This is a genomic window from Pseudoalteromonas arabiensis, from assembly GCF_001550155.1.
Taxonomy (GTDB): domain Bacteria; phylum Pseudomonadota; class Gammaproteobacteria; order Enterobacterales; family Alteromonadaceae; genus Pseudoalteromonas; species Pseudoalteromonas arabiensis.
On record NZ_LRUF01000007.1, the window covers coordinates 1 to 57,671 of the forward strand.

The following is a 57,671-nucleotide window of genomic DNA, read 5'->3' on the forward strand; positions in this document are numbered from 1 at the left end:
TAATGCCAGTCAGTTAAGCTGACTGGCTTTTTTCTTTGTGGGGTATTTAGTCGGTCTTTTCCTCACAACTCTTGGGTAATACCTATCAGGCCGTTTGTCAGGTAATTTCATCATCCTTAACGATTCCATCAGGTATTCATAGTGAACGGGCAACTTGGTTACTGTTTCCGGTAAAGTGGTTAGGAAGAACACGATGATGTGTCTCATGCAGAGGCCGAAGCTAAGCCGCGATGGGGATAGCTCAGGCATATCTTTAACGGCATCCAGCATAATCATCCGAATCAGGTTGTAGGCCAGTAGTAGTCCCCAGAGCTCCTGTCGTACCATCTCAGGTTTCTTGCTACGAAGTGTTAGCTTGGCCTGATTTAGCGTCTGTTTCATTTCCCTGAACCCTAGCTCTATTTCCCAGCGTTGAACGTACACATCAACAACTTCTTCGTAGGGAAACTGCAATACATCGACCATTGAACTGAGCACATGGTAGCTTTTCCCGTCTACTTTGTAACTGGTTAGCCTCGCGTCGATGGTTTCTGGTAGACCATCAAATTTTTTCCGAGCCTGAGGCGAAGTCTTGAGAGTGATAACAGCATCATGTTCGCTTAGTCGGTGTTTTACTGTGTACTGTAGATCTTTACGGGCAGGGAGCATCCAGTGCGTATTAACGCCTTTAGTCATCCATAAGTACAATAACCCCAGCGAATAATATCCTCTGTCGAAAAGAGTCAGAGAGTTATTGGGAACCGAAGGAATAAGCCGCTGCGCAAGAGACATCTCCCCCACATCCCGACTGTCAAACTCACTGGCCAGTAGAAGGTGGCTGGAGGTTTCCATCAGACTACACATGCGTACCTGTGGATACGGATTATCGCCTTTAGCATTACGGTCACAACCGAATGCAGTAAGGTTCTCACCGGTATCCTGAGCACGAAACATCACGCCATCAACTGCTAACACATTTAAACCACACCACTGTTCAAAGGCAAAATCACCAAAGGCCCGTTGTGCCATCAGCTTAAAGACGTGACCGACAGCTTCATCACCTAGTCGTTGCCGAGCTTGAACTACCGCACTGGGGGCAACAAATCGATTTTTACCTGGTAATGAGATATCAAGTTTATTTGCGATGTCCCAGACAGGGTCATTACGAAAAAGACTCATACCCACGATAGTAAATACGACCGAATCCAGAGGTAACCGGCGACGTCTGATAGTTGCTACGCCCGATAGTGTATAGGCTTGCTGAAGAAGTTCAGGGTCGACAAAAGACATAAGCTTATCGACAGCCTTCAAGTCTTCCGCATGACTAAATGTTTCATCGAGGTTTGTGAGTAAAGACATAAAAAAATCCGATATCAGTTTCTGATATCGGATTTTGAAGCCTTTAAAAGATCGGTCAACCGATCATGAAAATATTCTTAACTGATCGGCATTACGCATTGCTGCGGGGCTTTTTGCTTTTTTACAAAAAGTTAAAAATTAAAAGTCAGTCGGTGCGGGTGGCACGGTGAGTGGCTTTTTCGGGTTGTCTTTTAGCTCTTTTAACAGCTCTTCTACGGCACGTTCAATCGACGGATCTTTACCTTGGTAGATTAGCTCAGGGCGGTCAACAACTTTGATATCTGGGGTGACACCTTCGTTTTCGATGATCCAGTTGCCATCGTTATCTAAAATGCGGAATGTTGCCGCGATAACTTGGCCGCCATCTACAAGGCTTGGGTTACCCGAAATACCAATTAATCCACCCCACGTACGGGTACCAATAAGCTTACCTAACCCCGCTTGGCGGAAGTAGTAAGGAATAGCGTCACCACCTGAACTTGAGTAACCATTGATCAGCATGGCTTTTGGACCATCATGAGCAAATTGTGGTGTTTTTGTTGGCTCAACACCGCGGCGCTTCCAATAGTTAAGCGGTTTACGGGCAAGCCAGGTGATCATGTGCTCAGGAATAAAGCCGCCGCCATTGTATCGGTCATCAATAATCATGGCGTCTTTGGTGGTTTGCGGCATGTAGTTTTTGAACATGGCGCGGTTACCCTCAAACGCTGTATTGGGTAAGTGAACATAACCAATACGACCATTTGAAAGCTTATCAACGTAGGCTGCACGAGAGTTAACCCAGTCTAAATAACGCAAACCTTGCTCGCTGGCTACAGGCTTAACGGTTACTTGCCATGCACCTTTGCTGCGCGGCTTGCTGTTAAGGACTAGCTCAACTTGCTCACCTTGGGTGTTCTCTAGTAATTCGTAGAAGTTAGCTACGTCTTTTACTGAGCGGCCATTTACGGCAATGATGAAGTCGCCGTTATGCGCTTTTACCCCTGTTGTGCCAAGTGGTGAGCGGAAGTCTTCGTGCCAGTTTTCTCCTTGGAAGATTTGCTCAATTTTTACGTATCCTGATGGATCGCTGGCAAGTTTTGCACCCAATAAGCCGTGCTTTTTACGCTCTGCTTTAGGCATATCACCCGACTGCACATAAATGTGGCCTGAGTTAATTTCACCTGCGATTTCACTGAGAATGTAATCTAGGTCACTACGGTGTGAGATAGCATCAGCCATAGGTTGATACTTAGCTAAAATTGCGTCCCAATCTTGGCCGTGATGGTTTTCATCGTAGAACCAATCACGTAATGTACGCCAGCCTTCAACATACATTTGCTGCCATTCAGTTTGTGGCTCAATTTTTAAGGTCATTTTACTGAGATCGAGTTTGTTCGCTGCTAGGTCTTGTTTTGCTTTTGGCTCAATTAAGCTGTAATCCTTGCCTGCATGAACAAGTAGGTGTTCACCGTTACTCGAAATTGTGTAATTACTGACTCCTTCAGCCACGGTTTCAAGCTCACTATCGTGAGCTGTGCCAATCAGTTGCAAACCGCCATTAGCCAGTGTTAGCACGCCATCTTTGACTGCGGTTAAGCCACGATAATCCCCAGCTGGTGCATTAAGAGCGGTTACACGTTGCATAAAGTCGCTGCTTTGCAGGGTATTTTTCGCTTTCTTGTCGTCATCTTTTTGTTTATCGCTGACGATTGCTGTTTCATCACTTTGTAGTGCGATAAGCGGTTTAATACTGTCATTTACGGCAGCGGCAAAAATACGCGTCGCACGATTAAACATGTAGTCAAACTCGTAGCTGCTGAAGGCTAAGTTAAAGTCGCGCTCAGAGCTAAAATACAGGTATTGACCATCAGGAGAGAACGTTGGGTTTTGCTCATTGGTCATTTCATCCGTTAAGCGAGTCACTTTCTTTTTATCAATATTGTAGTGCCACAGTGAGGCATAGCGGTTCTCATTGTTTTTCACATAAACAATGTCTTCGCTATTTGGTGACCAGGTATATTGGCGAATGCCTTCTTCATCGTAGATGCTGGTATCAATTTTGTGTTGTTTACCCGATTTTGCATCTATCCACCAGAGTGTGTGGTTCTTATCTGCAAATAATAGTTTTGAGCTATCTGGTGACCAAATCGGCGTAAAACGCCAAATAGTGCCATTGTTGGTTAGCTGTTTAGTGGCATTGTTGTCGCTGCGATCTTTTAAGTAAATTTCATATTCGCCGCTTTCATCGCTCATATAAGCAATATAACGGCCATTTGGCGACCAACTTGCGTCAATCTCGCGGCCTTTTGCTGTGTAAGATAAGTTACGTGTTGGGCCTTGTTTAACCGGTACGCTAAATAGCTCACCGCGGGCAGTAAAGAGTGCACGCTTACCATCATGAGAAATCGACATTGAGTCGATAAAGTCACTGACATTTTTTGTGTACGGCATTGCGTATTGACGCACACCAGCAATGTTAATGCTCAGCTTAGTGCTTTTTTGAGTTTTTGGATCAAAGCGATAAAGGTAACCACCATTTTCATAAACAACAGCATTTGGGCCAGCTGATGGCCACAGTACGTCAAAGTCTTGATGGTTGGTTAGCTTTTTCGGCTCAGCACCTTTTTGGTATTGATACAGATTAAGGGTGTAATCACGGTCAGATACAAAGTAAATGTTGTCGCCAACCCAGGTTGGTTGCTGATCGGTAGCACGGTTACTGGTTAGTTGTTCTGAGGTATTGTTTTTTAGATCGTAAACCCAAACATCTTGTGCGCGACCGCCACGGGTGCGTTTCCAAGTACGAAATTCACGGTCAATCGGCGTGTAAACATATTTGCTACCATCTGGCGAAAGCATACCACCGCCGGTTTCAGGAATAGCAAGAGGCTGCTCAAGGCCACCATCAGCAGGCACCATGTATGGACGACCCATACGTTTACCCCACGGTGTGCGGTTAGCACGAAATACCACATTTTTGCCATCAGGTGTCCAATCGAGAACACGATAATCAAAACCGCCGCGTGGTGGCATTGGGCCAACATCGTTGTAGTAAGTGAGTTGTTTTAAGCCAGAACCATCGCTGTTAATGACATAAATTTGGCGGCTGCCATTGTACTCGGCTGCAAACGCAATGCGTTTACCGTCAGGTGAAAACTTAGGGAAGGTTTCAAAGCCAATATGGTCGGTTAAGCGTTTGCTCTCGCCTGTTTGTGTATTAGCAATGTAAATATCGCCACCGTACACAAAGGTAACATGTTGATTATGAATATCAGGAAAACGCAGTAAACGCGTGTCTTTAGTTTCGTAAGCTGATGCCCAAGGTGCCAGTGTCGCAGCCATGGCCAGTGCCAACGTTGTTAGTTTTTTCATGGGATTACATCCTATTATGGGAACTGTAACAGCATAACAATTCGCTTAAAAATAGCGATGCAGATGCGATGAAAGCACTGTTACAAAATATGAATAAAAAAGGTTGGCAATAAATGCCAACCTTTAACCACTATGCGTTGAACGTTAAAACTTAATGTTCATGATTATGCTCGTCACTTTGCTCTGCAATACCTAGCCACGTAATTGCGCTTGGTGCGAAGGTTAATTCTAAATCACCTTCAATTTCGAGATCTTCAATATGCACTTTTAGTACGTGCTGGGCGATAGGGTCAGCAACGTAAGCAAATTCACTATTTTGTGACACAGTCATGCTGAAGCTCATGCCTTCTGGCATAGTTGTTACATCTTCTTCAGTAATATCTACTTTACCTGCAAGCTCCCAATGCATGTGGCCGTCGTGCTCATGGGCTTCAAGCACGTTTAAAAAGCCTAAGTTATCAAGTACTAAAAAGTGCTCTCCGCTTGCAGAGAATGAGTAAGATACAGCACTTGCGCCTTCATCAAGTTGCCACTCAAGCACTTCCATTTCAGCTTCGCTTGGATTGATACTAACAAGCACACCAGAAGCAATTGCAATAAAGCTTTCGTTGCCTTCATGGCCGTATAGTGTACCAATGCGTGTATCACCTAAAGCATCAATATTGACGATTTTTTCTGCATGATATTCATCGTCATGCTGGTGGGCAATTAACACACCGTCGCCACAACCAAATGCTACATAATCATGGTTTTGTGCTGCACCGTGTAAATCGGGGCAGGTTAGTTCAAATGTTTGCTCAAGCTCATATTCACCATCATGAAGATGGTAAACGCCAACTTGATCAGGCAAAACTTTAGCATTTGAAGTACTCTCGCTATCATCGCGACGCAAGGTTGCAATTAGGTGCTCGCCACGTGGTTCTGCAACACCATGCATATTAATGTCGTACTGAATGCCAGCAAGTGTGGCGGTTTTGTTTGCAATGTCGTTATCGGTTAATACTTCAACAGAAGCAGCTGTACCTGCATCGGCATTGCCATCATAAAATACAGCCATTTGGCCGTCGTGCTTAACGATGTGAGTTGGGCGGCTACCGGTTGTTAATTCGTAGTCACTAAAAGCTGGGCTTTGTTTGTAATCGTGTAGGTGATCGCCATGATCTTCACGCCATAAGCCACTATCAATAAAGCCCAAATAGTCTTGATTGCGATTTGCAATTACCGCATAGCGATAGCTAGGTGATACATTTAATGAATTTGAATCATGAGTCAGTGTAAACGACTCGAGTAGCGAGTTATCATCTAAGTCGAAAATATTTGCTTCGTTACTGTTGGCAGCTAACACCGCCAAGCGACCCATAGAATCAATAGCATGGTCATCACCGTGATCGTGATCATCGCCATGATCATGACCGTCGTCAGGTGTTTCAATTGGATCTTTTTCAACAATGTTTGTTTCTGCATCACCACACGCGGTGATCAAGGTGCTACTAATTGCAAGAGCGAGTAGTTTTAGTCTAAATAAGTGTGTCATATTGATTTTCCTTAATTGTAATTTTGTTTAGAAATAACCGCGAATACCCACTGCAAAACTGCGTCCTGGACGTGGCGCGATATTCTTTAAGAACGAGCTGTGTACGCGTGCTTCTGTGTCCGTTAAATTTGTGCCTTTTAAATAAAGCGATAGGTCTTGGTTCAGTACCGATAAGTCATAAGAGATACTGGCATCAACAAGGGTGTAGCCATCGGTTGTGGTTTCTTGTTGCGCTATGCGGTCTTGTTCTTGGTAGCGAGTTACGTGAATATTTGCTGTTAGGTTTTCGGTTTGATAGCTAAACTCAGTACCAAGACGCAGTGGAGGAGTGCGCGGTAAATCTCCGCCGTCTTTTAGACGCGCGCGTACATAATCTGAGAATAAATCGACTTTAAATTCGTCGGTTAGCTGCCAAGCAACTTGCGCTTCAAAACCATGTAAAACCACATCGTCTGTTTTAAATAAATAAACAGGTAGTTCAGATGAATGATCGTGCTCATCTTCGTGGTTGTGTTCGTCACCATGGTCGTGATCATGACCGCTTTCAGCGTATAGGCCTGTGTTGATCTGGTAATAATAGTTATCTACTTGGTTATAGAAAGCATTGAAGATAAAGCCAATATCGCCCTCGGTTTTACGAAATGTAAGGTCGATATTATTTGCAGTTTCTAAATCGATAGCTTTGTTTGAAAGTTCAAAATGACCATCATGAGTATCGAATAGTGCGCCAACTTCATAGGTTCCGGTACCTATGTGTGGACCGAAAGATAAAAGCTCAGAAGCAGAGGGAGCACGCTCAGAACGCGATACCGATAAACCAAGGTTATAACCCGGGGTAAAATCCCATACCACACCTGTTGATAAGCTGACCGGTGTAAACTCTTGGGCTACATCAAATACACGTGTGTAGTTTGATTCTTCGTGGTCATGGCCGTGGTCGTGCTCATCGCCGTCTTCATCATGAGCATGGGCGTCGATTTCTGGTAAAAGCACATTGTTAGCATCAATAGTGACTCGCTCAGCACGGACACCTAATTGCACTAAAAAATCACCAAAGTGCTTTTCTTCCATCATTGCAAAAGCAATACTTTCAGTAACAGAAGGAGGGGTGAAGGCTTCAGAGCCCTGTGCTTCTACATCACTTTTTTTATAATGAAAGCTGATGCCACCATTCCACTCATCAAATTGACTATGCAGAATGTCAACGCGCAGCTCATTGGTTTCGTTTTTGAAGGTTGTACCGACTGCACCGTGTTCGATTTCAGCATGTTCGTAGTCTGTGTGGCCTGCACGTAAGTTAATTTTGCTTAGCCATTCACTGTCGATATTGTACTCACCAAGTAATTGCACTTTGGTTTGGTCAAGATCAGCAAATACGGCTTCTTCTTCGCTGTGTTCTTTTTCGTGGTCATGCTCTTCTTCACCATGAGTATGGCCTGGAATACCGTATTGGCGGTTAAATTGCTCAACCGCAACGCCAATGTAGCCTTGTTCGAATAAGTAGCTGGTACCAAGCGTGAAGCCGTCAGAGTCTTCGTTACTGTTGGCTACGATATCATCATCATTGTGCTCAATATCTTCAATATTTGCAGCGACAGGTACACGGTAGTCATCAGACTCTCGCCAAAAAGCATCAGCATAAAAGGCAAAGGAGTCAGTACCAGTAGTGGCATTAAATGAAGCTGTTTTTTGTTCATCAATTGAGTTGTGTTCTAAATTCCATTCACCACGTGTTGTGCTGTCAGTTGGCACTCTGCTATCAACCACGTTGACCACACCACCAATTGCGCCGCTGCCATAAAAAAGAGTTGCTGGGCCACGTAAAACTTCAATTTGCTGCGCCGTTGATGCTTCAGAGGCCACAGAGTGATCAGGACCGACGCGTGATACATCACTTACATCTAAGCCATTTTGTGTGATCAATACACGTGGGCCGCTTAAACCACGGATCACAGGGGTACTGGCAACTTTGGCATGGAAGTTTGTGTTAACGCCGGGTAGTTTTTCAAGGCTATCACCAAGCGTTGATGCTTGTTGGCGTCTTAATTGCTCGCCAGATAACACACTAACTGGTGAAGCAGATTCCATTGCCGACATATGAATCGGTGTTGCTTCAATATCAATAACTTCAATAGGTGAACGTTTTAAATTAAACGTTGCGCTGTGGTCTTGGTCATTGGCAAGTGTGATATCTCGGTGTAAGTGAGCATAACCTGGGGCTGAAATATGTAGCTCTTTTAAGCCGTTATTTAACCCGCTGATTTCAAACTCGCCTTTGTCGTTAGTTGTTACTTTTTGATCTGAGCCTTCAAGGTCAACAGTGGCATTAGCAACTGCTTTACCTTGGTTATTTAACACAACGCCTTTGATTGATTGCGCCAAGACACTGGCTGGTAATAACGCTGCTATGACGACAGCGACTCTTGAGATGTTATTCATTATGCATCACTCTTTGGTATGTTATAATGTATCAATTGTGCTTTAATTGTTATAATGTATCAAGTATGAATCGACGAATGAGTTTTATTCTTTTTTGTAACAGTATGTTGATAGCGAGGTAATGAAGTGGTTGGGGTGATCAAAGCAGCAAAATTAGCAGTGATATGCTTGATGGTTGGATGTATTTTTTCAGCTCAAGGGCATCAACACCATCATCATTCACATGGTGAGGGAGTGCTTTTTGTGGTTCATGAGCAAGGTAAGTGGCAAGTTAAGTTCATTTTGCCGGCTGGAGATATTTTTGGCTTTGAGCATCAGCCAGAAACAGCCGAGCAAAAGCAAATTATCAAACAAACATTAGCCCAGTTAGCAAATTCAGAGCAGTTAGTGACATTTAACGGCGAATGTAAGCTTATTCATGCAAATTTTGAAAACCCATTTGCACAACGCACACATCATTCACATAACGATCTTGAAGTTGAGTACTCGTTTAGCTGTGATAAACCGGTCTCTAAAGTCACAGTCACTTTATTTGGCTGGGCTAAAACGATATCTGTTATTGAAGCGCAGTGGATCACAAAACAAGCACAAGGAATCGAAGAGCTGACGGCAACTAAACCTTATATTGAGTGGCCGCTATGAATAAGCAGCGATTAACCAGCACACTTAATAAAGCAAAGCAGGTTTGCCTTGAACATGGCAGAAAATTCACTATTCAACGCAAACAGATACTGCAAATATTGCTAACCACTGACGTGTCGCTATCAGCCTATGAACTGGTCAGTTGCTACAAGCTGCGCACAAGCTCGAGTGTCTCTGTTATGTCTGTTTATCGCATCTTGCGCTTTTTAGAGTCGGTAAACCTTGTTCGCAGGCTTAATAGTGCTAACAAATACATCGCTTACGATACTGGCAGAGAGCGTTGCAAAGATGATCTTTCTTTGTTTTTAATTTGCCGCCATTGCCAAAAGGTTGAAACACTCACTGTTTCACAGAGCGATGTTGCAACGCTATTCCCTCATTTTGCTGAGGTGGGTTTTACCTCACAAACAACGCAATTTGAAATGCTGGGAGTATGCAATGAGTGCCAAGCAAAAATTGCTTGATACGTTTTTATTATTCATGTGTTCTATTTTGTAGGAATTATTCAGTGAAATTACAATTAATGATGGATAAGTTTGCTATCGGGTTATCAGCTATGTGTGCTATTCACTGCTTAGCTGTGCCTGTGTTACTCGTGTTATTACCGAGCACTGCTGTGCTTGGTTTAGGTAACGAACAATTTCATTTTTGGATGCTTGTCGCGGTACTTCCTAGTAGCTTACTTGCATTAGTTCTGGGTTGCAAAAAGCATAAAAAGTATCGGTTTTTTATGTTTGGTGTGGTTGGGCTCTTACTGCTCGTGATAGCCGCTTATTTTGGTGCAGGAAGACTAGGAGAAGTTGGTGAAACGGCTTTAACAATATTAGGATCAAGTTTTATTATTTTAGGTCACTGGCTTAACTTTCGTTCATGCAAAACAATAGACGGTAAACATCAATCATGCCAGCAGACTGTTTGAGTAAGAGGTGATACCGGCCACATATCTTTTGACCGGTATTGGTTTCGCTTATTTGTAGAAAACTTCTACAGTCCCTTTTACTTTTAATAGTAAAGGTTGGCCGCGGCGATCAAGCGCTTTTGGAGAAGCAATTTTGATCCAGCCTTCGCTGATATTATATTCTTCAACGTCAAAACGCTCTTTGCCATTTAAGGTAACACCAATTTCATGCTCGAATACTTCTTCTACGTAGAACTTGCTACGAGGGTTAATCGATAATTGATTTGGTAACTCAGGTTTATTTGTATCTGTCATGATTGCAATACTGTATTGAATAAATTGTGCGCCATTGTAGGCAATACCAAGCATGGGCTCAAGTAAGAACAGTGCAAATTTGTTTTGTGCTGAGGTTTGAACCTACGATAGTGTTGTTATTGAGTGTATTTTAATTCGCAGCATTCTTTCAAAACTCAATACTTTTGCGGTAGCTACACTAAAATAAGTAGCCATAAAATAGAAATTTAATGATTTGTTATACTATATCAAACATGCATATTGTGTTATTTTATAACAAATCATTTTAATCAATATTTTTAGCCAATCAATTTATGAAGTACTCAACTCTTTTTCTTGCCTTAGCAGCGGCGTTTGCTGCGAATACACACGCTACTAATAGCGATATCGAAACAATCACGATTGAGCACAAGCAAGCTTTTCGTGGCGACATTCCAACGAAAGATTTACCACAGTCAATCACTACTTTAAGCAAAGATATGATGATTGATAACGGCATCACTAAATTTCGTGATGCACTGGATTTTTCTGCCAGTATTAGCCGTAAAAATAATGGTGGAGCGCTGTGGGATAGCTATTCAATCCGTGGTTTGTCGGGTAATGAGAATATGCCATCAGGCTACTTAATCAATGGCTTTAGTGGTGGTAAAGGATTTGCTGGCCCTCGTGATGTATCAAACATTGAATATATTGAAGTATTAAAAGGGCCTGGCTCTGCGTTGTATGGTCGCTCAGAGCCGGGTGGTACAGTAAACATTATTACTAAGAAGCCACAGTTTTATCAACAAGGTCAAATTCAAGCAGAGTTGGGTAGTGATGACCACAAACGTATTCAAGGTGATTACACCAATGGCCTGACTGATGATTTAGCGTTTCGCATCAATGGTGCTTGGCAAGACAGCGATAGCTTTAGAGATCATGTGCATCACGACAAACTCGTGATTACACCTTCGCTTTATTATCAAATTAATGACAAGTCATCGCTGACGTATGAATTTGAATATGTTGATCAGCAGCAAATGTATGACCGTGGTATTGTGGTGTTAAATGATGACTTTGATACCGTGCCAGAGTCGCGATTCTTAGGAAATCCTAATGATGCACCTACAAAGGTACATTCTCGAGGTCATCAAATTAACTATAACTACGATTTTAATCGTCAGTGGTCATTGCTGGCAGGGGCTAACTATCGTGCTGCAACGCTAACAGGGCAGTCTTCAGATGCGGAACTATCACCATCTCGTCAGTCATTGTTTGATGATGGCAGAACCTTAACTCGTCAACATCGTAACCGTGATTATGAGTCTGAAGATATCTCTGTACGTTTTGAATTAAGCGGTCACTTTGATATTGCAGGTATTACTAATCACGTACTCATAGGTGCTGATGCGTATGATTATGAGCTACGTACGGGGTTATACCGTTATCGTGGTGGCTATGGCACTTACACGATTGATATTCATGAACCTGATTACAGCACAGGTGAAGGTCCTGAAATGAGTATGCAATACGAGAATAACGAAAAGCAAAATGCGTATGGTATCTATGTGCAAGATCAACTTGATCTAACCGATAACTTGAAAGTGATGTTAGGCCTGCGTTTTGATGAAATTGAGCAAGATATTTTTGAAACTAAGTCAGGTGTTGCATCAAACAGTAAAGAGAACCGCATTAGTCCTCGCTTTGGGGTTGTATATACAATTAATGACGATATTAATGTTTACTCAAGCTACTCCGAAGGGTTCTTACCTCTAAGCGGTACTGACGCCGAAGGTAAGCCATTTGGTTTTGAAGAAAGTGACTCGTTTGAAGTAGGTGTTAAGTTTAGTTATGCCAATATCAGCGGTACCCTTGCTTACTTTGATGCGAGTAAGAGCAACATGCTGGTGGCGGACCCTGTCAATGTAGGTTATTCAACGCCTGTTGGTAAAGCAAATAGCACAGGTTTTGAGTTAGACCTAACAGGCTCACTGGGCGATAACACTGAGTACAACCTATCTTATGCGTATGTTGATGCCGAGACTGCAACAGACAGCCTAAATGTTGATTGGCTCGTGCCAATTCCTAAAGGCAGCCCACTTGTGAACGTACCAAAGAATAATCTTTCGATTGGTTTAAATCATGACTTAAGCGTATTTGCACAAGCAATAAAGATTGGTGGTCATTATCAATATGTGTCTGACCGTTTAGGCGACCCTGCTGATTTAACCTTCCGTTTGCCGAGTTATCAAACTGTTGGGTTATTCGCTAAATGGCGAGCGACTGAACGTACTACGGTATCACTGAATGTTGATAACGTGTTTGATGAAGAATATATTGCAAGCTCATACAATGCATTGTGGGCATATCCTGGTGCACCGACGCAATTTAAATTGGCTGTGAGCTATGACTTCTGAGCAAATTAAAAGCCGTATTCATAGTATCGACATCATGCGTGGCGTCGTTATTCTGCTGATGTTACTTGATCATGTGCGAGAGCGGTTTTTCTTGCATATGCAGGTGACCGATCCTATGGTGGTTGATACCACTTCGCCTGGGCTCTTTTGGAGCCGCTTTGCCGCACATTTTTGTGCGCCAACCTTTATCTTTTTAACCGGTTTGTCGGCGTGGCTTTACAGTCACCCTGCAAGTGGTGTAGCCCGCTCAGCACAAAGCTTTTTGGTTAAGCGAGGGTTGTTTTTAATCGCCCTAGAAGTGACCCTCATTTGTTTTTCGTGGATGGGTTACTACCACACTATTTGGTTGCAAGTGATGTGGGCCATTGGTTTATGCATGTTGGTTTTAGCGTTATTGATAAAACTGCCGCGCAATGTATTGTTAGTACTTGGTTTGGCTATTGTGTTTGGTCATAACTTACTCACCCCAATCAGTTTTACACCTGATGAGTTTGGCTACTCGCTGTGGACGATTTTGCATGACCGGGGCTATCTATCACAAGGTGGTTTAATCGACGTAAAAATTAGCTACCCTGTATTGCCGTGGATTGGTGTGATTTTACTGGGTTATTGCGCCGGGCCACTATATGCACATACGCAAACAGCGCAGTCGCGTAAACGAGCACTGCTGCTGTTAGCACTATTATGTGTAGGCTTATTTGCTGTGTTGCGTGGTTTGAATATTTATGGTGAAACCTTACCTTGGCAAGCCTTTAGCACCACAACAGAAACTATGATGTCGGTATTTAATGTCACTAAATACCCTCCATCACTGAGCTTTTTGCTTATCACTTTAGCTGGCATGTTTGTTGGTTTATGGTTATTTGAAAGACCGCTTAATCGCTTTACTAATGCGCTACGTGTGTATGGTTCTGTACCCATGTTCTTTTATATTTTACACCTCTATGTATTACTAGTGATGTACCAATTAGGCATGCAGGTGTGGGGGGCAAACCAAGGGCAGTATTTAGGTGTCAGTGATATTTCAGGTATTTGGTTGATCACTATCGTATTAGCCGTTGGGCTTTATTGGCCAACTAAGAAGTTTAGTGAATATAAGCGTAAGGCTAACAAACCTTGGCTTAAGTATTTATAAGCTTTAGAAATGCCGACTGCCTATGCGTGTCGGCATTTTTTAGGAACCGCCGATTAAAACTGTTCAAGGTAAAGGTTGCCAAAAGGTTGCTTTAAGGTAAAATTATAGTTAAATTAATATTAAATTCGTATTTTTAATACTTCTTCACTACTGTATGTTATTTGTACCACTTTTGGTAGAAAAATAAGGATAGTAAAATGAAAAAAGTATTAACATCAATAGGATTACTCGCCGCTAGTGTTTTTTCAGTTCATGCAAGCGCAGATACAATGGAATGTTATGTCGATACGCAAGCATATGATCAATACACACCAAATCGTTGTTTTGCACTCGTGTATGGTCAAACATATGCAACAGCAGTGTTTCGTGTAGTAGGAGATGGTTCAGCGATTGATAGTGTAATTTGGTCTAATGGTGCATCATCGTGTGGAACATCAGGTACGTCTTGTTCATACCAAATCCGAGCGTTTCGACCAAGCAAAGCGGAAGCGACAATTCTGTATGCAGATGGCCGTTGGAGCAAAGTGTCAGCGACAGCTTCTTTTGAAGATGGTCGTTAAAACTTAAAGCTTACTGATCGATTCAATAGGCTGGTTTGTACCAGCCTATTTAGTATTCACTTATACAATAAAGCGTTTATTAAGTTGCCTTATCAGTCACTTTTTGCGATATTATTTATAATATAATATTAACAGGAAGCTAAAAGATGACTCTGCCTAGTTCTCAATCTGCAAATGCTATTCGCATACTTGCTGTCGATGCCGTTCAACAAGCCAACTCTGGCCATCCAGGTGCGCCTATGGGTATGGCTGATATTGCAGCGGTATTGTGGCAAAACTTTCACCGCCATAACCCATTAAACCCAGACTGGTCTAACCGTGATCGCTTTGTGTTATCAAATGGCCATGGTTCAATGCTTCAATATGCATTGTTACACCTAAGTGGTTACGACGTAAGCATCGAAGATATTAAGCAATTCCGTCAGCTTCACTCTAAAACACCAGGTCACCCAGAATATGGTTACACACCGGGTGTTGAAACAACGACAGGCCCACTAGGTTCGGGGATTGCTAACGCAGTAGGTATGGCCATCGCTGAAAAAACTTTAGCAGCGCAATTCAATAAGCCAAAGTTTGATATTGTTGATCACTTCACTTACTGCTTTATGGGTGACGGCTGTTTAATGGAAGGTATCTCGCACGAAGCATGTTCGCTGGCAGGTACGTTAGGCCTAGGCAAGCTAATCGTATTTTGGGATGACAATGGCATCTCGATCGATGGTGAAGTAGAAGGTTGGTTCACCGACGATACACCTGCACGTTTTGAATCTTACGGTTGGCAAGTTATCCGTGATGTTGATGGTCACGATATGAATGCAATTGCAGGTGCAATCGAAGCAGCACAAGGCAACACTACGCAACCAACACTCATCTGCTGTAAAACAGTGATTGGTTTTGGTTCGCCAAATAAATCAGGTAGCCACGACTGTCACGGCGCACCACTGGGTCACGACGAAATTGCCGCAGTACGTGAGCAGCTAAACTGGCCACACCCAGCATTTGAAGTTCCACAAGAGGTTTATAATGAGTGGAATACCCAAGCGAAAGGGCAAGAGCTTGAAGGTGCATGGCAGCAAACGTTTGCCGCTTATAGCAAAGCACACCCTGAACTTGCAAAAGAATATACACGCCGTGTTCTTGAAAAAGCATTACCAGCTAACTTCGCAGAATTAGCTGATGAGTACATTGCTAAATGCCAAGCTGACATGCAAAACATTGCGACGCGTAAAGCATCTCAAAATGCGATCACTTTCTTTGCAAAGCAGCTCCCTGAACTAATGGGTGGCTCTGCCGACCTTGCCGGTTCTAACTTAACCTTATGGCCAGAAGCAAAAGGTTTACAAGATGCTGCTGATGGTAACTACGTATTTTATGGCGTACGTGAGTTTGGTATGAGCGCAATCATGAATGGTATTGCATTACATGGTGGCTTTATTCCATTTGGCGCAACCTTCTTGATGTTTATGGAATACGCACGTAATGCAGTACGTATGGCCGCATTAATGAAAGCGCAAAGCATCTTTGTGTATACCCATGACTCAATCGGTCAAGGTGAAGATGGTCCAACTCACCAACCAATCGAGCAAATTGCTAACCTTCGTATGACACCGAATATGACTGCATGGCGTCCGTGTGATGAAACCGAGACAGCGGTAGCTTGGCGCCAAGCGTTATTAAAAGAAACCGGCCCAAGCTCACTCATTTTCAGCCGCCAAGGCACGAAAGCGATGGCGCGCGATGCACAGCAAGTTGCTGACATTGCAAAAGGGGGTTATGTACTTGTTGATAGCGAACAAGCTGCAGAGCTTATTCTAATTGCAACGGGTTCTGAGGTTGAGCTCGCAGTGAATGCCGCTGCTGAATTAGCAGCACAAGGCAAGCAAGTTCGCGTGGTATCTATGCCATCAACGAATCAGTTTGATAGCCAAGACAAAGCATATCGTCAAAGCGTGCTACCAACGGGTACACCAAAGATTGCTGTTGAAGCTGCACACCGTGACTTCTGGTTCAAGTATGTTGGCCAAGATGGTGATGTACTCGGTATGGAGACATTTGGTGAATCAGCGCCAGGCGCAGTATTGCTTGAGCACTTTGGTTTCACAGTGGCAAACCTAGTTGCAAAAGCAAACGCATTACTTGCTGAATAATGTAAGGTGCAAAAAATTATCGTAATCGCAACACGATAAGCCTGCTTTTACTAAAAGGTAGGCAATAAAAAAGCCCGCAAACCAAAGTTTGCGGGCTTTTTGCTGCTTAAACAATTGGTTTAAACTAATTCGCTTAAGATTGACTCTAGTTTCTCTTGGTCAATGGCGAACTGACGAATACCTTGGCTTAGTTTTTCAGTTGCCATGGCATCTTCATTCATTTCCCAGCGGAAAGCCTGCTCAGTCATTGCTGCTGGCGCGTCTGCTTTTTCTGTTGCTGGTAATAGTTTTTGAGTTAATGGTGCGTCAGTTGCAGCGAGTTCAGCAAGTAGCTTCGGGCTGATAGTTAAGCGGTCACACCCTGCTAATTCTTGGATTTCACCGATGTTACGGAAGCTCGCGCCCATTACAATCGTGTCGTAGCCGTGCTTTTTGAAGTAGTTGTAGATATGCGTGACTGACTTAACGCCCGGATCGTTAGCACCGTCGAAATCAGCGCTTGCATCTTGTGCTTTGTACCAATCAAGAATACGGCCAACGAATGGTGAGATAAGGTAGGCACCCACTTCGGCACAAGCACGTGCTTGAGCAAATGCAAATACCAGTGTTAGGTTACAACGAATACCTTGTGCTTCAAGTACTTTAGCCGCTTGAATACCTTCCCATGTTGAAGCAATTTTGATTAATACGCGCGATGTGTCGATGCCTTGCTCTTTATATAAAGCAACAAGATCAAGTGCTTTATCAATGGTTGCTTGGGTATCAAATGATAAACGCGCATCAACTTCAGTAGACACTAAACCTGGTACTTGCTCCATTAATTTAGAGCCAATTAATACCGCTAGTTTGTCAGCTGCTTTTGTTACAACTTCAGCTGCGTCACTGCTTTGTGCTTTTGCCCATGATACGGCTTCTACAGCAAGTGGGCGATATTTCTCAATTTGAATCGCATTTAAGATGAGTGATGGGTTTGTTGTTGCATCTTGCGGTTTATATTCGTTGATGGCTTCAAAATCACCCGTGTCAGCAACAACGGTTGTCACTGCTTTAAGTTGTTCTAGTTGGTTAGACATAATTATCCCATTCTTATCATACAAAAGTTAATGTTATGGCTTTAACCTATTATTTGTGCTGAAAAAACAATCTAATCTTCCAGAAAAACTGCGCAATAAATCGCCCGCCAGCAGCAAATAATCCTGTTAATAATATTTTTATAATACCTTTACAATCTGGCATTGTTGATATTATCATACAAATAAAGATAATGACTAACAATGTTAGTAAGCAATTAGTGAAAGGTAATTATGTCTCGTTATACGTTGGGATTAGACTACGGGTCAGACTCGGTAAGAGCATTACTCGTTGATGTTGCGACTGGTGAAGAACTTGCCAGCCATTTAGTAAACTACCCGCGCTGGGCACAAGGTTTATATTGTGACCCAAGTAAGGATCAGTTTCGTCAGCATCCACAAGACTATATTGATAGCCTTATAGAAGTAGTGAATGGTCTTTGGTCACAAGTTCCAGCAGGTACCGCAGACAACGTAGTGGGTATGAGCTTTGATACGACAGGCTCAACGCCTGTGGCGATTAATAGTCAAGGTACACCACTGGCATTGACTGAAGAATTTGCAGAAAACCCAAATGCAATGTTCATTTTGTGGAAAGACCATACGTCTATTAAAGAAGCAAATGAAATCACGTGCGCTGCAACTAACAACGATGTGAACTACCTGTCACACATGGGCGGTATCTACTCTTCTGAGTGGTACTGGGCCAAAGCATTACATATTTTCCGCGTTGATAGCAGTGTTAAAGCAGCCACTTATTCATGGGTTGAGCATTGCGATTGGATGACCGCGCTCATGTGCGGCACAACACACCCTGAAGCATTAAAGCTAGGGCGTTGTGCAACGGGCCACAAACAAATGTGGAACGAGCAGTGGGGCGGTTTCCCACCAAACAGCTTTTTCAGCAATATCGATCCACTATTAGATGGTGTTGTTGATACGCTAAATGCAACCACAGAGCCAAGCGACCAAGTTGCGGGCAACTTAACTGCTGAGTGGGCCGAGAAGCTTGGTTTACCACAAGGCATTGTTGTTGGTTACGGTGCATTTGATTGTCACATGGGGGCAGTAGCAGCCAATGTTCGCCCTGGTGTGCTAACCAAAGTAATGGGTACCTCAACGTGTGACATCACAGTAACGTCTCAAGAGCAGCTAGGTGATACTTGCGTTAAGGGTATTTGTGGTCAAGTTGATGGCTCAGTGATCCCTGGGTTAATTGGCTTAGAAGCGGGTCAATCTGCATTTGGTGATTTATACGCATGGTTCAAGAACTTAGTACTTTGGCCAACTCGCCAACTTACAAATCTATCTGACGCTGAGCAAGCGTTCGTTAACAAGCTAGAAGACTCAATCTTAGTTGATTTATCAAAAGCTGCGGCAGTACTGCCTGTATCAAGCAGCGACGTAACTGCGCTTGATTGGGTAAATGGTCGTCGTACGCCAGATGCTGACCAAAGCGTTGCCATGGCATTAACAGGCTTAAAGATGGGCACTGATGCACCTAAGTTCTTCAAAGCGCTTGTTGAAGCAACTGCCTTTGGCGCACGTGCTATCACTGAGCGCTTTCGTAGCGAAGGTGTACCAATCGAGTCAGTGGTTGTTATCGGCGGTATTTCTAAAAAATCAGACTACGTAATGCAAACCTGTGCTGATGTTTGGAACTGTCCAATCGACGTTTTAGAAAGTGAGCAAAGCTGTGCATTGGGTGCGGCAATTATGGCTGCGGTTGCTGCGGGTGAGCACGCAACAGTGGCAGATGCTCAAAAAGTGATGGCGTCGTCTGTATGTCATCAGTACTTACCAAACCCTGAGCGCGTTGCTGTGTATGACGAGCTTTATGCCAACTACCAAGCACTTGCAAGCTATGTAAACGGAGACAAAGCATGAGTTTTACAGAACTAAAACGTGAAGTTTATGAAGCGAACATGGAGCTTCAGCGTCGTGGCTTAGTGATTTATACCTTTGGTAACGTATCGCAAATCGACCGCGACAAAGGCGTGATTGCGATTAAACCAAGTGGTGTATCGTACGACCAAATGAAAGCCGATGACATGGTAATCGTCGACCTTGAAAACAACATTGTTGAAGGGTCTATGCGTCCGTCTTCTGACACTAAAACGCATGTTCATTTATATCGCCACTTCGATGCAATTGGTGGTGTAACACACACGCATTCGACCTATGCAACTGCATGGGCGCAAGCAAAACAAAGCATTCCTTGCCTTGGCACAACTCACGCTGACTATGTACACGGTGACATCACCTGTACGCGTGAGCTAACCGATGAGCAAGTGAATGGCGATTATGAATTAGAAACCGGTATTCAAATTACTGATGCGTATCAAGACCGCGATCCGAAAGCTGCACCTATGGTGATTGTTGCGGGTCATGCGCCTTTCACGTGGGGTAAAGATGCCGCTCAGTCTGTATACCATGCCGCACTACTCGAAGAGATTGCACGCATGGCGTATTTAACACGCACTTTAGATCCACACGCAGCTGAACTTAAAAAAGCAGTGATGGATAAACATTATCTACGTAAGCACGGTAAAAACGCGTATTACGGTCAGAGCAAATAGCAAGAATTTAGAGGATTATTAACATGACGACGATGACGAAAGAAGTCTGGTTTGTTACCGGCTCACAACATCTTTATGGTCCTAAGGTGTTAGAAACGGTTGCCAAAGACAGCGAAGCAATTGTAGCGGGCTTAAACAGCGAAGCGAACCTACCAGTAAACTTGGTATGTAAGCCTACCGTTAAGTCACCTGAAGAAATTCACGCTGTTTGCCAAGCGGCAAATACGGATCCTAACTGTGTTGGTTTAGTATTATGGATGCACACTTTCTCTCCTGCGAAAATGTGGATTGCTGGCCTAAGCGAATTACGTAAGCCTTGGTTACACCTTCATACTCAGTTCAATGCAGCCCTTCCTTGGTCTGACATCAACATGAATTACATGAATACGCACCAAAGTGCACACGGTGACCGTGAGTTCGGTTTCATCGGTACTGTCATGCGTAAAGAGCGTAAAGTTGTTGCGGGTCACTGGCAACGTGCTGATGTACAACAGCAGTTAGATGACTGGTGTCGTGCGGCGAAAGGTTGGGCAGAAAGCCAAACACTTAAAGTTGCGCGTTTTGGCGACAACATGCGTCAAGTTGCGGTGACTGAAGGTAACAAAGTTTCAGCACAAATTACCTTTGGTTATGAAGTACACGCGTTTGGTGTCGCTGAGCTTGTGAAAGTGGTTGATACCATCACTGAAGAAGAAGTTGATGCGCAATTAGCGCTTTATAAGCAAGACTACGTAATTGCTGACGAAACGCTACAAGACGATTACGCAGTGAAAATGCTACGCAACGAAGCACGCTTAGAGCTTGGTATGGAGCGCTTCTTAGAGAAAGGCGGCTTTAAAGCATTCACAAACTGTTTTGAAGACTTATCAGGTCTTTCTGGTCTTCCGGGTCTTGCTACACAGCGCCTAATGTCGAAAGGCTATGGTTACGGTGGTGAGGGTGACTGGAAAACAGCTGCTATGGTTCGCATCATGAAAGTAATGGGTGAAGGCCGTGATGGCGGTTGTTCATTCATGGAAGATTACACTTACAACATGGGTGAGACTGACCAAGTACTTGGCGCGCACATGTTAGAAGTGTGTCCTTCAATTGCAGCACAAAAACCACGTCTTGAAGTTCACCAACACACGATCGGTGTGAAATGTGATGTAGGTCGTTTATTGTTTACTGCAAAACCGGGTGCTGCAATCAACGTATCACCAATTGATATGGGTAACCGTTTCCGTATCTTAATCAACGAAGTAGACACAGTGGCTCCGCCAGCTGATTTACCTCACTTACCTGTTGCTTCAGCGCTTTGGGAACCAAAACCAAATCTATCTGTAGCATCAGCTGCATGGATCCACGCCGGTGGTGCACACCACACTGCATACAGCCAAGCAGTAACAACCGATATGATTATCGATTTTGCTGAAATGGCTGGCGTTGAAACGATGATCATCGATAACGATACGACGATCCGTGGTTTCAAAACAGAGCTTCGTCATAACGCAGCTTACTACATGCTAAAACGTGGCCTGTAAGAATTAGTACTTTATGTACTAGAACGTGCTGTGTGTGAGCACGTTCCCCCCAAATTTTGTTGTCGATTAAGCCAGTGATGAGCCACGCTCTTCGCTGGCTTATGCTATTGTGAAGCGAAACTTTTTAGGAGTAGATATGATCGATTTAAGCGCCTACCAAGGCATTATTTTTGATATGGATGGCACCTTAATTGACTCAATGGGCAGTCACTTACAGGCATGGCAGAAAGCTTGCGAAGCCTATGGGTATCCATTCGATTACGACTACATGTACAGCTTGGGCGGCATTCCGACCGTTAAAACAATTGAAATGCTTAATGAAAAATTTGGCTTAGATCATGACCCTCTAGTTGTGGCAAAAGATAAACATCAGTTTTGGGTCGATTTACAGCACCAACCGCTAGTGATTGACGAAACCGTCGCAGTACTTGAAAAGTACCATGGTGTATTACCGATTGGGGTTGGTACAGGTGCTGATCGCGAACATGCAATTGAGCATCTAACAGATACTAATTTAATTAATAAAATTGGTGCCTTAGTGACTGCCAGTGATGTAAGTAAAGGCAAGCCAAACCCAGAAACATTCTTAAAAGTGGCAGATCAATTAGGTGTTAAGCCAAGCCTGTGTGTGGTCTTTGAAGACACGCAAATTGGCTATCAAGCCGCGAAAAGTGCGGGAATGGATTGCATCATGGTGAAAGACGGAAAAATCCAACTTTAGCGATTAAAGTTGCAATGACACCCTTATTTGTATTATAAAACTATAAATACAATTACAAAAAGGTTATTCATATGTCATTGCAATGTGTTTTACAAGGTTTAAAAACAACTCATCAAACAGCCAGTTCGAACACGAAAAAGTCGCGCGGGCTTTATGCATTGTTGGTGACATGCGGGATTGCCCTTACACCAGCGTGTGCTCATCAAGGAGATAACATGACGACTTCCCCTTCAGCATCAATGACGGCTTATGGCGTACTTGCTGATCAAACGCCAGTTAATCAAGTAACGCTGACTAACAGCAATGGTATTAGCGTTGATGTGATCAACTACGGCGGTATTATCACGCGTATTGAAACACCTGATGCAAAAGGCGAAATGGGTAATATTGTATTGGGTTTAGATAACCTAGAAGCGTACACAAAAGCAACGACTTACTACGGTGCCATCATCGGTCGCTTTGGTAACCGTATCGCAAACGGTAAATTCACGTTAAATGGCACTGAATACCAATTAGCAACCAACGATGGTGACAACCATTTACATGGTGGTGTGCAAGGTTTCGATAAAAAAGTGTGGAACATGACACCGTTCACGACACAAAATAGCGCAGGTGTTACCTTAAGCTTAGTGAGCCCAGATGGTGACCAAGGTTACCCAGGTGAAGTAACCACTGAAGTGACTTACACGCTAACGAACAACAACACGCTAGATATGCAGTTTATTGCCACAACAAGCAAGCCTACTATCATCAATATGACGCAACACAGCTACTTTAACCTAGCGGGTAAAGGCGACATTCTTGATCACCAAATGCAAATTAACGCAAAAGCAATTACCCCTGTCGATGGCGGCTTGATCCCAACGGGTGAGTTGATGGATGTGGCAGGCACACCGTTTGACTTCCGTACAGCTAAAGCAATTGGCCAAGATATCAAAGCAAGCAACGAACAGCTCAAACTTGGCAAAGGGTATGACCATAACTTTGTGCTTAAAGACACGCCAAGCAATGAGCTTATTGAAGCAGCGACGGTTTACGAAGCAAACTCTGGCCGTACGTTAACAGTTTACACAGAAGAGCCTGCGGTACAGTTTTATTCAGGTAACTTCTTAGACGGTAGTACCAAGCAAGCGTCTGGCTTAGTGCATAATTTTAGAAGTGGTTTTTGTTTAGAGCCACAGCATTTCCCTGATGCACCCAACCAGCCAACGTTCCCAAGCACAACTTTACTGCCGGGTGACGTGTATTCAACACGCATTGTGTACGAATTTGGTACAAAATAAAGGAACACAAACGTGAAAACAACAAAGCTTAAAAACGCAATGCAAAAGGCTGGTTTAGCTAGCCTATTTGCCTTGTCGTTTGGCGCGCTGACGGGCTGTCAGACTACGGCTGAAGACAACACAGCCAAAGCAGATGTCGCAGCCACAGCAAAAGCGCCAATTCAAGATGATGGTATTTTTACCAACCCACTTTTTCCTAATGGTGCCGATCCATGGCTTGAGTATTGGGATGGTAACTATTACCTAACCACAACAACATGGACATCTGAGTTAGTGATGCGTAAATCACCAACACTCGCGGGCCTTGCTGATGCAACACCTATCAATGTTTGGTCTGATTCAAACCCTGAACGTTGTTGTAACTTCTGGGCGTTTGAGTTCCATCGCCTAAAAGGGCCAAACGGCTACCGTTGGTACATGATGTACACAGCTGGTACTGATGGCACTTTAGATAACCAACACTTAAATGTATTAGAAAGTGCCGGTGATGATCCTATGGGTCCATACGAATATAAGGGCGCATTAATGCCTAACGTATGGAACATCGACGGTAACTACCTAACATACAAAGACAACCTGTATGTGATTTACTCTCAATGGCAGGGCGATCAGCAATTAAATATTATTGCTGAAATGGAAAACCCGTGGACACTGAAAGAGAACTCACCGCATACGGTGATCACGCGCCCTGAGCTAGATTGGGAAATCAGTGGCCGTAAAGTCACTGAAGGCGCTGAAATTTTACAGCACAATGGCCGTACGTTTATGACGTACTCAGCAAGCTTCTGTAATACGCCAGATTACAAACTAGGTATGCTTGAGCTTGTTGGTGACGATCCGCTTAAAGCGAGCAGCTGGAAAAAATACGACAAGCCAGTATTTGAGCGTACAGAAGAAGTGTTTGGCCCTGGCCACAACGGCTTTTTCACATCGCCAGACGGCACAGAAGATTGGTTAGTTTATCACGGTAATGATTCGGTAGAGCACGGTTGTAGTGCGACTCGCTCATTACGCGCACAAAAATTTACTTGGAATGACGATGGCACGCCAAGCTTTGGTAAACCATTAACACCAGGCGTTGAAGTCGCACCGCCATCAGGTGAATACGGTCCACTGGTAACGCGAGTACAAGGTCAACGTTACCAATTAGTGAATGCAACAAGCGGCTTATGTTTAGACATCGCAGCTGATCCACAAGATGCACGTGCAGTTCAACGTCAGTGTGCAAGCACCAATGGTCAATGGGTTATTGATGCAACAACAGATGGTTTTGTTCGTTTAGCTAACCGTGAAGACAGCAAGTTCTTAGAGCTTGAAAGCTGTAATGACGCAGATAACGCTAAAGTACAATCAGCAGCATGGCGCAATAACTTCTGCCAACAGTGGAAAGTAGCACCAAGTACAGATGGTAATGTCTCTATTACTAACCGTTACACAGGCAAGCCATTAGCGGTTGCTGGTTGTTCTGCCGCACAAAACCAAGCAGTTTTACAGCAAAGCGACGCAACAGCGTGTGGCGACTGGCAATTACGCCCTATGGGCAGTGTTGTCGTATTAAGCCAACAAAGTGGTAAAGCACTTAGCGTGGCTGGTACGGTTAAAGCGGGTACCAATGTTGAGCAACAAGCTTTTACGCATAAAGATGCACAGCAATGGTTCTTCACACCAACAGATACAGGCTATGTAAGCCTTAAACAAAGCGCTGATAGCGAGTTCTGTGCTGCGGTAGCTGATAATGCCTTAGTACCAGGTGCCAACGTAGAAATGGCTTCTTGTGCAGCGAAAACAGCACAGTGGCGTATTGCTCCAGTAGAAGGTGGTGGTGTGATGCTTATCAACCGCTACACAAAACAAGCACTTGGTTTAAGTAACTGTGGTTTAGCTGAAAACACTAACTTCGCACAACAGCCTAATTTAGGTAACAAGTGCCAAGTGTTCCATCTGCGTGAACCAAATTAAGTTATAAGTAATAAATCGACTCAACCAAAGCCACTTCATTTATGAGTGGCTTTTTTGCGCTCATTTTCACACCAGCGCACTAATTAATACACCTGGATCGCTGATACCGGCCTCTTTCATTGCATCTGCGATAGCTTGGCTTAGTGACATAACTTGGTTTTGTAACCCCATGACTATTTCAAGTTGTATTTCGATTTGTGTTTTAACTGCATCATCTTGTTGGTTTTCTGAGGCTTGTAGTTTTGCAAGTTGCTCTTTTGCTTGCTCAAGTTGTTCTTTTAAAAGTTCTAACTGGGCGAGCATTTTTTGAATTGCAGCTGGCAGTTCACTCTTTTTTTCTTGCGCTTTTGTTTCTGCTGTTTGTTGTCCAGAAAGTGTTGCTCTCTCAGCAATAGAGAAACGATAGTCGGATGTAGTATCGTCTTTTGCCGTCGATTTTTGGTTATCTATGTTCAGGGCATGCGCTAACGAGTTAATATTCATCGCGGTTAAGTATAAGTGAAGAATAAGTTAGTATCGGCAATGGGGACTATTTCTTTAGCTTTTATTTAATGTGGCACTGGAGCTGTTACCTCGATACCGACAAACTGGTATCGAGGTTTTGATTAATCTGCTTTAAAGAAACTAATTTGCCGTTTGAGCCCTTCGGCAAGGGTTTTTAAGTCGTCAGCAGAGCTTATTGTGCCTTGGGTGCGCGCTTCACTGTCTTTTGCAAGTTGACTTATTTGATGAAGGTTTTGTGTTATTTCTTGTGCGACTGTGCTCTGCTGATCGGTCGCTTCAGCAATGTTACTTGAGGAGCGGGTTAATTCCCCAATACTGATGGTAATAGACTCTAATTGCTCTCCTGTCTTTTTGCCTTCTTCTGAAGACTTAAGCCCTAGCTGCTGGCTTTGTTTCATCTTTTCTGCCGCCATGGTAACTTGGCTTTGTAGTTGCTCGATAGTTTGGCTTATTTCGACAATCGATTTTTGTGTGCGCTGAGCTAAAGTTCTGACCTCATCGGCAACAACTGCGAAGCCTCGTCCTTGTTCACCTGCTCTGGCCGCTTCAATTGCTGCATTTAGGGCTAATAAATTGGTTTGCTCAGCAATGGCATTAATAACCTCAGTCACTTTACTTATTTCATTGCTAGCATCATTCACCTTTTCTACCGCATCATGGCTATTATTAAGTTGCTGACTAAGCAGCATTAAATCATTGATGACTTGCGTTAATTGGCTTTGTCCTGATTGGGCATCTTTATCAACTTGAAGTGTCTGGTTCGCGCCTTCAGTGGCATTATGTGCAACATCTTTTATCGAGCACGACATTTGCTCTATTGCCGTTGCAATTTGCGCGGTTTGTGCCATCATTTCATGGGCTTCTTGGCCATTTTGTTGTGCTAAGTGGTGAGCCGCTGATGCTTGTGTTTCAAGTTGTACTATTGATGTTTGTAAAGCCAGTATTAGCTTTTTAAGCTCCACAGACATTTTACTTACACTTGCTGTAATCGTTATTACTTCGTTGTCACTGGGCTGGTTAGTGGCTTCGATGTGCTGCAATAAGTCACCTTTACCTAGAGCATCAACTGTTTTGGTCAGTCTTTTAAGTGGTGCGAGTGTCCTTACTAGTCCCCAAAACAGTAAAAGGCTAATCATGATAACGCCGGCGATAGAGGCCAGTGCATTCACACGCATTAATTGCCAGCTTTCGTCATTTAGCTCATGTGCTTTTACACGGGCGAGTAGTGTCCAATTCCAGCCTTTTACTTTTTTTGCAAGTGCAAACATCGCTTCATTGTGTTGGTCGGTGTAATAGACATGTTCGTTTGAGTCGGTTTGCTCAATCGGCAATCCTTGCAAGGTTTGCTTTGTTAACTGTTCTCCTGATTGACTATGCGGACCTACAATAATTGTGTTATTGGCATTATTGAATAGTAACAGCTTCCCTGATTCTTCTATTGTTAGATTTGCAACAGACTCTCTGAGGGCATTAAGAGAGTCGTTTATATTAAAGCCAATATAAAGTATACCTATGACCCGGTTAGTACTATTTTTAATAGGCTTATACACAGTCATGTATTCATTTCCGAAGAGTTTAGCGTACCCTTCATATTCTTCTCCCGCAATGAGCTTTTCGTAACCTGGGTGCTTGTTTCCTAGGTAAGTACCTACAGCTCGTTCGCCATTGTCTTTTTTTAATGACGTGGCAATACGGAAAAAGTCATCACCATCTCTTACAAAAACTGTTGCATTGCCTTTTGTCAGATCTGCATAACGATCGACCATATTCATATTGTTATTAATTAACTCGCCGTTATGCGCTAATGATGGAACCTGATATTGACCGACTTGTGTTTTTTGTTCACTTAACGTAATTGAACCAGAGTACATATCGCTAAATACATTTGCATTTCGCCGTGCAATGCCAAGTAAGCTGTTATATTGAAGTTCGAGGAGAGATGATATTTGGTTAAGGTTAGCCTTGATCGTATGTTCACTTTTATTAGTTAAAATTGTTTTAGCACTGAAATAAGATGAGGCACCAACGATGGAGAATACACATAAGGATAATATAAATGCGAGTGCACCAATTTGTTTTGCTATAGGCCAGTTCCGAAAGTTCATAGTACGCCCTTTAAATAGTAGCATTGTGTATAAGTTAGTTATTAACTCATAAAATGCCAATGTATTGGTAATCTACTTATCGGCAGATCAGCTTAATAATGAATGATTATTTTGTTTTAGGTAAGAAAAAAGCCGAGTTTTCACTCGGCCTTTCCTGACAACACATAAGTAAGGTGAGACAGCTCACCTTACTTATTACTCTTCTTGTGCAGAAGCTGCGTCAAAGAGTGCTTTTATTTCTTCAGCACTAATCGCACCGTTGAAAATTTTCAGTTCATCAATAGCCCCGTTGTAGGGGGTATCCCAGTAGTTAACACCTAGGGCAAACTCGTTGGTTTCACCAGGGACTGTGAATACGCGAGGGAAACCGCCCGTTTCTAGCTGTAGTTCACCGTTCACGTACATTTTTATCGTGTCGCCGTTGGTGCCATCAACCGTAAAGGCAAGGTGAGTCCACTCTTTGAGAGGAATACGACTATCTAGCTCAGCATTATCGAAGAATGCACCGTTATTTGCCCATAAGCGGGTAAGCGCCGTTCCAGACATTGATGGAACATAACTTAACCAAGTGTCCGCACTCGCACCCGCGAAGAATGCGGTTGTGTAATCTGTGAAGCTTTCAGGTTTCAACCACATAGATACAGAGTAGTCATTGGTGGTAATTAGGTTATCCGGTAAACGAACCCCCGAACCGTCAAGAAATACGGCTTGGCCTATAATGCCATCTACATAAGTAACATTGCCGCCAGTATTATTAATTAAACCGCCAGTTGGTTTACCCGCTGCGTAGGCACCGTTTAAAGCACTTAAGTCACCTTCAAAGCTGTACTCAGCAGGGGCAAGTGATTTTAAGGTTACATCGAATGACTTGGTATCTGTGAAGTCTTTGTATCGAATAGTAGCCGTTAATGTCACGACTTGGTCGCCAGCTGTCGCACTTGGCTGAGTGACAATAGCTGTGCCATTGACGGGTTTTAAATATTGTTCGTTGTTGGATGTCCAGCTGATCCCTGATACAAATGGACCAACGCGAGGTAATTCGAAGTTCTCACGTACTGCAGATATATCACCTAAATCAAGGGCATTTGTGATAAAGCCTTCAAACTGAGTTGGATCAGTTAAGTTGTTAATCGCTGCACCGTTAATATCTAGGCTATTGAGTGCGTAGTCATACACAATGAACTCATCAATTTGGCCTTGGAACGGTAAATCCCAGCCATAGTTTACACCTAATGCAAAGTTACCTGTTTGTGTATTAAACATGTCGGGTCTTTGTATTGAACCAATTCTTTTGCCATCTTTATAAAGAGTAGCTGTTTGGTCTACATAAGTAATTGCAATATGCGACCAAGCTAATGGGGCTGGTGTAGTTTGGTTTACATCACCCCAAACATCTTTATTATTTTCATCAAAATAATGGCTCCAAAGGAATGAAGGAGAATTTGCTGGTACGACACTTATCCAGTTATCAACGGATGCTGCGGCAAAGAAAGTTGGAGAAAAGTCTGTGATTTTCTCAGGATTAATCCAATAAGAAACGGTGAATTCTGAGGTTGTAATTAAATTATCAGGTAAACGAACACCCGTTGCACCGTCAAAGTTAAAGGCTTTACCTGTTTGACCATCAGCGAAAGCGGTTGTGCCTACACCTACATTTAATAGATTGTTGTCAGTTACACCAGCATCATCTAGATTACCTAAGGCGTCGCGTAGTGAATCTTCAAATTGATAATGGGCAATTGCATTTCTAAATTCAGGTCGTGCTTTTAGGTTTACATTGAATGTTTTTGTTGCAACTTCACCATTAAGCTCTAGCGTTGCAGTTAAAGTGACTGCTTGATCACCTCGATCCGGCGTTGGGATAAAAATAGAACCATCTGTATCAATATAATACTCATTGCTAGACTGCCAAGTAATTTTTGTACCTGCTTTGCCTTTCGTTGGAAGTGAGTAACCATCGTCAGCGATTGTAAGCTCAGTTTTTATATTTAACGCATCTTGTATTGTTGCTAGAATTGTCTCAGACTCATTAATTTGCGCAACTTTTGTGCCCCATACTGTCGCATTATCTAAAGATGAGGCCGAAAAAGTAACGACTAGATCTTGTTTATTGTCATCCCATTGCCATTTTGCGACCCCGTAATAAGTCCCTGAATCAAGCTCTAGTTTGATATTTGAGTCATCAACCATGTACCAGATACCCTGCTCATCACCGGTAACAGAATGATCTTCGTTAAGAGCAATATGCATTGAACGAATAGCGTCGGTGTTTACCTCATTACCGTGGTTGATAAACTTGTAATAACCGTAAAGTTCATCTGCCACAACCATGTTGTCGCCTTCAAGCGGCACATAGCGTTGTGGTGAAGCCACTGGCCAGCCTAATGAGTTGATAAACATTTCGTGAACACGCACTTGGTGCGCTTCTGAAGTTGTTGGGAACTCAGTCGATGTTTGCGGGAAACGTGTATGCGTTACTAAAATATGACGACCTGTCGCTTCATCGTAGTAAGCAGAGTTATGACCTGGTGATTGGTAGCCCCATGCTGGTGCTGTTTCACCAAGTTCTTGCGTGTACTCAAAACCACCCATTAACTTTTCGCCCACTTCAAGTCCGCCCATTGCAGCAATGTCGTTACCAGCGTTATCTAGGTAAGGGCCGTCAGGTGTTTTTGAGCGAGCAACACGGATGTTGTAACCATCGTTTAGCGCAAAACCAGCGACTGAGTAGAATAGGTAGTAGTATTCACTTTCGGGGCTGTACATCACAAATGCACCTTCCATTGCTCGAAAGTCACCGCCTACCAGCTTTTTACCATAGCCTTGACCTGCTTCTGGCATACCGGTCTCTTCATTCATAGCTAGCACGAAAATACCGCCAGAATAGGAGCCGTAAACCAGCCAAAGTTTGCCGTTTGCATCATAGAAGGCTGCAGGATCAATGGCGTTTGGATCAACGGCACCATTCCATGTCGTTTGACCGTTATCAAGTGGGTATGCTGAAAATTCAGCATCAGAGCGATAACCGCTGCGTAAGAAAATACCTTTGTTTTTATAAGGGCCTTCAATGTTGTCAGCTTCGGCTAAGCCAAGGTAAGAGCGATTCCAGCACACTTCATCAACCACATCTGCGGTATCTGGGTTATCTTGTGCGCAGTGGTTATAGTAAAACCAAAATTTGCCATTTGGCGCTTTGATTACATCTGCTGCCCAGTTTCCTGTGAAGCCATCTGTCCACTCAATACCTTCGGCAATTTCAGCTGTGTAGTTGTAGTCAAATAGTGGACTTTCGTTAACAGCTGCGTTAGCTGAGAGGCTCGAAATTATTTCCCAGTTTAAGAGATCAGTTGATTTAGCGGCAGCAAGATGAGAGCCAAAAATATAATAGGTGTCGTCAACTTTAACCACAGAAGGATCGTGCACGCTTACATTAGTCATCATGACACTACCTGATTCAGTGTATTGAACACTGCTGCTTACACTTGGTTTTGCACTTTGCGGGTCGGCAACCGCAGGTGATGAGTCAAGCTTAGTACCCTCTTCTTTACCACAACCTGTAACAGCCAAAGAGCAGGCTATGATCATGGCTAATTTATTTAATTTCATTTTATGTGTCCTCTTGAAACTGGGATTCATTTTTTTATTCGATTGTTGTCAATAAAATTGCCGCGTGCCTATATCAAACTAATAAGAACGTAGTATTGTAATTTTATAGTACTATTTGAAATGTGCAAATACTTTTGCAAATGTAATTAAGGTGTAAACGCAAGGTTTCATATTTTACAATGTGTATAGGCGTATTTTTAATTTTTTTGAGAGGCCGATTTTGATGTTTGCTGAGCCATATTTAGCTTTTTAATTTAATTTTAGACTAGAAGAAGGCGAGGAAAGTGTTTATTTGTATTATATATAGGCAATAAAAAGGGCTCTTAAAGAGCCCTTCTTGAAATTATTTGTCTTGTTTACTGAGGCCTTCAGTGGTCATAATAATGCGCTTAAGCGTGCCATCTTCGTTGTAGTAAAGTGGCTCAATAGCGACCGAACGACGAAAACGCCCGCCACTTGGTTTGCCATCAATCGGTGGCACTGCACCAGTATGGTAAATAAAGTAGTCTTTACCTTTATATTCGATAATTGATTGGTGGTTGGTTTCGCTGTTACCCGCTATTTCATTCAAGATGCCTTTATATTCCCAAGGCCCGTGAATGCTTTTACTCATGGCATAACAGATCTTCTCTGGGAACTCACAGGCATAAGATACATAGTAGTTGTCGTTTTTCTTGTGAACCCATAACGCTTCGGTAAAGTTAGGCAAGTCCAGCGTTTTAATTTCACCATCAAGAGACAGTAAGTCGTCGCTGAGCTTTACATATTTAGGCATTAAGTTACCAAAGAACATGTAAGTATCGCCGTTTTCTTCAGTGAAAATAGCAGGGTCGATGTCGTCCCAATCATTTGGCGTATGTTTGGTCATGTCATCGGTTACAAGCGCATGACCAATGGCATCTTTAAATGGACCTGTTGGTGATTTAGAGGTGGCAACACCAATTGCAAAACCGGGTTTTGTGTCATTGTGGCGCACTGTGGTAAAGAAATAGAAAGTACCATCACGCTCAATCATGTGTGAAGCCCACGCTTGGCCCTTAGCCCATTTAAAGTCAGTGGCTTTCATTATTGGGCCGTGTTTTTTCCAGTTCACCATATCGGTAGAAGAAAAAGCCAGCCAATCATGCATTTCAAAGAAGACATCATTATTAGGGGCTTCATCATGGCCTGTATAAAGGTATACGGTGTCGTTGTGTACAAGTGCAGCTGGGTCAGCAGTAAATACATCGGTAAACAGTGGATTTTGTGCAACGGCTAAACTGCTTGAGAAGAGTAAAGGCAGTGTTAAGGCTTTGAGTTTCTTCATGAGTGTCCTCTTTGACTAATAATTGTTGTTCGAGCTATTACTTTGTCCACACTTAGATCTAACTTAAACAGCCCAAGTAATAAGCACTGTACGTTAAATTATACTGGGTAACTGATTGTTTACATCGCAACGATTTAGTCAGTGCAGTTAAAAGTAAACTTATATTGTATTATTGTATTTCAATATTAATAGTAGCATTAAAATGTGCAAGGTAAATAACTTGTTAGTCCTTTCTTGTTGTTTCTTATAAATTAAAAGAGAGTTTAGATGATCTGTTACTCATCTTTATCTTAATGATTATTATAGCCTTTTCATGGTTTTTTATATTTAAAATAGCCTTTCATATGTTTGTAACATGCTATAATCAAAGTGTTTTTGTAAACATAGCGACACTTATTTTAATTTATTAATTTTGAGTTGACTGTTAAATAGTCATACAATATGATTAAAGTTCAGGCAGCAAAGTATTAACATAAAAAATGTAGATTCACTCGCGCACCGTTTTGACAACATACGATGCACAATACAGTGGTCTCGCTTCGGTAACTGAATGGGGAAAGTTCAGCGGGCCGATATAACTATAATTTGGAGAACACCGCTTATGTTTAAAAGAACACACATAGCCAGTGCTGTAGTTATGGCATTTACTTGTCAATTTGCTTTTGCTCAAGAGGAAACGCCAACCACTCCTGAGAATAGCGCTGATGAAATGGAAGTGATTCAGGTATCTGGTATTCGCGGCAGCTTAAACAAAGCATTAGATGAAAAGCGTGCAAGCGTTCAGATAGTCGATGCCATTGTTGCAGAAGATATTGGTAAGTTTCCTGATAATAACGTAGTTGAAGCATTACAACGTGTAACGGGGGTACAAACAACGGGTCGTGGTGCTGGTGAAGTAAGTGCAGTTTCAATTCGTGGCTTAACCGATGTTAATACAACTATAAATGGTCGTGCCATCTTTACTGGTGCGGGTCGTGATGTTTCACTACAAGATATTCCAGCAAGCCTTTTATCAGGCGTCACTGTTTATAAAACGCGCTCGGCAGATCAAATTGAGCGTGGTATCGCAGGGGCAATTGACATTAAAACGCACCGTCCATTCAACTTTGAAGGTGAAAAAGTCGTTTTAGCAGCACGTGCAATTTATTCTGATCAGTCTGATGAAATTGATCCTAATATCAGCGCCCTCATTAGCAATCGCTGGGATTTAGAGGGAGCTGGTGAATTTGGTGCGCTATTTAACGTCTCTTATGCAGAAACTAATTATCGCGATGACACAATAACAGCGGGCGCGGCATTCCCATTCTTTACAGATAAACCAGCTGTTGGTTATTCACCTTATTCTCGTATTCCAAATAATGACTCGCAGGGGAATTTGATTTGGCAGGCGGGACTTGAAAGTGGTTTGCCTTCGGCTGCTGGTTCAACATTAAATGTTGATGGTGTACCAACAGAATATTTGTTAGCTCGAGATGCGATTTTCGGTACGTCTTTTACAGGTGTTCGCAAACGACCTGCTGCATCAATATCACTCCAATGGGCTCCTAATGAAACGTTGGAAATTACAGCGGAAGGTTTCTATACCGGTTATGATAATCAGTCTCAAAACGCATTATGGTTCTCAAATACCTTTGAAAATGGTAATGGGAATATTGATACCCCCGTTGTGTTTGATGGTACTAATGTCATTAAAGAGAAACAAGCTATTGGTGCTGGTGGCTTCCAAAGTGGCGACTCTAACTCTGAAAAAACAGACAGTTACCTATATGCACTCGGCGCCGAGTGGCAAGCAAGTGATTACTTAACAATTAACACAGAACTTGTTTATCAAGAAAGTGAGTTTGAAAGCGACTTTTTTGGTATGCGGTTTGATCGTGTTGCTACAGGGTTAGATGTAGACTTTAATGATAATGACGGAATGCCAGGTATTGCATTTTGGGATGATCCGAACACAGCTTTAAATGAAGCAGACATGGCAGCCATCGAAAACTGGAATGCGAGTACATTATACGATAATGGCGGAGGCAACCGAGGCGACGCTCTTACATTTACTTTTGATGCGGAGTACTTAATTGGCGGTACATATTTCGATAAAGTAAAATTTGGTGGTCGTTATGAAAACCGCACCGCAGAGGAGTTTACACGTACTCAGGACAGTGGCATAGCGGATACATCTCTTGCAAGTCTAATTGAACAACTTGCAGCAGCGGGTGCATCGGGTGATGGCTCAGGTGTGGTGTATCAAGTTAATGATTATTTAGATGGTCGTGCAGACGTTTTTGATAGCTTTATTACAGCGGACGGTGGTTACTTACTAAATAATGCGAATGCAATTCGCGGGATTTACGGACTTGAAGCGGAAGATAAATATAAAACCTTTGATATTGAAGAAGATTCATATGCACTTTATGCAACAACGAACTTTTTCTTAACCGAAGATATCAGTGGTGAAATTGGTGTACGTTATGTGAGCTATGAACAAGATATGAAGTTTACAGCTGAAACTGGCACTAATACCAATGTATTTGATACTAGCTCTGCAACTGCAGATGTAAGCAAAGTTCTACCAAGCTTTATGCTTAACTGGAATATTACCGATGATGTGGTTGGCCGTGTAGCGTATACAGAAACGCTGCGTATGCCTAACTTTGCTGATTTGAATGCGCTTCAGTATTGGACTGATCCACTTACTGAGGGGGCGATTTATGGGGAAGGCACTGGCGGTAACCCTGAATTAAAACCGACAGAATCGACTAACTATGATGTTTCCCTTGAGTGGTATTTTGCTGATACAAGTTCACTTTACGCAGCATATTTTAAGCGTGAAATTGAAGGCCTAGTTGTACCTGGCCGCAAAACAGTTGTACGTGAAGGTAACGATGGCGTCACTCGTCCATACGTATTAAGTGCACCCGTTAATGCTTCCAATGGTGAGCTATCAGGTTTCGAGTTAGGTTTAGTTTACTTCCCTGAAGAATTACCTGAATACTTGAATGGCTTAGGTGTGCAAGCAAGTTACACACTGCTTGATTCATCTCAAGACACGCCTGACTTTGACGAAGCAGGTAATATTTCTCGCTATGTAGAATCAGAGATGGCGGGTGTATCTGATGAATCATATAGCATCGTAGGTATTTATGAGCGTGATTCATTCGATATGCGTTTATCTTATGTATGGCGTTCAGAGTTTTATACGGGTAATGAAGCCGCTATCTTTGCTAATCCTTTGCAGTTTTGGAGCCGCCCAGAACAAAGCTTAGACTTCCAATTTAGCTACAATATCAATGAAGATTTTGTTGTGACCTTTGATGCAACAAACATCCTAGATGATGTTTACCAAAGTTACTACGGTGAAGGCAACGACAACCTATTTAACTTTAGTAATGCTATTTACTCACGCACATTTGCCTTGGGTGCACGTTATTCTTTCTAATTCTTAATTAGACCCAAAAACCCCAGCCCTGCTGGGGTTTTTTATTCGTAAAGCGCATGTTTGTTATCAGTCGAAAAGTGTTGCGATTTAATTAGTATGATAATACTATTAATTGAATTAGCATTAAATTTACAAAAATAACGAACGCAATGGCCAAGCTGTGTACTATCTAGGGCTGTAAATTTATTTGATACGCAGTGTTGAAGGCTTGTCATCATTGCTCGAAATAGTGAGCGTTGCTCATTATTGACCATTTAGGGTGTTGTTGTATGGAATCTCAAAAGTTATCCGTTGTAGAAAAGGTCGGCTTTGGTGCCGGTGACATGGCAGTGAATGTCATGGTAGCAGCGTTATTCTATTTTATGTCTTTCTTTTACACCGATATTTACGGGCTTGATCCGGTTGATATGGGTGTGTTGTTTTTAGTGGCGCGTTTTGTTGATGCCTTTACCGATCCTTTAATGGGAGTGATCACCGATAAAGTGAAAACGCGTTGGGGTCAGTTCCGTCACTGGTTCTTATTTTTATCTGTACCTTATGGTCTGTCGGTGATTTTACTCTTTACTACGCCTGATTTTGACTACAACATGAAACTAGCTTGGGCCTATGCGACTTACCTGTTTGCAACCTTAATGTTTACCGGTGTCGCTATTCCTTATATTTCTTACATTGGTGTCTTAACCGCCGATCCAAAAGAGCGTTTGTCAGCCAACGGCTACCGTATGTTTTTCGCTAAGATTGCCAATGTAGTGATTGTATTTTCAGTGCCGCTGCTTGCATCATATTGGGGAGATGGCAGCTTGTCGTATGGTTATAAACTGGCAATGGCGTTGGTATCGGCATGTGCCGTTGCACTGTTCTTATTTTGTTTTTTTACAACGCGCGAACGTATTACTCACGAGCCGCAAAAAGAAAGTGTGCTTACGCAATTAAAAGTGCTACTTAAAAACGATCAATGGTTATTGCTGTGTGCGGCATGTGTACTTGGTACGCTTGGTTATGCGATTCGCGGCAGTGTTGCTATGTATTACGCAACCTATTATTTAGGCGTGCCTGATTTAGCAGGTGCCTTTACTAGTGCGGGTATTGCAGCATCTATTGTCTCTATGGTAGCAAGCACCTGGATCACCCAGCGCTACTGTAAAATGAAGTTATTTCGTCAATCACAAATTGCTGTGCTATTCATCTCATTGCTAATGTATTTTGTGGTGCAGCCGGGTGATGTAATGATGGCATTTGTGCTGTATATCATCTTGTCATTTGTGGTTGATTTACACGCGCCAGTATTCTGGTCTGCGATTGCAGAAGCCGTAGATTACGGTGAAATTAAAGACGGTGTTCGTGCATCAGGCCTATCGTTTGGTGGTATTTCATTCTGTCAAAAAGCTGGGGGTGGCTTAGCTGGCTTAGCGGGTGGTTTATTACTGGCATTTTTTGAGTACAAGCCTAACGTTGAGCAAACCGAATTCACCCTAATGGGCTTAGCACTGATGCTAACTATCATTCCTGGTGTATTTCATGCACTGCTTGGCTTGATCTTAAAAAAATACAAAATCACCGATGAATACTACACGAATATGGTCATTCATAAGCGCCTACCACACTAACCATCCTTTAAGCGCACACACTTAAAAAGTGTGTGCGCTTTGCTCTTTAAAATAACAATTCGCTGGGAGACAACAGTATGAACACATTCAAAGTTAGCTATTTAGCAAGCGTTTGCGCTGCAATATTAACTGTGAGCGGTTGCAGTGAGCTGCCAACAGACAGTACACAAGCCGTTTCTGTAGAGCATGCTGAACATACCAGCGAACAACATTTATTTGCTCTCAACCAAGTCAGTTTAAGCGCCAGCCCGTTTTTACATGCACAGCAAACAAATGTGCGTTATTTATTAGCACTTCATCCTGATCAGCTTCTTGCTCCTTATTTGCGTGAAGCCGGTCTTGAACCAAAAGCGCCTAACTATGGCAACTGGGAAAGCACAGGCCTTGATGGCCATATTGGCGGACATTACCTTTCAGCCTTGAGCCTTGCATGGGCAGCCACGGGTGACGAAGAATTAAAGCAGCGTTTAGATTACATGCTAAGCGAGCTGGATCGCGCTCAACAAGCCACAGGTGGTTACTTAGGCGGTATCCCAAATGGCGATGAAATGTGGCAGCAGATCGAAAAGGGTGAAATCAAAGCTGATTTATTCAGCTTAAACGACCGCTGGGTGCCGCTTTATAACATCGATAAAATCTTTCATGGCTTGCGCGATGCATACGACGTAGCCGGCAGTGATAAAGCAAAACAAATGTTATTTAAGTTAGGCGAATGGTTCTTAGCGACCACTGCTAAGCTAACTGATGAGCAAGTTCAACAAATGCTGTACTCAGAGCATGGTGGCTTAAATGATGTGTTTGCTGATATGTACTTTATTAGTGACGATGAGCGTTACTTAAAACTAGCTCGCCAGTTCTCTCATAACATCATTATTGAACCCTTATTACACAAAGAAGATAAGTTAACGGGCCTGCATGCCAATACGCAAATTCCAAAAATTATTGGTATGTTGAAAGTGGCTAATGCCAGCGATGATAAAGCATGGCAGCAAGGTGCTGACTTTTTCTGGAAAACAGTCAGCCAAGAGCGCTCAGTATCAATTGGCGGTAACTCTGTACGTGAACATTTTCACGATAAAAGTGACTTCACGCCAATGGTTGAAGATGTTGAAGGCCCAGAAACCTGCAACACTTACAACATGATGAAACTGAGTAAGTTACTGTTCTTAAAAACCGGTGATACGCGTTATTTAGACTATTATGAGCGCGCCACATATAACCATATTTTATCGTCACAACACCCAGAGCATGGTGGTCTTGTTTACTTTACCTCGATGCGTCCAGGGCATTACCGCATGTATTCATCAGTGCAAGATTCAATGTGGTGTTGCGTAGGCTCAGGTATTGAAAATCACAGCAAATATGGTGAGCTGATTTATAGCAATACCGGTAAAGAGTTATGGGTGAACTTATTTATTCCGAGCACGTTAAATTGGCAACAACAGGGTTTACAGATCACCCAAGACAGCCAATTCCCAGATGATAACAAGGTCTCACTGACCGTGGATCGTTTGTCTGAAGGGCAAAGCACCGAGTCAGTAATTCATATTCGTAAGCCGTCTTGGCAGCAGGATGAGCTGAGCTTTACTCTAAATGGACAAGCTGTAAGCGCAACCGAAAAAGACGGTTATTACAGCATCAGCCATGCTTGGCAAAGCGGTGACAAACTTGCCTTTGAACTTAGCCCTAAGCTTTATACTGAGCAGCTACCTGATGGTCAGCATTATTATTCGGTGATGTACGGACCTGTTGTCATGGCTACCAAAGTACACGCTTTTGCAAATGAAAAGCTTAACTTTGTTGCCGATAATAGCCGTATGGGCCACATTGCCGCAGGGCCGACTTGTCCGCCAGAAGCGCTGCCAATTATGCTGAGTGAGCCAGAAAAATTTATTGCCGATCTCACTCGTAAGCCAGGCCAAGAGCTCGCATTTATCGCCGATAAAAATGTGGCGATTGCTAAACAAGGTATCGATAACACCAAAAGCACGGAGTTAATTCCGTTCTTCCGTTTACACGATAGCCGCTATCAAGTGTATTGGCCGCAGCAAAGCAAAGCTGAGTTCACGCAATTTGTTGCCGGTGCAAAAGCGGCTGAACAAGCGAAAGAGCAACTTCGTTTATTAACCGTTGATCAAATTACGCCGGGTGAGCAACAACCTGAAGTCGAACACGATTTTAAAGGTGAAGGAACCCGTGCAGGTGTCAATAATGGCTACCATTGGCGCGATGCAACAGGTTGGTTTGAGTATCAGCTTAGTAACCCAGAACAAAAAGCGGTTGCTTTGCGTGTTCGCTATTTTATTGGCGATGTGAACCGTCACTTCTCTATTAATTTAAATGGTGAGCAATTAGCTGCAGTTAGTTTGCCTGTAGGTAGACCAACGGATGAGTTCTACACCATTGATTACCCATTAACAGAGGCAATGAAAAAGTCGACAACGCTGACCTTACGTTTTGCTGCCGACAAAGACTCTGTTGCCGGTGGTATCTATGGTATTCGTTTAATCAACGCACAATAAAGAGTTGGCTATGTTAAGCAACAATGCGTTTGCGACGGCTAAAGAGCATGTTTTACCGTCGCTTTTAGATAACAGCGCCGAGCAACACAGTTTTTACCAAACACCCACAGGGCTTGGTTATCGAATAATTGAGCAAGGTCAGGGGGATAAACCAAGTTGGGATGCCACAGTGACTGTGCATCAACGCCTTACCCTTAAAAATGGTCGGGTGTTATTCGATACTCGCAAGCAAGGTGCTGCTGTAGAGTACGAAATTGCAGAGGCGATAGTGGGCTTGCAGGAAGCATTGCAATTAATGAATAAAGGCAGTCGCTTTGAGGTACTAATACCTGCGCATCTGGCACGCGATGTGTACAGCGTAATTATTGACCAGAAACATCAACAAGGCTGTCAAAGCCCCATGCTCGTTGATATTACCTTGCTTGATTTCGTGTAGCAGATTTCATATCGCGTTGTTTGTTTCTTTTGTTGAGGTTTAACGTAGGGGGTGACGCGAGGTTCGACGCGCGGTAAACCCGCTGCTACAGGGATCGTAGCAGCGATTTTATATCGCGTTTGTTTGTCGTTTTTGATAGAGCGGGTCAACGCTGGGTAACCCCGCTGCGACAGGATTGGATAATTACTTTATAAGCTTGGTTTTAAGCTTGTTTAGGTCGGCTGGGTTTACAATCGGCCAATCGTTTTTCCAGCTCATAGGTAAAATACGTAGCTTTTGTACGCCGTTATCGGCTGTTTCGTAGGCGTGTAATACTAAATAGTCTTTGCCATCAAAGGTATATGCAGCATTATGGCCAAGAGCTGCCCACTCTTTGTTACCTTCAATAACTAAGCTACCACCACCATCAACCATTGAACGACCTTGCTTATCTAAGTATGGGCCCTCGATATTTTTGCTGCGGCCTACGCGTACGTTGTAAGTACTTTTTACACCTTGGCAGCATTTATCAAATGACACAAACAAATAGTAATAGCCGTTCTTTTTAAAGATATAAGGCGCTTCAATTGGGCCATGTTCCGTGTTTGGACGACTCGCAATGTGATGCCATTTTTCAGGTTTTGCTAAGCGCACCATGTCATCATCAAGTTGTACTAGTTTAAGGCCACCCCAGAACGAACCAAAGCTCATCCACGGTGTGCCCTTGTCATCTTTGATTATCGCAGGGTCGATAGCGTTCCAATCGTCACGCTCAGGCACAGACTCAACCACAATGCCGTAGTCAATCCACTTGTAATCAGGTGAAGCAGGGTCAAGGGTTTCGTTAACCGTTACACCAATTGCCGAGGTATTTTTGCCAAATGCTGAGACTGAGTAATAAAGGTAAAACTTACCATTTTTTTTGTACACATCGGGTGCCCATAAGTGGCCACCGAAATTAGGTGACACGCGCTTTGCCCAACTTGGCTCATCTTTAAAAATGCGGCCTGTGAGCTTCCAGTTGGTTAAATCTTTCGATTCATAATAGGTAATTCCAGGGCCTGTGCTAAATACATAATAGGTGTCGCCTTCTTTGGTCATTACCGGATCGTGTACTTCAACTTGCTTTGCAGATACGGCTGCGGCAGAAAAAAGTAGCCCTGTTGAAAGCCACTTTATTACTTGTGTCACGTTACTTACGGGTCTCATGCTTGAATACCTTTTGTTGTTTTAACTCTTGTGTTCATTCAGCTACTATATAATATGTAATACAATATTAACAATAAAATCGAGACAAAATACAGGACACATTATGCTTAAGAAACTACCTCGGCTTACGCTTCTTACTGCGTTAAGCGCTTCGTCATTGCAAGTGCTTGCTGATGCTAATAGTAGCAAGACTCTAGCGCCAATTGATAACCCCATTGTACTCAAACGTGCTGATCCTTGGTTAGTTCGTGATGAAAAAAGTGGCTGTTACACGTTTATAGGCAGTTCGCCGAAATTTGATGAAATTGAGCTGCGCCAAGCTTGTCGTTTAAACGATTTAAAAATAGCTGAGCCGAAGGTAATTTGGCAAAAGCGCGATAAAGGCCCAATGAGTGTCAATATTTGGGCGCCTGAACTGCACCAAATTGATGGTAGTTGGTATATCTATTTTGCCGCAGGTGATGTCGAAAAACCGTTCAGTATTCGCATGTATGCGCTTAAAAATGGCAGTGCTAACCCAATGCAAGGTGAGTGGCAAGAAATGGGGCAAGTAACTAGCCACCTTGATAGTTTTTCGCTTGATGCTACAAGTTTTACGCACAAGGGTAAGCGTTACATGATTTGGGCGCAGCAGAACCAGCCTGCAACTTATAACTCGGCTTTATGGTTAGCTGAAATGGACTCGCCCACATCAATTAAAGAGCCCATTATCGTGATTACTGAGCCAACCCTTGATTGGGAAGTGCAAGGCTACAAGGTGAACGAAGGTGCTGCAGTTATCACCCATGGCGATAAAATATTTGTCACTTATTCAGCCAGTGCAACCGATCATCGCTATGCGATGGGCTTGCTATGGGCAGATGTGAATGCTGATTTACTTGACCCTACTAGTTGGCATAAGAAGGCTGAGCCGGTGTTTACGACCAATGCTGAGCTGGGTCGTTTTGGTCCTGGGCACAACAGTTTTGTAAAAGCTGAAGATGGTGTAACCGATTTAATGATTTATCACAGTCGTGACTATAAAGAGCTGAAAGGCACACCGCTTACAGATCCAAATCGCCATGCGCGAGCACGCATTATTACGTGGGATAAAAATGGCTTTCCAGTGTTTTCACCAGAGCTTGCTGATTAATTATTTATAATAAAAAAGGGCGCCAATTGGCGCCCTAGAACTTTGGGAACAAATGGTTACCAGAAGCGGTAGTAAATAAAAGCAGTAATACCAATAATACCTGCGGTATGAATGTAATCCCATTTATCTAAGCCGGCAGCCACTTCTTTCATAGTTGCTTTATCTAGGCTTGAGAAAGTAAGACCTTTCAATTGTTCTTCGTCTGCTTGCTTGGTAAACATACTCACCACAATCATAATCGCAACGACCACGACAAATAGCAGAATACAGTAATATAACCAGTTCATTGTGGTGATCCACGCAAATGATGAACCTGTTAAATCATCTTTAAATGGCAATAACACTAAGCGGATCATACCAAGTACAAAACCCGACACTAAGCCCACAAAACCCGCTGTTGGAGTGATGCGTTTACTACATAAACCCAATAAGAATACCGCAGCAATACCTGGTGCAATAAGAGACTGCACACTTTGCAGGTATTCATACAGCACATCAGCTATTAAGCTCATGACGGGTATCCACAATAGGCCTAATACAACAATCACGATAGTGGCAATTCGGCCTACTTTAAGAAGATGCTTTTCACTCGATTCAGGTTTGAATTTCTTATAAAAATCAATGGTGAACAAGGTTGCAGATGAGTTAAATAATGAGGCTAAAGAGCTCATAAGCGCGGCTACTAAGCCCCCGATTACAATTCCTTTAACACCGGCTGGTAATAGCTCAGCAACTAAAGTAGGAAAGGCTTGGTCAGCACTTTCATAGCTAATAATACCTTTAACATTCAATGCATAAGCAATCATGCCCGGTACTAAGAAGATAAATACAGGAAGTAGTTTTAGGTAACCCGCGAACATGGTACCGCGACGCGCTTCTTTAATGCCTTTTGCAGATAAGACACGTTGTACAATGTATTGGTCTGTACACCAATACCAAAAACCAATAATGAATGAACCAAATACTATGCCTGGCCAAGGAAATTCAGCATCTGAAGCGCTGCGAATGAGGTGCATATTGGCATCATTGATACGCTCAACTTCTGCCCAGCCACCTACTTTATCTAAACCAACCACTAATATGACTAAGGAGCCAATAATGAGCACTGGTGTTTGCAACACCGAGGTCCACATAATGGCTTTCATACCGCCAAGTACCGTATAAATACCGGTGATCACCACAAGGCCAATGGCTGAAATCCAGAAGAAATCGATACCCCAAATACTCTCAATACCTAAGATTGTTTTAAATGCGATGCCGCCGGCATAAACCGTTACTGCGACCTTGGTTAATACATAACTAATCAATGAGATTACAGATAAGAAAGTCCGTGATTTAGAGTTAAAGCGGCGCTCTAAGAATTCTGGCATGGTGTAGACTTTACTACTCCAATAAAAAGGCACGAAAATCCAACCGAGTAGTAGAATGATCCACGATTGCATTTCCCAGTGAGCCAATGCCATACCCGATTGTGCACCTGAACCTGAAAGACCCACTAAATGTTCTGAGCCAATGTTTGAGGCGAAAATAGAGGCACCAATCACTAACCAACTTGCATTACGACCCGCTAAAAAATAATCAGCGGTGTCTTCTTCTTTTTGTCGCATAGACATCACGACAACGCCCAGCAACAGGACAAAAAATCCTGCGAGCACTGCCCAATCTAAGGTACTTAGTTCGACCATTGTGTGTTCCACCTAATTATGAAAAGTGAATATTGTTTTATAATTGTAAAATAAAAATATTATATTATAAATGGCTCGAGTGAAAGAGATTTGTTAAAATAAGGTGACAGTTAGTACATAAAATAGTGACTTAAAAGCTTGGTTTTTGTTCATTTATTCTGAACGTATTTATCTTTGCTTTTGATTTTAAAGAATAATTTGCAGGATGACGGAAGCTGTATATAAATGTATCATATACCCAGATCTTTTGAGGAACACTTATGGCGCGTTTAGAGAATTTAAACCTATCACAACAAGTTACCAATGAGCTTGGTAAAGCAATCATTGTTGGTGATTACAATACTGAAACGGGGCTACCAACCGAAGCACAATTATGTGAAGTGTATGGTATTAGTCGCACAGCTGTTCGTGAAGCAGTGAAAATGCTCGCTGCAAAAGGACTTATTTCTTCTCGTCCACGACAAGGTATTCGTGTGGAGTCAGCGGAGAACTGGAACTTATACGACACAAGCGTATTGAAATGGTTGCTTGAAAGCAGCCCATCATTATATGTATTAAAAGAGTTTTTACAGGTTCGCTTGGCGATTGAACCACAAGCAGCGGCACTTGCTGCAAGAAAAGGCGATCAAGCAGCCATCGCAGAAATTAAAATTGCATTAGATAAAATGCAAGCGGCAGCAGAAGAGCCAGAAGGCGTGATGCATGAGCCTGACCTTGCGTTCCACACGGCAATTTTGCACGCCAGTGGCAACCGTTTTTTCTATCAATTACGTGATTTTATTCGCACTGCGCTGCACGTGAGTATTCAACATACCACACCCGCTAAAGGCAATAAGAAGGCCATCGCAGAAGAACACTTTAAAGTGTATAACGCGATTGCAAGCGGTGACCCTGAGCGCGCTAAAAACATGATGACGTACATGATTGACGAAGCGATGGCGTTTATTGAAAAAGAAATCGCTGACAAAGAAGCGGCTAGATAAACATCGCTTCTTGACGTTGTAATTATTTTAAAACAAAAGGTTATCATGCCAAATTCAAACGAGCTAAAAACAGTTTACCCAAGCCTTGCTGGTAAAAGTGTGTTTATTACTGGCGGTGCATCGGGAATTGGTGAAGTAATGGTAACGCGGTTCTGCGAACAGGGCGCGAAAGTCACTTTTGTTGATATTGCAAGTGAGCAGAGCAATGCTTTATGCGCGAAATTAGCTGGTAAATATGAGTTTGACCCACAATTTATTCATTGTGATATACGTGACGTTGAAGCTTTACAAGCGGCTATAGAGCAAACTCGCCAGCAACAGGGAGACATTGCTGTGTTAATTAATAACGCAGCCGATGACACCCGTCACGCCGCTGAAAATATGGATGTGAAATATTGGGAAGACAAGTTTTCAGTCAACTTACGCCCATGTTTCTTTTCGTCGCAAGCAGTGGTTGAGCACATGCAGCGTTTAGGTGGTGGTAGCATTATTAATATGGGGTCGGTAAGCTGGCGTATTAAGCAAACTGGCATGCCAGCCTACACAACAGCAAAAGCGGGTATTGAAGGGTTAACCCGCTCATTGGCTGCTTCTTATGGTAAAGATAATATTCGTGTGAATTCACTGGTGCCAGGCTGGGTGATGACAGAACGCCAAATCACGCATTGGCTAACCCCAGAAATGATTGAAGATGTTCGTTTAAGTCAATGTATTAACGAAACAATTCAACCAGACCATGTTGTCAATGCTGCATTGTTTTTAGCCGCTGATGACAGTTGTATGATGACAGCACAATCGCTCATCGTGGATGCAGGTTGGACTTAATTTTTGAAGTAATTGCTAAATAGCTAATCTGTAATAAAATTTTTTACACAACTCAAATAATACTATAATAGTAAAATACGTGTTATAGAATTAACACAGCTTATACATAGGAAGGTGGTAAGAAAGTTTGACCGACTTTGTTCTTGTTTATTTAATTTTGATTATTGGCGCTTGTCTACAAAGTGTTATTGGCTTTGGTTTAGGCATGTTATGTGTTCCTGTGCTCTATTGGCTAATGCCAGAGCTAGTGCCTGGACCTATGATTTTGAATGCGCTGTTTTTAACCTCAGTGTTAATGATTAAACACCGCGGTGCGATAGACATGAAACAAACGGGTATATCCATCATAGGTGGTGCAGTGGGGGTTATCTTTGCAGCTGTGGTGATGTGGTATGTCAATGCCAAGCAATATCAGCTATTGCTTGGGGTGAGTATTTTGGTGGTGGTGGCTTTGTCTATCATAGGTATGAAACCGAAAATCTCTACCATCACTAGCTTGCTTGCGTCAATGTCATCGGGCTTTTTAGGCACCACGACCTCTGCTGGTGGGGCACCGATGGGACTACTTTATCAAGCTGAAGATAAAGACAAAATTAAAGCGAACCTGAGTGCCTTTTTCGTATTCATAAACCTGTTTGGCATTATTGTACTTATGCTGACAGGCTCTGCCGACATCAGCGATGTGAAGCTGTTTTTCTTATGTTTGCCTGCAATTTTAACCGGTTGGGGTCTATCTTTTGTGATTAATAATAACCTTAATGAAAAGGCCATTCGCGGCATTATCTTGCTGGTGGCTGGTTTATCTGGTCTAGCACTTATTTTCATACACAGATAGAATAAGAATAGTTCCGCTGTTCGTGTAATGAAGCCTATGCTCGATGACACCATTAAAATAATCATTTCTAGCCAGTGCCAATTGGGCGAAGGTGCCTACTTTGCAAAAGCGCATAACTGCTTATTTTGGGTCGATATTTTAGGGCAACGCTTATTTCGTTTAGATTGCCAATCGATGCGAGTTAGCCAGTTTACCATGCCAGAACCTATTTGTTGGGTAATGGAAACCGAGCAAGGCGGTCTGGTGGCAGGCTTTGCGAGAGGCATCTATAAACTTAACAGTGAAAACTTTAGCCGTGAATTACTTTTTTTAATTGACCACGAACCCTCACAAAACCGTTTAAACGATGGTAAAACGTCTCGCCAAGGCTTTGGCTTTTTTGGCTCAATGGACTCTCAAGAGCAAAGCAATAGTGGCAAGTTATATCGTTTTGGTCATGGCCAGGCTCCGACAGCCGTTGATCATGACTACACTATTAGTAATGGCCCTGCGGTAAGTAAAAATGGTCAGTTTCTATATTCTACAGACTCAGATAAACAAACAATCTACCGCTTTACTCTGAGTGAGCAAGGTGAGCTTGCTGATAAAAAAGAGTTTATTCGCTTTACTGAGAATATGGGTTTTCCAGATGGCATGACCGTGGATAGCGAGGAGCATTTGTGGGTTGCCGCGTGGAATGGCTATGGCGTTTATCGTTTTGCACCAACGGGTGAGCAGGTGCAGTTTATTCGCTTGCCCGCACCACGTGTTACCAGTGTCGCCTTTGTTGGCGAAGAGCTCACACATTTAGCTGTGACCACTGCGACAGTTGGCCTTGAAGACTCTGTACTCGCTGATTACCCGCACAGTGGTGGCGTATTTATACTTGAGCCTGGCGTTAAAGGGATTGCTGAAACGCCCTTAAAGCTATAGGTTTTCCATTACTTGATAACGCAATTCGCCAAGAAATGCCCGCGCTGCTGGGCCCAATTTGTCACCATCTTTAAAGAGCAAATGTAACTTAGCGCTGCGGCTACTGTTATGGGTTAAATTAAGTGCTTTCATTTGCCCCGTAGCAAGTTGCTTTTCGATCGCTATTTTTGGTAACCATGCAAAGCCAAGGCCATTACTAATCATATCAATCGAAGTGCGCATATGAGTAACCGTCCAGCGCTGATCGGCACCTAACCAGCCACCATCTTGTTTGTGTTTATTGGCTGAATCGCGAACAACAATTTGTCGGTGTGACTTTAAATCTTCAAGTGTGATTACGCGGTCTATCCCATGCAAAGGATGATCAGGGTGCGCCACGGCAATAAATTCGATATCGCATAACTCTTCGTGAAAGTTTGCTGCGATTGGAAAGCCAGTAATGGCAATATCAACCTGATCATTTTCGAGCAATTCATTACCCCCCATCAGCACAGACTCATGGAGTTCAATGCGCAGTTGTGGGTATTGTGAAGAGGTGTCGTTAAGCACTTTATAAAGCAACTGCTGTGGAAAAATAGCATCCACAGCAATGCGTAACTTGCTTTCGATGCCTTCACCTAAAGTTTGGCCTATGGCTTCAACTTTTGCGGCTTCATCAAGTAAGTAATTAGCGCGGCGCAGCATCATTTCACCAGCTTCAGTGAGCACGGTTTTGCGGCCTTGAATGCTGAATAATTTTACATTAAGTGTCGATTCAATCTTGCCAACCGCATTATGAATACTCGATTGGCTTTTATGAATACCTTGCGAGGCTTGGTTAAAGCCACCAAATTCAACAACAGCACGAAACATGCGCCACTGTTCTAGCGTAATTCTTAGCATGAGGTTCCTTTGCTAGAGCGGTTGCCTAAAATAGTATCTATAAAGTGTAAAAAGTTTACTTTTCGTTGTTTAACGCCTAATTAAACACCACGTTAGCTTTAAGCGTCTAGTGCGCTTAATAAACTGATTGGCATCATCTTAGCTGTCATTGACTGAGCTGGCGACTAATTTGAATTATTATTAGAAAGACAGTAGCTGCGAGCGCGCAGTTGACTACAGTCTTTCTAGAAAATAGCATTAGGCCAATTAAGGCCTAATTGAGTGGATTATTCAGGGGCAACTTCAAGCGTTGTAAATAATGCATAGCGCACACTATCGATGTCTGCTTCTGTTGGCTTTTGATCAACAGATGCTTCAATCAGATACATATCTGCGTGGGCGAATGTCACCGTAAAGAAGCCTTTTTTATCGGTTGTTACTTTAACTTCGTCACGCTCATTACGGTAGCGCGCACTACCACGCACAATTGCAAGCTCAACGTCAGCAGCTGGTTTGCCATCCATTAATAATTGGAACTTAGCTTCTTCACCAGCAAATAGATCGTTTGGGTGAGTCGGGCCTGAAATTTCTAAACCTTGCCCAAGCAATGTTGGCTTAGAAGTACCATTACGGCTTACAAAAGTATCAACCGTTGCGATAGATTTTACAGTGCGTACATCGGTTGCGCCTGCTGGTAGGTCTGCTTCTTTTTTACCTGCGAACACACGACCGCGATTGCCATCTTTGTCTTTATAGAAAGTCATTAGCATTGGCTTTTGCTGCATAGCAATATGGTAAGTACCGTCTTGAGATAAACTCACTGCTGCTGAGTTTTTGCGTTTTAAGTAGTATGCACGAATCGTTTCTTCAACCGGCTTGCCATTTGGAGCAAGGGCAATTAATAAATTGTCGTCATACTCTGCGCCTTTTTGTTTTGGGCGATATGCTTTATCTGGGCTAAACAACTCATTCGAAATACTGGCATCGATCATCACATAGTGAGTTTTCTCACCTGATAAAGAAGTGTGAGATGGCATTAACCAACGGGCGTGTGCTTGTGCATAGCCAGAGGCAAGTGCAGTAAAGGTTACTGCGCCGATCAGCGCCGTTTTTAATAATTTTAATTTCATTGTTTGTCCTTAATTACTGGTAATGGTAACAAAGCTAGTCGCGAACTCTTTTTCGCCTTTAATTGTGACTTTGCCGTCTTTCGTTAAGTCGATTTCAACGCGGGTGTAATCTCGGCCACCTTCTTCACGCACAACTTCGACATTAAGCAGGTAGCTACCAGGTTTAACTGGGTTGCCCTTTAAATCTTTACCTTGCCATTCAATGGTGTAAGTACCTGGGCGTTTTGTTGCACCCGTCACACCATCAAAGTTGTCGTTGCTACGACCTGCTTTTCGCCACCATTGACGTAAGTCTTTAAACCATTCAGCTTTTTCGACCCAAAGTGCAATAGTGGTAACGTGTTTACGTTCAGGTGTTTCTAGCCATAGCGCCACGTAAGGGCGATGATATGGGGAAACATCTAGCTCAGGTAAGGTAAATTCAACGGTTAGGTTGGGAGCTTTTGCAAAGCTCAGTGGGCTGAATAAACAGCCAATTAGTAGAGCAACGAGTAAGTGGGCTTTTTTCATTAAGATACTCCTTTAAGTTGAGGCACCCAAACTAGATAAATAACCAAAGGCGTGGCAACACCAAGAAGCGTTAACCACAGGCCTGCGGCACGTTTTTTACGGTTTTGAAAGAGAATAATTAATCCGGTGATAGCAAACAGAATCATCAAAACAGCTGAGATATCAATCACCCAGCTCCATGCTTCGCCGGTATGGCGGCCTTTGTGTAAGTCGCCAATCAGACTCATAAAGCCACCGATTTGATAATCAATATTAAGCTCACCGGTTTGAAAATCGATTTCGGCGTAGGCAAAGCCGGCCGGAAGCGGGTAGTCGAGCATTACTAACGCATCTTCTTTTTCCCATTCAATGCTTTTTACATTGCTGAGTGAAAACTCCTGCTGCATGTAATCTTCTATCTCGGGATAGAGGCTCGGTAAGGTATCGAGATTTGCTTGTGCTTTTTCAAAGAGTTCAGCAGAGATTAGTCGTTGGCTTTGCCCGTTTTGCTTGTCGTTTTCTAACCAATCAACATGATTAAGGATGATACCGCTAACACAAAAAAGAATGAGCAAAAAGAACAGTGCAGTTGAAAGGTATATATGCAAAGCACGACTTACGCTATAAAACGTGCGCTTATTAATAGAAAACATAAAACAGGCTATTCGTTAAATATATGGGCATGATAATGATTTGTATTTACTATAACAAGTAGGTTTACGTTCTTTACATTTGTGTTTTAGAAGTGAATCGCTAAGTAAGCTATTATGGCGAGTTGTGATGAAATCAAGCAAGCAAGTAGTGTCAAGCGGACTTGCGAAGAAATGGTTATTCGAAGAAGTGGTAATTTATTCGGGGCTGATGGACGGTTTATTAGATAACCCAATACGCCTATTTCAATAACGGCAACTAAATACATAACCCAAACCGGCGCTGCGCTTTGTAATAAAAATATATAACCTAGTGCCATACCAAAAGCAGCTAAAAACTTAGCACGGGTTGGTACTATTTTGTGCTCTTGCCAGTGTCTAAGTGACTCTCCGTATCGGGGGTGATTTAGGAGCCAAGCAGAAAGTTTGGGCGAAGAACGTGTAAAGCAAGCTAAAGCTAAAATAAAGAAAATTGTTGTCGGCATGACAGGCAAAGCAATACCTATGATACCAAGCGCTACCATTAATAGACCAACCGCTTGATAGCAGCTGTTTTTGGATGCAGTTAATACAGCTTTTACATTCATAAATAGAGTTAAGCCAGAACAGTTCAAAAAAGCAAATGCTTGTTAATCACCTTTTTACCTTACTTTTTAACTTTAGCCTAGCTTAGATTTTTTAGCGAATTGTGTCTCTATCCAACAGGATACTTAGTAAAAACCCAGTTAAAAAATTGGGCTTTAATATTTCATTTACTACCAGTGGTTACTAGAAGTAATAACCGATGTTGATATTGAAGCGAGTTTCAGTCTCGTCGCTGTCACCAGCAACTGAGCCGCCTACAAATGGCTGATTTTTCGCTTGAACAAAATCAAAGTAGGTGAACAAGCCACCTGCTGCAACAGATACCCCAGTTACATTCATCCAAGTATCGGCGCTATTGTCTGACTTGTCATAAATAATGCCGTAGTCATTGTAAAACTGTAAGTCTGTAACAGGACCCCACTCGACAGGGAGGCTGTAGGCAATGTTGGCATTAGTCATGGTTGCTTCAGCTGCGATACTATCGTAAAAAGCATAGGCTCCTACCGCCATACGATTTACATTATCAATATCGTAATTATATTCACCATGTTGCAGTTGGAAGTTCCACGGGCCGATAGTACTATTTAAATGCACTGCCCAAGCATAGTAGTCACCGGCACGGTCTTCACCATCGTGTAGGCCACCAGACAGGGCTGATATACCTAGCTCTGTTTTGCCACCCTCATGCTCAAAGTGATAGCCGTAACGACCAGAGAAAGTGTTGTATTCACCAATGGCATTGCCTGGCTCGGCATAAATACCTTCGTCTGCTGAACGGAAACCAACTACATCGTATGAGTAGCGATCGCTGCGGTCATCAACATAACCGTCGACACCACCTAGCTCATCATTTTTGAAAAAGCCAAGATCAATCTGCCAGTTATCGGCAATTTTTCGTTTGAATAGCACACCTAAATCGTGATCATCTTCCAGACCCACATAATAGGTTGTGCCAAAGAAGTAGTTGTGTGAATTATATGGCCAGTTACCAAAAGGAACTTTGGTAATACCTGCCTGCACTTGCCAGTCTTCGGCAAAGTCGTAGGCTGCATAGGCATATTTAACTGCTGTCATGTAGTCAAAGAAACGAATTTCAGCATTTAGTTGCACATCACCGACATCCCCTGAAAAATTCAGTCTGAAGATATCGAAGTCGAAGTCACCGCCACGGTTTTTGTTACCGTCATCATACGAGGTATAGCTGTAGTTTGTTCGCACAGCGCCACCAACATGAATACCAGATTCTTTTTTGTCTGATACGGTTTCAACAGCAGCTGTTTGCTCCTCAAGTTGCTTTTGTTGCCTTGCAACCTGTGCATCAATTTGTGCTTGTTTATCGGCTTGTTGCTGCGATTTTTCCTCGGCAGCATCCAGCTTGCTCTGTAGTTGCTGCATTTGCTCTTTAAGTAATTGCAGCTGTTTTTGAAGATCATCTATTTCAGATGCCTGACTAAGACTTGAAGTAGTGCCCAAGGCGATTGCGAGGGCTAACTTTGAAAGTTTAAGCATGATTTTCGCTAGTGTTGGAATGGGTACTATTAGCATAGTTGATATTCACACTTAACCCAAGGGGAGCCATAAAAAATTAATATTAATCAACCAGTTTTGCAGTTGATTATTGTGATTCGAGAGATTTTGTTATGGCGCCAACTTCTAATAGCGGTGAAGCATCAAGCTGATCAGCATCCATCATTGCTGCAATACGCTGCATTGATGAAAGCAATAAGCTTTGCTCCCACTCTTCAAGGGCTGAAAATTTTTCTATGAAATGCTCTTGTAATGGCTGAGGAGCCTGCTCTAAAAGTGCTTTGCCTTTTTCTGTTAAATACAAGCTGACGCGACGCTTATCCATTTGACTGCGCACACGGGTGATAAGCTCTCTATTTTCAATTCGATCAAGAATATTGGTCACAGTTGCTGGACTTAAGTTGACGTTTTGAGCAATACGACTTGCTGTGATGCCGTCTGTTTGTGCCACTTCATTCATGATAAGTAATTGCGGGCCTGTTAACCCAGACGTTTTGTTGAGCTGCTTAGAGTGCAGATCGATTGCTCTGATTACTTTACGTAATGACACAAGTAGTTCGTCATACTTTTGCATGTTTTTGTCTCTTTAAAGGCGGCCTAGAACGACCGAAGCCGCGAAATATTACACATCAAATAAATTGAGTTCAAATAATTTGTGGCTATGTTTACTATAAATAACCTAATTTTCAGAGGGAATTTTTATTTGAGTAGTAATTAAATCTCGCTTGGTGTATCACATAATAATGTAGATGTTCTTTATAATTAAATAGCGCTTTTCGTCTGCACACGCACAAAGTAGTAAACAATTTCATCAAATAACTAAATATTATTTACTAACTACTATGGCTTTGGGTATGGTGGGGTTATTTAACGATTTCTTTTCTTTCATTTAATGGGACGAATTATGAAGCTATCGCCATCAGTTACGATTGAGCAAAGTGAGACTGGCCTTGAGTTTATTAAAGTAGCCAGTGAGTTTTGTGATGCCACTATCTTTTTGCAAGGTGCGCAAATTACAGAGTTTACACCGACAGGTAAAAAGCCATTACTGTGGGTTTCTCAGCAGGAAGATTATCAAGAAGGTAAGGGCGTTCGTGGTGGTATTCCAATTTGTTGGCCGTGGTTTGGTGTGAGCCAAAATGAAGGCTGGCCTGCTCATGGTGTTGCTCGTACGGGACTTTGGCGTGCTGAACAGGTGAAAGAAGAGGAAAACTCGATCTACATCAGCCTGTCATTGCCAATGAATCAAATTGATGAAAAGTATTGGCCACACAAAACTAAATTATTGGTGGAATTTATTTTATCAACGAGTTTAGAAGTGCGTTTAACAACAACTAACCTTGATAATGAAACACTTAATTTTACACAGGCATTACATACTTATTTCCCAACGCCTGCGATTGAAGAAACTAAAGTTGATGGTTTACAGGGCTCTAAATATATAGAATTCGGTGAAGGTCCATTTGAGCAACATGATTTGGTTTCATTTGCTCGTGAAACCGACATGGTTTATACCCAAGCACAAGATACACAACGCATCATTACGCCAGATGGGATCATTGAAGTAAGCCGAGAAAATTCACGGTCATGTGTGTTATGGAACCCGTGGATTGATAAATCAAAAAGGCTATCTAATTTTGCCGATGATGAATATCACGTGATGTTGTGTTTAGAAGCCGCCAATGTACTTGAAGATAGCGTTGAGTTAGCGCCGGGTGACAAGCATACACTTGTCACTTCTCTTCGCTGGGTATAAAAAGTACCGAGTATAAGTAAGGCCAGTTAAGACTGGCCTGAACAAGGAACGATCGTGTTTAGTAATCAACAAATAGAAACCCTTCCACAGCATCAACGCATACAATTTCAATCACTTGCAGATAAGGCGATTTGGCATGTGCAAATTAATTGGTTAATTTTTTATCTTCCCTTGATGGCGGTGATTATCGCTGTTCGTTATTTTAATACGAATATTGCAAGTTCAATCGCACCGCATTGGCTCCTTGTTCTGCCCGTTATTGTATTGCTATCTTTGTTGTATAACGTGTATAGCGTTCGCGCTAAAGGCATTGCCGTTCGTGAACATGACATTGCTTTTAAGCGAGGGTTGATTTGGCAGCACGTTACCTTGCTACCCATTGCTCGGATACAGCACACAGAGATCCATCGCGGGCCGATAGAGCGTAAACTCGGGCTTGCAACGTTGCGGTTATACAGCGCTGGTGGCATGAGTGCAGATTTGCATATCAGTGGCCTCACAGATAAGTATTGCAATGATATCAGGCAATTCATTCAAAACTATGGCTGTGATGAGCGTGTAAAATCTGATGAGTCAATTGATGAATAACAACGAATGGCAAAGGGTGTCACGTTGGGCGCTCGTTTATTTTATTGTGCATTTTGCGATAAGGTTTTTTAAAGGTGGTTTGCTTAATCTACTCCCTGTTTTAGTTGTGTTTGTTACTCAGGTAGAGCAAAAGTGGTTTTGGGCTCAAATAGCAACAAGTGTTGCTGTCGTTGGCTTGTTTGTGTATGCCTTTGCATATTTTATAAATTTCAAATACCGCATAAGCAGTGAACAAGAAATATTACTTAATAAAGGGGTCTTTAAGAAAGAGCGTTTGACCTTAAAATTTGCCAGAGTGCAAAACGTTAATATCGCAGAGCCGTTTTATTTTCAGCCTTTAAATTTAGTTAACTGTATTTTTGATGCCGCAGGGAGTAATGCACAAGAAGTTGTTATTCCAGGTGTTAAACTCAACCATGCCGAACAAGTGCGTGAACAAGTTATGGCCTTTAAGGCACAGTTACAACAGGAAAGTTCAGACGAGCAGGTTATACCCGACGAGGCCGTTTCATCGTCGCAAACATTAAGTATTAGCAATGCTGAAATCGCTAAATTTGGCTTAATATCAAATATGGCGATTCTTGCCTTAGCGGCGCTTGCTCCGTTTATTAATGCTATTTTTGAGTTTCTCGAAACGGCTTTTATTGACCGCTTAGAAGCGGTCTTTAATGAGCAAGCAGTGTTCATTGGTAGTGCCGCGACGATGGCTATAATGGTCGCTGTTTTACTGATGATATTAGTTGCCGTGTTGTTATCAGTGGTGATGGCATTAGTTCGCTTTTTTAACTTTCAGTTATACCTTCAGGACGAAAAGTTTAAACGTATTGCAGGGTTATTCGAACGCCAGCAACTTTCGGTGAGCTTAGAGAAAATACAAAGTGTGCATATTAAGCAAAATGTTATTGCTCGTCTGCTAAAACGCTACACAGTTGTTTGCCCACAGGTGAGCAGTGGGGGGGCAGGCGTTGCTAGTGCTCACAAAAATAAGCAAACTTTGGTTATGCCTGTTCTTACTGCATCGCAGGTAAGGCAAGTGTGTAGTTGGTTGTTTCCTTGGTTTATTGATCTAAAAGAGCTCAACTTTATAAAGCCTGAGCGAGCATTACTTTACAAAAACACCGTTTTGTATGCGCT

At 42.7% G+C, this 57,671-nt stretch carries 43 protein-coding genes and 1 pseudogene (1 of these 44 running past the window's edge); 25 read left to right on the top strand and 19 right to left on the bottom strand.

Going from position 1 to position 57,671, the window contains the following annotated elements; genetic code table 11:
• Positions 1-9: 9 nt before the first annotated feature.
• From PAARA_RS02175 to PAARA_RS02190, 4 genes are all read right to left on the bottom strand, one after another.
• The gene (locus tag PAARA_RS02175; RefSeq protein WP_062567086.1) at positions 10-1,338 is read right to left on the bottom strand and encodes an IS4 family transposase; all 1,329 of its coding nucleotides are present in this window, start codon (positions 1,336-1,338) and stop codon (positions 10-12) included.
• A gap of 138 nt (positions 1,339-1,476) precedes the next feature.
• The gene (locus PAARA_RS02180; protein WP_083515236.1) at positions 1,477-4,692 is read right to left on the bottom strand and encodes a S41 family peptidase; all 3,216 of its coding nucleotides are present in this window, start codon (positions 4,690-4,692) and stop codon (positions 1,477-1,479) included.
• A gap of 151 nt (positions 4,693-4,843) precedes the next feature.
• Positions 4,844-6,226, bottom strand: a complete 1,383-nt coding sequence (locus PAARA_RS02185) for a hypothetical protein (RefSeq protein ID WP_062567448.1) — start codon at positions 6,224-6,226, stop codon at positions 4,844-4,846.
• 27 nt (positions 6,227-6,253) lie between these two features.
• Positions 6,254-8,665: a TonB-dependent receptor gene (locus PAARA_RS02190; protein ID WP_062567449.1), complete on the bottom strand. Its 2,412-nt coding sequence runs from the start codon at positions 8,663-8,665 to the stop codon at positions 6,254-6,256.
• Positions 8,666-8,800: 135 nt separating this feature from the next.
• On the opposite strand from PAARA_RS02190, the gene PAARA_RS02195 reads away from it, so the two are divergent.
• From PAARA_RS02195 to PAARA_RS02205, 3 genes are read left to right on the top strand one after another with little or no spacing between them, the layout of a single operon-like run.
• Positions 8,801-9,307 (top strand): ZrgA family zinc uptake protein, encoded by a 507-nt coding sequence (locus PAARA_RS02195; RefSeq protein WP_157066156.1) that lies wholly within the window; start codon positions 8,801-8,803, stop codon positions 9,305-9,307.
• Positions 9,304-9,771, top strand: a complete 468-nt coding sequence (locus PAARA_RS02200) for a Fur family transcriptional regulator (RefSeq protein WP_062567451.1) — start codon at positions 9,304-9,306, stop codon at positions 9,769-9,771. Before PAARA_RS02195 ends, PAARA_RS02200 begins: the two co-directional genes overlap by 4 nt.
• Before the next feature lie 44 nt (positions 9,772-9,815).
• Positions 9,816-10,226 (top strand): MerC domain-containing protein, encoded by a 411-nt coding sequence (locus tag PAARA_RS02205; RefSeq protein WP_245219870.1) that lies wholly within the window; start codon positions 9,816-9,818, stop codon positions 10,224-10,226.
• 48 nt (positions 10,227-10,274) lie between these two features.
• Here the strand turns inward: PAARA_RS02205 and PAARA_RS02210 are convergent, their stop codons facing one another.
• Positions 10,275-10,520: a DUF3297 family protein gene (locus tag PAARA_RS02210; protein ID WP_062567546.1), complete on the bottom strand. Its 246-nt coding sequence runs from the start codon at positions 10,518-10,520 to the stop codon at positions 10,275-10,277.
• A 293-nt stretch (positions 10,521-10,813) separates the two neighbouring features.
• Here PAARA_RS02210 and PAARA_RS02215 point away from each other — a divergent pair, with 293 nt between their 5' ends.
• The 4 genes from PAARA_RS02215 to tkt all read left to right on the top strand — a co-directional run bounded on the left by PAARA_RS02215 (position 10,814) and on the right by tkt (position 16,737).
• Complete coding sequence (locus PAARA_RS02215) at positions 10,814-12,895, top strand: TonB-dependent siderophore receptor (protein ID WP_062567452.1); 2,082 nt, start codon at positions 10,814-10,816, stop codon at positions 12,893-12,895.
• Entirely contained in the window at positions 12,885-14,030 is a 1,146-nt protein-coding gene (locus PAARA_RS02220; protein WP_062567453.1) for an acetyltransferase domain-containing protein, read from the top strand. The genes PAARA_RS02215 and PAARA_RS02220 overlap by 11 nt, the downstream gene beginning before the upstream one ends.
• A 197-nt stretch (positions 14,031-14,227) precedes the next feature.
• Entirely contained in the window at positions 14,228-14,590 is a 363-nt protein-coding gene (locus tag PAARA_RS02225; RefSeq protein ID WP_062567454.1) for a hypothetical protein, read from the top strand.
• A 146-nt stretch (positions 14,591-14,736) separates the two neighbouring features.
• Positions 14,737-16,737, top strand: coding sequence for a transketolase (gene tkt, locus PAARA_RS02230; RefSeq protein ID WP_062567455.1), 2,001 nt, complete (start codon positions 14,737-14,739; stop codon positions 16,735-16,737).
• A 119-nt stretch (positions 16,738-16,856) separates the two neighbouring features.
• On the opposite strand, the gene tal is transcribed toward tkt, so the two are convergent.
• On the bottom strand, positions 16,857-17,810 hold the full coding sequence (gene tal, locus PAARA_RS02235; RefSeq protein ID WP_062567456.1) for a transaldolase: 954 nt from the start codon (positions 17,808-17,810) through the stop codon (positions 16,857-16,859).
• Positions 17,811-18,041: 231 nt separating this feature from the next.
• Here tal and PAARA_RS02240 point away from each other — a divergent pair, with 231 nt between their 5' ends.
• The 6 genes from PAARA_RS02240 to PAARA_RS02265 all read left to right on the top strand — a co-directional run bounded on the left by PAARA_RS02240 (position 18,042) and on the right by PAARA_RS02265 (position 25,872).
• Positions 18,042-19,694: a ribulokinase gene (locus PAARA_RS02240; RefSeq protein ID WP_062567457.1), complete on the top strand. Its 1,653-nt coding sequence runs from the start codon at positions 18,042-18,044 to the stop codon at positions 19,692-19,694.
• On the top strand, positions 19,691-20,386 hold the full coding sequence (locus tag PAARA_RS02245; RefSeq protein ID WP_054552270.1) for an L-ribulose-5-phosphate 4-epimerase: 696 nt from the start codon (positions 19,691-19,693) through the stop codon (positions 20,384-20,386). The genes PAARA_RS02240 and PAARA_RS02245 overlap by 4 nt, the downstream gene beginning before the upstream one ends.
• Before the next feature lie 23 nt (positions 20,387-20,409).
• Positions 20,410-21,909, top strand: a complete 1,500-nt coding sequence (araA, locus tag PAARA_RS02250; RefSeq protein ID WP_062567458.1) for an L-arabinose isomerase — start codon at positions 20,410-20,412, stop codon at positions 21,907-21,909.
• 136 nt (positions 21,910-22,045) lie between these two features.
• Positions 22,046-22,630, top strand: a complete 585-nt coding sequence (locus PAARA_RS02255; RefSeq protein ID WP_062567459.1) for an HAD family hydrolase — start codon at positions 22,046-22,048, stop codon at positions 22,628-22,630.
• Between the two features lie 71 nt (positions 22,631-22,701).
• On the top strand, positions 22,702-23,913 hold the full coding sequence (locus tag PAARA_RS02260; protein WP_062567460.1) for an aldose epimerase family protein: 1,212 nt from the start codon (positions 22,702-22,704) through the stop codon (positions 23,911-23,913).
• Between the two features lie 12 nt (positions 23,914-23,925).
• On the top strand, positions 23,926-25,872 hold the full coding sequence (locus PAARA_RS02265; protein ID WP_245219872.1) for a family 43 glycosylhydrolase: 1,947 nt from the start codon (positions 23,926-23,928) through the stop codon (positions 25,870-25,872).
• Between the two features lie 66 nt (positions 25,873-25,938).
• On the opposite strand, the gene PAARA_RS02270 is transcribed toward PAARA_RS02265, so the two are convergent.
• The 4 genes from PAARA_RS02270 to PAARA_RS02285 all read right to left on the bottom strand — a co-directional run bounded on the left by PAARA_RS02270 (position 25,939) and on the right by PAARA_RS02285 (position 33,393).
• A complete protein-coding gene (locus PAARA_RS02270; protein WP_062567461.1) occupies positions 25,939-26,355 on the bottom strand; it encodes a hypothetical protein in 417 nt (138 codons plus the stop codon).
• 122 nt (positions 26,356-26,477) lie between these two features.
• Positions 26,478-28,481, bottom strand: coding sequence for a methyl-accepting chemotaxis protein (locus PAARA_RS02275; RefSeq protein ID WP_062567462.1), 2,004 nt, complete (start codon positions 28,479-28,481; stop codon positions 26,478-26,480).
• 195 nt (positions 28,482-28,676) lie between these two features.
• Positions 28,677-32,087 (bottom strand): LamG-like jellyroll fold domain-containing protein, encoded by a 3,411-nt coding sequence (locus PAARA_RS02280; protein ID WP_062567463.1) that lies wholly within the window; start codon positions 32,085-32,087, stop codon positions 28,677-28,679.
• A gap of 343 nt (positions 32,088-32,430) precedes the next feature.
• A complete protein-coding gene (locus tag PAARA_RS02285; RefSeq protein WP_062567464.1) occupies positions 32,431-33,393 on the bottom strand; it encodes a glycoside hydrolase family 43 protein in 963 nt (320 codons plus the stop codon).
• A 601-nt stretch (positions 33,394-33,994) separates the two neighbouring features.
• Here PAARA_RS02285 and PAARA_RS02290 point away from each other — a divergent pair.
• From PAARA_RS02290 to PAARA_RS02310, 4 genes are all read left to right on the top strand, one after another.
• Entirely contained in the window at positions 33,995-36,826 is a 2,832-nt protein-coding gene (locus PAARA_RS02290) for a TonB-dependent receptor (protein ID WP_062567465.1), read from the top strand.
• Between the two features lie 269 nt (positions 36,827-37,095).
• Positions 37,096-38,433 carry an MFS transporter gene (locus PAARA_RS02300; protein ID WP_062567467.1) on the top strand — a complete coding sequence of 446 codons (1,338 nt, stop codon included), beginning with the start codon at positions 37,096-37,098 and terminating at the stop codon, positions 38,431-38,433.
• Between the two features lie 77 nt (positions 38,434-38,510).
• Complete coding sequence (locus PAARA_RS02305; protein WP_062567468.1) at positions 38,511-40,955, top strand: glycoside hydrolase family 127 protein; 2,445 nt, start codon at positions 38,511-38,513, stop codon at positions 40,953-40,955.
• A 10-nt stretch (positions 40,956-40,965) separates the two neighbouring features.
• Entirely contained in the window at positions 40,966-41,391 is a 426-nt protein-coding gene (locus tag PAARA_RS02310) for an FKBP-type peptidyl-prolyl cis-trans isomerase (protein ID WP_062567469.1), read from the top strand.
• A 183-nt stretch (positions 41,392-41,574) separates the two neighbouring features.
• Here PAARA_RS02310 and PAARA_RS02315 read toward each other — a convergent pair whose 3' ends face one another.
• Positions 41,575-42,579 (bottom strand): arabinan endo-1,5-alpha-L-arabinosidase, encoded by a 1,005-nt coding sequence (locus PAARA_RS02315; protein ID WP_062567470.1) that lies wholly within the window; start codon positions 42,577-42,579, stop codon positions 41,575-41,577.
• A gap of 103 nt (positions 42,580-42,682) precedes the next feature.
• Between PAARA_RS02315 and PAARA_RS02320 the strand changes: the two genes are divergently transcribed.
• Positions 42,683-43,711, top strand: coding sequence for a glycoside hydrolase family 43 protein (locus PAARA_RS02320; protein WP_062567471.1), 1,029 nt, complete (start codon positions 42,683-42,685; stop codon positions 43,709-43,711).
• 56 nt (positions 43,712-43,767) lie between these two features.
• Here the strand turns inward: PAARA_RS02320 and PAARA_RS02325 are convergent, their stop codons facing one another.
• Positions 43,768-45,396 carry a sodium:solute symporter gene (locus tag PAARA_RS02325; RefSeq protein ID WP_062567472.1) on the bottom strand — a complete coding sequence of 543 codons (1,629 nt, stop codon included), beginning with the start codon at positions 45,394-45,396 and terminating at the stop codon, positions 43,768-43,770.
• A 260-nt stretch (positions 45,397-45,656) separates the two neighbouring features.
• Here PAARA_RS02325 and PAARA_RS02330 point away from each other — a divergent pair, with 260 nt between their 5' ends.
• The 4 genes from PAARA_RS02330 (at position 45,657) to PAARA_RS02345 (ending at position 48,951) form a co-directional block, all read left to right on the top strand.
• Positions 45,657-46,379, top strand: coding sequence for a FadR/GntR family transcriptional regulator (locus PAARA_RS02330; RefSeq protein ID WP_062567473.1), 723 nt, complete (start codon positions 45,657-45,659; stop codon positions 46,377-46,379).
• Positions 46,380-46,424: 45 nt separating this feature from the next.
• Entirely contained in the window at positions 46,425-47,204 is a 780-nt protein-coding gene (locus PAARA_RS02335) for an SDR family NAD(P)-dependent oxidoreductase (RefSeq protein WP_062567474.1), read from the top strand.
• 127 nt (positions 47,205-47,331) lie between these two features.
• Entirely contained in the window at positions 47,332-48,039 is a 708-nt protein-coding gene (locus tag PAARA_RS02340) for a sulfite exporter TauE/SafE family protein (RefSeq protein WP_062567475.1), read from the top strand.
• 36 nt (positions 48,040-48,075) lie between these two features.
• On the top strand, positions 48,076-48,951 hold the full coding sequence (locus PAARA_RS02345) for an SMP-30/gluconolactonase/LRE family protein (RefSeq protein ID WP_062567548.1): 876 nt from the start codon (positions 48,076-48,078) through the stop codon (positions 48,949-48,951).
• Here the strand turns inward: PAARA_RS02345 and PAARA_RS02350 are convergent.
• The 7 genes and pseudogenes from PAARA_RS02350 to PAARA_RS02380 form a co-directional block, all read right to left on the bottom strand.
• Entirely contained in the window at positions 48,946-49,833 is an 888-nt protein-coding gene (locus tag PAARA_RS02350; RefSeq protein WP_062567476.1) for a LysR family transcriptional regulator, read from the bottom strand. The genes PAARA_RS02345 and PAARA_RS02350 overlap by 6 nt on opposite strands.
• Positions 49,834-50,099: 266 nt before the next feature.
• Positions 50,100-50,942, bottom strand: a complete 843-nt coding sequence (locus tag PAARA_RS02355; RefSeq protein ID WP_062567477.1) for a DUF4198 domain-containing protein — start codon at positions 50,940-50,942, stop codon at positions 50,100-50,102.
• A gap of 9 nt (positions 50,943-50,951) precedes the next feature.
• Positions 50,952-51,452: a DUF2271 domain-containing protein gene (locus tag PAARA_RS02360; RefSeq protein ID WP_062567478.1), complete on the bottom strand. Its 501-nt coding sequence runs from the start codon at positions 51,450-51,452 to the stop codon at positions 50,952-50,954.
• Positions 51,452-52,084, bottom strand: coding sequence for a PepSY-associated TM helix domain-containing protein (locus PAARA_RS02365; RefSeq protein ID WP_062567479.1), 633 nt, complete (start codon positions 52,082-52,084; stop codon positions 51,452-51,454). The genes PAARA_RS02360 and PAARA_RS02365 overlap by 1 nt, the downstream gene beginning before the upstream one ends.
• Positions 52,085-52,278: 194 nt before the next feature.
• Positions 52,279-52,668: pseudogene (locus PAARA_RS02370) on the bottom strand (YbaN family protein); the annotation flags it as partial.
• A 181-nt stretch (positions 52,669-52,849) separates the two neighbouring features.
• The gene (locus PAARA_RS02375; RefSeq protein WP_062567480.1) at positions 52,850-54,175 is read right to left on the bottom strand and encodes a porin; all 1,326 of its coding nucleotides are present in this window, start codon (positions 54,173-54,175) and stop codon (positions 52,850-52,852) included.
• Positions 54,176-54,281: 106 nt separating this feature from the next.
• On the bottom strand, positions 54,282-54,767 hold the full coding sequence (locus PAARA_RS02380) for a MarR family winged helix-turn-helix transcriptional regulator (protein WP_062567481.1): 486 nt from the start codon (positions 54,765-54,767) through the stop codon (positions 54,282-54,284).
• A 330-nt stretch (positions 54,768-55,097) separates the two neighbouring features.
• On the opposite strand from PAARA_RS02380, the gene PAARA_RS02385 reads away from it, so the two are divergent.
• The 3 genes in view from PAARA_RS02385 to PAARA_RS02395 are tightly spaced (at most 54 nt apart) and all read left to right on the top strand, a layout consistent with a single transcriptional unit that may run on beyond the window.
• A complete protein-coding gene (locus PAARA_RS02385; protein WP_062567482.1) occupies positions 55,098-55,949 on the top strand; it encodes a D-hexose-6-phosphate mutarotase in 852 nt (283 codons plus the stop codon).
• 54 nt (positions 55,950-56,003) lie between these two features.
• On the top strand, positions 56,004-56,537 hold the full coding sequence (locus tag PAARA_RS02390) for a PH domain-containing protein (RefSeq protein ID WP_062567483.1): 534 nt from the start codon (positions 56,004-56,006) through the stop codon (positions 56,535-56,537).
• A protein-coding gene (locus tag PAARA_RS02395) for a PH domain-containing protein (RefSeq protein ID WP_157066157.1) crosses the window boundary here: on the top strand, positions 56,530-57,671 show its 5' portion. The gene runs 391 nt beyond the window's last position; only the first 1,142 of its 1,533 coding nucleotides appear in the window; the start codon lies at positions 56,530-56,532; the stop codon falls past the right edge of the window. Before PAARA_RS02390 ends, PAARA_RS02395 begins: the two co-directional genes overlap by 8 nt.

Bases quoted from the DNA above. Each gene is read 5' to 3' on its own strand.
- PAARA_RS02355 (WP_062567477.1), bottom strand. From the start codon at position 50,942: ATGAAATTAAAATTATTAAAAACGGCGCTGATCGGCGCAGTAACCTTT.
- PAARA_RS02305 (WP_062567468.1), top strand. From the start codon at position 38,511: ATGAACACATTCAAAGTTAGCTATTTAGCAAGCGTTTGCGCTGCAATA.
- PAARA_RS02210 (WP_062567546.1), bottom strand. From the start codon at position 10,520: ATGACAGATACAAATAAACCTGAGTTACCAAATCAATTATCGATTAAC.
- PAARA_RS02240 (WP_062567457.1), top strand. From the start codon at position 18,042: ATGTCTCGTTATACGTTGGGATTAGACTACGGGTCAGACTCGGTAAGA.
- PAARA_RS02320 (WP_062567471.1), top strand. From the start codon at position 42,683: ATGCTTAAGAAACTACCTCGGCTTACGCTTCTTACTGCGTTAAGCGCT.
- PAARA_RS02245 (WP_054552270.1), top strand. From the start codon at position 19,691: ATGAGTTTTACAGAACTAAAACGTGAAGTTTATGAAGCGAACATGGAG.
- PAARA_RS02360 (WP_062567478.1), bottom strand. From the start codon at position 51,452: ATGAAAAAAGCCCACTTACTCGTTGCTCTACTAATTGGCTGTTTATTC.
- PAARA_RS02285 (WP_062567464.1), bottom strand. From the start codon at position 33,393: ATGAAGAAACTCAAAGCCTTAACACTGCCTTTACTCTTCTCAAGCAGT.
- PAARA_RS02350 (WP_062567476.1), bottom strand. From the start codon at position 49,833: ATGCTAAGAATTACGCTAGAACAGTGGCGCATGTTTCGTGCTGTTGTT.
- PAARA_RS02175 (WP_062567086.1), bottom strand. From the start codon at position 1,338: ATGTCTTTACTCACAAACCTCGATGAAACATTTAGTCATGCGGAAGAC.
- PAARA_RS02225 (WP_062567454.1), top strand. From the start codon at position 14,228: ATGAAAAAAGTATTAACATCAATAGGATTACTCGCCGCTAGTGTTTTT.
- PAARA_RS02300 (WP_062567467.1), top strand. From the start codon at position 37,096: ATGGAATCTCAAAAGTTATCCGTTGTAGAAAAGGTCGGCTTTGGTGCC.
- PAARA_RS02200 (WP_062567451.1), top strand. From the start codon at position 9,304: ATGAATAAGCAGCGATTAACCAGCACACTTAATAAAGCAAAGCAGGTT.
- PAARA_RS02180 (WP_083515236.1), bottom strand. From the start codon at position 4,692: ATGAAAAAACTAACAACGTTGGCACTGGCCATGGCTGCGACACTGGCA.
- PAARA_RS02215 (WP_062567452.1), top strand. From the start codon at position 10,814: ATGAAGTACTCAACTCTTTTTCTTGCCTTAGCAGCGGCGTTTGCTGCG.
- PAARA_RS02345 (WP_062567548.1), top strand. From the start codon at position 48,076: ATGCTCGATGACACCATTAAAATAATCATTTCTAGCCAGTGCCAATTG.
- PAARA_RS02220 (WP_062567453.1), top strand. From the start codon at position 12,885: ATGACTTCTGAGCAAATTAAAAGCCGTATTCATAGTATCGACATCATG.
- PAARA_RS02365 (WP_062567479.1), bottom strand. From the start codon at position 52,084: ATGTTTTCTATTAATAAGCGCACGTTTTATAGCGTAAGTCGTGCTTTG.
- PAARA_RS02260 (WP_062567460.1), top strand. From the start codon at position 22,702: ATGTCATTGCAATGTGTTTTACAAGGTTTAAAAACAACTCATCAAACA.
- araA (WP_062567458.1), top strand. From the start codon at position 20,410: ATGACGACGATGACGAAAGAAGTCTGGTTTGTTACCGGCTCACAACAT.
- PAARA_RS02385 (WP_062567482.1), top strand. From the start codon at position 55,098: ATGAAGCTATCGCCATCAGTTACGATTGAGCAAAGTGAGACTGGCCTT.
- PAARA_RS02335 (WP_062567474.1), top strand. From the start codon at position 46,425: ATGCCAAATTCAAACGAGCTAAAAACAGTTTACCCAAGCCTTGCTGGT.
- PAARA_RS02275 (WP_062567462.1), bottom strand. From the start codon at position 28,481: ATGAACTTTCGGAACTGGCCTATAGCAAAACAAATTGGTGCACTCGCA.
- PAARA_RS02330 (WP_062567473.1), top strand. From the start codon at position 45,657: ATGGCGCGTTTAGAGAATTTAAACCTATCACAACAAGTTACCAATGAG.
- tal (WP_062567456.1), bottom strand. From the start codon at position 17,810: ATGTCTAACCAACTAGAACAACTTAAAGCAGTGACAACCGTTGTTGCT.
- PAARA_RS02270 (WP_062567461.1), bottom strand. From the start codon at position 26,355: ATGAATATTAACTCGTTAGCGCATGCCCTGAACATAGATAACCAAAAA.
- PAARA_RS02190 (WP_062567449.1), bottom strand. From the start codon at position 8,665: ATGAATAACATCTCAAGAGTCGCTGTCGTCATAGCAGCGTTATTACCA.
- PAARA_RS02375 (WP_062567480.1), bottom strand. From the start codon at position 54,175: ATGCTTAAACTTTCAAAGTTAGCCCTCGCAATCGCCTTGGGCACTACT.
- PAARA_RS02280 (WP_062567463.1), bottom strand. From the start codon at position 32,087: ATGAAATTAAATAAATTAGCCATGATCATAGCCTGCTCTTTGGCTGTT.
- PAARA_RS02315 (WP_062567470.1), bottom strand. From the start codon at position 42,579: ATGAGACCCGTAAGTAACGTGACACAAGTAATAAAGTGGCTTTCAACA.
- tkt (WP_062567455.1), top strand. From the start codon at position 14,737: ATGACTCTGCCTAGTTCTCAATCTGCAAATGCTATTCGCATACTTGCT.
- PAARA_RS02185 (WP_062567448.1), bottom strand. From the start codon at position 6,226: ATGACACACTTATTTAGACTAAAACTACTCGCTCTTGCAATTAGTAGC.
- PAARA_RS02325 (WP_062567472.1), bottom strand. From the start codon at position 45,396: ATGGTCGAACTAAGTACCTTAGATTGGGCAGTGCTCGCAGGATTTTTT.
- PAARA_RS02290 (WP_062567465.1), top strand. From the start codon at position 33,995: ATGTTTAAAAGAACACACATAGCCAGTGCTGTAGTTATGGCATTTACT.
- PAARA_RS02255 (WP_062567459.1), top strand. From the start codon at position 22,046: ATGATCGATTTAAGCGCCTACCAAGGCATTATTTTTGATATGGATGGC.
- PAARA_RS02380 (WP_062567481.1), bottom strand. From the start codon at position 54,767: ATGCAAAAGTATGACGAACTACTTGTGTCATTACGTAAAGTAATCAGA.
- PAARA_RS02310 (WP_062567469.1), top strand. From the start codon at position 40,966: ATGTTAAGCAACAATGCGTTTGCGACGGCTAAAGAGCATGTTTTACCG.